Consider the following 57,671-nt stretch of genomic DNA (forward strand, 5'->3'; position numbering starts at 1 on the left):
GCCAAAACCGATTTTGGAACAACCATTAACAATATCCCAAATATCAAACGGTTAAATCAATTTCTTGAGGAAGATTAAAAGAATAAATATCATGTTTTAGTGTACTTTTAGATGTGCGAAACTTTAGAATATTAGATTTAACAATGATTTCCACAGGTATGGTTTATGCCCCCAATTGTCCCAAAAACTGATTGAATTGCACAAGCCACGTTTTTAAATAATATCTTCGGCAGTTTGATCAAAACAGATCAGAAAAGTTTGGCCGTTTTTGAAATAGCATGTTAAAATACCATTTCACCCCTTCTAATTTAATTCCCAAGACAACTGCGCTTTGGGCTTTTAGCGAAAGCGGACTTGGCGGTATTTTCCATGCCTTGAAAGTTCCTTTCAGTGGCATTGCCTTGGGTGGTATTTCTGTAATACTCGTTACATTTTTGGCCTACAAGAGCAATCAAAAGTGGAAAACAATTGTACAAGCAATGCTTCTTGTACTGATGCTCAAAGCAATGATAAGCCCACACTCGCCTGTAATGGCGTATGTAGCCGTAAGCTTTCAGGGACTTTTGGGAGCGGCGATTTATCAGGTTTTTGGTGTGAATAAGGTTTCGGCCATGGCTTTTGGAAGCATTGCCCTGTTTGAATCTGCTTTTCAAAAAGTGTTTACTCTCACCATCATTTTTGGGATGCAGCTTTGGGATGCATTTTATACTTTTTTCGATGCTCTGACTGTAAAGTTCGGTAGTGATTTTTTAAGCGATCTTCCGGTTATTATTCTCACTGCCTATGGCTTGCTCTACGCAATAGCAGGTATTTTTGCCGGTATCTTTGCAGTTAAGCTTCCGCAAAATATTGATAGAACTGCTAAAGAGCTTGGTGAACTTAAACGTGATGATTTTCAAATCAGTAAGCGATCATTAAAAAAACGAAACCGCTACAAAAGGCTATTGATTTTTATTAGCATCCTTATTTTTATTCTTAGCGTTTTACTCTATGCCGGACAAGACGATAAGGTGTGGTACACACTTCTGCGTACAATTGTCGTGATCCTTCTCTTTTTGTTTGTTTTCAATCCCGTAGCTAAATTTTTGATTAACCTTTGGGTAAAGAAAAGAAAGTCAGAAAATCAACAACGGTTAGACCAACTCATGGATTTTCTTCCGCAAATAAAGAAAAACGCATCGCTTGCTTATCAGTTCTCACTTTCCCACAAGAATATATTTTCCCGTATTCGTAATTTTCTTTGGGTCTGGCTCACTTTATCACTTTACTTTGAGGAAGAATGAGCTTAGAGATTTTTATATATGCTGATAAAGTTGGCAGAGGAAAAACTACAGCGCTAAAGAATTGGTTGCTGAACCAAAAAGGGATTGGTGGCGTGCTTTCGCCGAAAATAGATGGGAAACGGTTTTTTGAGTTTATTGATTCTAATGATTTCCTTGAAATGGAATCAGGAGAAGCCTCACTTCAAATTGGCAAGTATAATTTTAATGTCGATCATTTTTTGAGAGCCGAAGAACACCTTTGGTCTGATTGGCAAAATCCAAATATTCATACTCTAATCATTGATGAAATAGGTCCCTTGGAAATAAAGAAAAATCAAGGTTTTCATCAGCTCTTAATTCGCATTTTAAAGTCAGAAATTGCCCAAGCTAAAAAGCTTATTTTGGTGGTTCGAGATTATTGCTTACAAGATTTCTTCAGCAAGTATTCTTTGGATAACGCCAAGATAATCACAGAAATAGATTTGCTGAAAAGTAGTTTCCAGCGACCCGTTGGCATAGTACTTTGCGGCGGGAATAGCAGCAGAATGCAAACCGATAAAGCGCTACTGAATTATCATTCGATGCCTCAATGGCAATACGTTTATAATATGCTTTTGCCTTTTTGCGAAAACGTGTATTTATCGCTGAATGCTAATCAGGTTGCTGAATATTCATTGCCGAAGACTGTGGGTTTTATTGAGGACTTGCCGCGTTATTTTGATCACGGCCCTATTACAGGCGTAATGTCTGTGTTGGATAGTGTTGACGATAGGCCCTTGTTTATCTTAGCCTGTGATTATCCGCTTCTGCGAATGGAGCACCTTCTAACATTATTCAAGAATCGAAAATCGGATAACGACTTGGTTTGTTATAGAAACGATTCATTTCCAGAACCGCTGATCTCCATTTTTGAAAAAGTTGCACTTAAAGAATTAACCAGCTATTTTTCAGAAGGAAAAGATTCTCTGGCAAAATTTATTCAGCAAATCAAAACGACGTATATTGATGTTTCGAATCCCGATTTTTTGCAAAATGTGAATAGCCCCGAAGAGTTTGAAATGCTGAAAAATGAATTGAGCAATGATTAAGGAAATTACCATTATCCGGAATAAGAATTCGGGATTGAGCCATGTGCAGGATGTAGTTGCAATTGAAGAGCCACTAGAAATTCAGTTGGAAACGGGACACTCCGATGACCGAGAAGTTCACCCGCTATCTGTAACCATGCGCACACCCGGAAATGACGAAGAGCTGGCAGTAGGATTTTTATTTACCGAAGGGTTGATTTTTTCCATAGCAAATCTCGCATCGCCGATTAGTTTTAGCCTGGGAGAAAACGCTATTCTTATTCGATTAAATGAAAATTTTGATGCAAATCTCGATAAAGTAAAACGAAATTTTTATACCACAAGCAGCTGTGGCGTATGCGGAAAAGAGAGTATCGAAGCCATTCATCAGGTATGCAATATAAAGGAAGATGGCATTCAGTTTCAACTCGATTTGAAAACAATTTCTCAATTGCCCAGCCGGCTTTACGAAGTGCAGAAAACTTTTGTGAGTACAGGAGGAATTCACGCAGCAGCTCTATTTCATGTAAATGGAGAATTGATTTCATTTCGCGAAGACGTGGGGCGCCACAACGCCCTCGATAAATTGATTGGTGCTGAATTGATTAAAAGCAGTGAATCAACATTTCAGCTCGGTGCACATATCTTATTGCTAAGCGGAAGGGCGAGCTTTGAACTGATTCAGAAAGCGGCTATGGCTGGAATAAAGGTGGTTTGTGCTATAGGGGCTCCCAGCAGTCTGGCGGTAGAAACGGCGCAGTCGTTTGGACTAACTTTAATTGGATTTTTAAAAAATGAATCTTGCAATGTGTATTGCGGACAGGATCGAATTAAAATGAATACGGATGAAAATTAGAATTAAAAATAACAGCATTCGGCTGCGGTTGGCAAAAACCGATATTGCGAACTTAAAGACAAAAAGATTTGTAGCGTGCAAAACGGTAATTTCGGGACGGGAAGTTTTTGAATACGCTTTACGATCTGACGAAAGCGCACAGAAAATAGCGGCGCGTTTTGAAGCCGGGAAGATCACGGTTGTTGTACCATTCGCGGAAGCGCAAACCCTAACCGATACCGACGAAATAACCATTAAAGGATGGCAGGAAAACGGAGCCGAAGAACCGTTATTTTTGCTCATTGAAAAAGACTTGCAATGCCTCGACCCTACGCACGAAGACCAATCTGATATGTACGAAAATCCGAGTACATCGTGCTGAAAAAACCTTTGTTGACCAAAAATCATTAATTTAGAATTTCCAAAAGACCCATGCTTTGGCTGATAAACAAACAAAACGAGCGAACCCCGAGAACCCAGAAAAATTAGCTGATATCAAGTTAAAGCCGGTTCAAAAAACTGCTGCCGGTTTTGCTGCTGTAGCTTCTACCGCAAGGCATATTCTGGAAGAAATGAATGTTTCTCGCGGTTTTGTGGCCTTGCAAAAACTCAATAAGGTTGATGGTTTTGATTGTCCGGGTTGTGCCTGGCCCGATCCTGATGACCACCGAAGTGCGCTGGGTGAGTATTGCGAAAATGGTGCAAAAGCTGTCGCCGAAGAAGCGACTACCAAAGCTTTGTACGCCGATTTTTTTGCAAAACATTCTGTTGTGGAAATGGCGGAATGGGACGATTATGTAATGGGAAAAAAGGGTAGAATTGCCGAGCCAATGTACCTGCCAAAAAATGGAACGCATTATGAAACCATAAGTTGGGATGATGCTTTTAAACTTATTGCCACTAATCTCAATAGTCTGGAGTCTCCTGATGAAGCCGTGTTTTATACCAGCGGGCGCACGAGCAATGAAGCAGCATTTTTGTATCAACTTTTTGTACGAGCTTATGGCACCAATAATTTGCCCGATTGCAGCAATATGTGCCACGAAAGTAGCGGTGTGGCACTTGGCGAATCGCTGGGGATAGGGAAAGGATCGGTGAAGCTGGAAGACTTTTTTGAAGCCGAGGTGATCTTGATTATGGGTCAAAATCCGGGCACCAATCACCCGCGGATGCTTAGCGCCCTGAAAAAAGCACACGAAAAAGGCGCGTACATTGTTTCTATAAACCCTTTGCCGGAAACAGGACTTACAGGATTTGCCGATCCGCAAACCATTTCGGGAATGCTCGGAATTAGTGCTACAATTTCCAGCTTACACCTTCCGGTAAAAATCAATGGCGATATGCCGCTCTTTCAAGCCATCAACAAACTGCTGATTTTGGAAGAAGAAAAAGCGCCGGGTAGTATTCTAGATAATGGTTTTATTTCCGATCAAACACATGGTTTTGAAGACTATAAACAATATGTGCTGGGTCAAGATTTAAATGAACTTTCTGATCAATGCGGTATTCCATTGGCAGATATAATCACACTTGTTGATAAGCTAAAACACTCATCTAAAATTATTACTTGCTGGGCAATGGGGCTTACGCAGCACAAAAATTCGGTAGATACAATTAAAGAGATTGTAAACCTTTTGCTTTTAAAAGGAAGTATTGGAAAACCGGGGGCTGGCACATGTCCTGTGCGCGGGCATAGTAACGTGCAAGGCGATAGAACCATGGGGATTTACGAAAAACCGTGGCCCTGGTTGCTTGATAATCTGGCTAAGAATTTTCATTTTGAACCGCCAAGAGTAGACGGTTACGACGTGGTAGATAGCATCGAAGCAATGCACAAGGGGGATGCAAAAGTTTTCTTTGCTTTGGGAGGTAATTTCTTGAGTGCCACACCCGATACGCTATACACCGCAGAGGCCTTGCTAAAATGCAACTTGACAGTGCAGGTAAGCACTAAGCTAAATCGAAGCCATTTAATAACCGGTAAAGAAGCATTGATTTTGCCGGTGTTTGGAAGAAGCGATGAAGATATTCAGAATGGCGAAAAGCAATTTGTAACCTGTGAGAACTCTATGGGCGTTATTCAACGAAGCCAGGGAGTTTTAAAACCTGTAAGTGATACTATGCTTAGCGAACCCGCTCTTGTATGCCGTATGGCAATGGCCGTCCTTGGCGATAAAATTGATATTCCCTGGAATGCGTATATGAACGATTACGATAAAATTCGCGAAGCTATAGAAGCTACTATTCCGGGTTTTGACGATTACAACACACGGGTGCGCCAATACGGAGGTTTTTATTTACCAAACTCATCCAGAGAAGGGACTTTCCCCACAGATACTGCCAAAGCTAATTTCACGATTTGTCCGCTGGAACCCATTCGCTTAAAACCGAATGAACTCTTAATGATGACGATTAGAAGCCATGACCAGTACAATACCACCATTTACGGAATGAATGATCGCTACCGCGGAATAGAAAACGAGCGAAGGATAATTTTGATGAATCAGGCAGATATGGAAAAGCGAAATCTAAAACAGCTTGATGTAGTGGATCTTTACAATTTTGCCGATGGAAAGCAGCGTGTAGCGCGGAAGTTTTTGGTGATTTCTTATGCAATTCCCGAGCAATGTGTGGCGACCTATTTTCCGGAAACGAATGTGCTGGTGCCGATAAAATCTGTGGCCAAGAAGAGCAATACGCCTACGAGTAAATCTGTGGTTATTGAGGTGAGATTGAATAGTCGCGAGTCGCTAGTCTCGAGTCGCGAGGTTTAGCGGTCATGGTTCGCTGATATTGAGCTGACGCTGTCTCCAAAGTTTTGGCCTGGGGACGTTTTGGTCGGTATTTTGCCGGGGTTCCTGAGATAAGAATCAGTCGATATAGCGTACCGCGACGCTGCATCTGCGATGCTGCGTTGTCAGCGATAAATAAAGTCGAGTATAGTAAGATCCTTTTCTACAAACATAAGATCTTTACGAAATTTGAGTCAATAGATAAGTTACCGGTAATTCTCATTTGCCCCAAGCAATAACTAATTTACCAGATTTGTCATTGCTATATATTCATTCGATATATTTGGCACACACTTCTTATTGTAATTATGACACCAACTATGAAAGTACCGCAGAATAGCGCAGACCGAACGCGCAAATCGAAATTTTATATTCTTGCTATAACCTTTGTGGCTGCTCTCGGCGGACTCTTATTTGGGTATGATACCGGTGTGATCGGTGGTTCGCAATTGTATTTTACAGAATACTTCAGTTTTAGTGCAACTCAACAAGGGTGGGCTGTTGGAAGTGCCCTTTTCGGCTGTTTGTTTGGAGCGGCCGTAAGCGGGTTTTTAATCAATAAGTTTAGTCAGAAAAATGCTCTTTTACTTTCAGCCATTCTGTTTACTATTTCGGCATGGGGTTCGGGTGTGCCAGAGTCGCTTAATATGTTGGTGATTTTCAGAATTATTGGTGGTATAGGTCTCGGTATAGCAAGTATGACTGCACCGATGTACATTGCAGAAATTGCACCACCAAATCTGCGCGGCCGACTCGTAAGCTATTATCAGCTTGCTATCGTGATTGGTTTTTTCGTAGTCTTTGTCGCCACTTATTTTATCGGTGGGGGCAATACATACGACCTCTCGCCAGAAGAGATCACCGCCATTCACGATTACAATGTGAACAGGGGATGGCGATTGATGTTTTGGTCTGAATTGATACCATCCTCTCTGTTTTTTGTTTTGTTGCTATTTGTACCAAACTCACCACGCTGGCTCATGCTCAAAGGCCGCAATGAAGAGGCTAAGGTCATTTTGCATAAAATGAATGATTCGGATGAGGTGGCAGAGCAGGAATATCGCGAGATCGAACGATCGCTCAAAGAAGGTGTCAGCGTAAAAAAGGCCTCTCCGTTTCAACCCAAATATAGAAAGGTGCTTTTTATAGGTGTCGCACTTTCTATTCTTCAGCAAGTTACGGGTATTAACGCCATTCTTTATTACGGTGCCGAAATTTTCAGTAATGCCTTAGGATATGGACCCGAGGACGCGCTTAAACAGCAAATATTACTGGGTTTAGTCAATCTGGTTTTCACATTCGTAGCAATCTACTCTGTGGATAAATGGGGACGCAAACCGCTGCTGATGACGGGTGTAACAGGGATGTTACTCGGACTTTTAACCGTAGGGTTTTCTTTATATACCGGTCAGCTGGGTATTGTTTCTCTGGTGGGTATTCTGGTTTTTATTGCCTCATTCGCATTGTCCATGGGTCCGGTTACCTGGGTGTTGTTATCTGAGATTTTCCCGAATAAAATCAGAGGTATGGCCATGTCGATTGCAGTAGCGGCGCAATGGCTTTTCAATGGAATTGTTGCCAGCGTATTCCCGATTTTGGTGAAGAGCAATGTAAATGAAACCGCTTTTAACGGTGCCTTGCCTTATTTCATCTTTGGGTTTTTCTGCGTTATTACCATTGTTTTCGTTTACCGAATGATTCCGGAGACCAAGAACAAATCGCTCGAAGAGCTTGAGCGTATTTGGGATTAGATTAAATAAATGGGAATCTATCCATACGGATTTACCTTGGTTTCTTAATTTTTTCACAAATAGAATTCACATCGTAACATAAGGCCCACGCTCACCCCCGCCCCTTAAGGGGAGAGCTACCGCACGAGCCTGACTTCGCTAGTCAAAATCCGTAAAAAACTCTCGACGTTCAATCAGATTTCATATTTATTAATGGTGCTATCTTGTGTAAATAGTGATTTAGCTTTGATTATCAACTATTGATTTAATATGCTTATTTTAGTCTTGCTGTCAATTTCACTCTCAAATGAAAAAAGTTATCAAAACCGAACCCATTGGACATCTCTGGGATGCATTATGGTGCAAAAAGCCAGATATTCGATAATGCAAGAAAACTCCGAGAAAATATGACTGAACCAGAAAAGGTGGTATGGGAGCTTTTACGGAAACGTCCGCTCGGACTTAAGTTTCGTAGGCAGCATCCAGTACACATCTATATCCTAGACTTTTATTGCCACGAAAAGAGGTTATCCATAGAAGTTGATGGCGGCTACCACATAGACAATGAACAGGTAGCAAAAGACTTAGAAAGGACGAGTTTTATCAACCAAATTGGCATTAAGGAAATTAGATTTTCAAATGATCAAGTATTAAATCATTTTGAAAAAGTTGAACTGGAAATTAAGAAAATCTTGCAATAATCCAGTTTCCATTCTAAACACGTAATAGCCTGAAAAGTAAATGCTCAAAAGAAGAGCCACACAAATCAATCCTAAAAAATATTACGTAAAAGTGGAGTCTTTTATAAAGAGTAACTTTCTGAAACAAATATGTGCGCTGGTAGCTCCCCTTTAGGGGCTGGGGGTGTGCGAGAGCATTGATTACCAAAGTCGCATACTTATTTGGCATCTATTTAATAGTTTGTGAAATGAATTCTGTTCGTGTATCCATTCCTCCACTATTTCAATTCAAAACCACCACTAAGCGAAGCATTAGAATCACCCCCAATAAACACTTCAAACTCACCAGGCTCTGCCTTAAAATCCATATTTTGATTATAGAATGCCAAATCATTTGCCGAAAGGCGGAAGGTAACTGTCTTTGACTCTCCAGGCGCCAGCATAATCTTATCAAAACCTTTAAGCTCGCGAACAGGTCGTGTAACGCTGCCCACCATATCCTTCACATAGAGTTGCACGACTTCTTCGCCTGCCATTTTACCGGTATTGGTTACTGTTACACTTACAGAAATCGTATCGGCCATCGCCATGGCTGGTTGCGAAACCGTCAAGTCGCTGTAAGCGAATGTAGTATAGCTAAGTCCGTAGCCAAATGGGTAGAGTGGTGTGTTTGGCGCATCAATATACTTGGAGGTGTATTTTTGATCTAAATCTATTGGTCTGCCTACGTTTTTAGTATTGTAAAAAAGGGGTATCTGTCCTACATTTCTTGGAAAGGTCATTGTAATTTTCGCGGATGGATTGTAATCACCGAAGAGTACATCAGCAACAGCAACGCCGTGCATGGTGCCCAATTGCCAGGTATTTACGATAGCCGGAACTTGTTCGTCCAGCGCGCTTAAATCAAGAGGGCGACCGGCAGCGATCAGGGCTATAACCGGCTTGCCTGTTGCCATTATCGCTGATACAAGTGCTTCTTGTTGACCAGGTAGACGAATGTCGGTACGGCTCGCAGCCTCACCACTTTGAACGTAATTTTCTCCCAGAGCCATAATAACGATATCTGCTTTTGAGGCTGCGGTGCGAGCTGCTGCAAACCCGCTTGTATCGTCGCCTTCAAAACCACAACCTTGAGTGTAGGTCACCAGTGCATTGGGAACAGCTTTTCTGATTCCGGCAAGCACGGTTACTACATCGGCTTCTATTCCGGAGGCATGCCAGGAGCCCATCACATCGAGTTGATTATCACCCACCGGGCCTATCACCGCTATTGTTTTTACAGACTTTGAAATCGGTAGCAGCGGAATATCGTTCACAGCTTCGTTTTTCAATAGTACGATAGATCGCTTGCCGGCATTGAGCGCATGATCCTTCATTACTTGTGAGCGAACGTGCATTTTCTCCCGTTTCTCATCAAGGTAGAGATAGGGATTGGCGAAGAGTCCGGCTTTCCATTTAGCTTCCAAAATCCGGCGTACAGCCTGATCGATTTCAGCTTCCGTTACTTTTCCTTCTTCCAAAGACTGTTTTGTGAAGCGATTAAATACGCTTCCTTCCATGTCCATATCCACACCTGACTTCAGCGCCAATTCACCTGCTGCTTTGAGATCAGGAACTACCCCGAAAGCCAAAATCTCATTGATGGCTGTATAGTCAGTCACAACAAAACCTTTAAATCCCCACTCATTTCTTAGAATGTCGGTGAGCAACCATGAGCTTCCAGTTGCCGGAACGCCATCTACTTCGTTAAAAGAAGTCATAACAGTGGCAGCACCAGCATCTATAGCTGCTTTGTAAGGTGGCAAATAATATTCGCGCAAAGTGCGCTCACTCATATCTACGGTACCGTAATCACGTCCTGCAAGAGGAGCTCCGTAAGCTGCGAAATGCTTGACACATGCCAGAAGTGTGAGCGGATCAGCGAGATTATCTCCCTGATAGCCTATAACTTTCGCAACTCCTATTTTACTTCCCAGATAAGTATCTTCGCCCGAGCCTTCCATCACCCGCCCCCAGCGCGGATCGCGGGCTATATCAACCATCGGGTTGAAAGTCCAGTTGAGTCCTGATGCTGCAGCTTCTATTGCCGAAAGGCGCGCCGACTCTTGTATCAAATCCAAATCCCAGGAGGATGCCTCGCCTAGTGGAGTGGGAAAAATCGTTTGGTGTCCGTGAATCACATCATATCCAAAGAGCAATGGAATTCCAAGTCGTGTTTCCTTCACCGCAATGTCTTGCAAACCGCGCACGTAAGCCACACCATGTGCATTGAAAAGTCCTCCTACACGTCCTTCGCGAAGTTCTTCTGTGGAAGTGGGATTGAGTGAAGGCCCTGTTACATCCCAACCGCTGGTGTAGAGGGTTAGCTGACCAATTTTTTCTTCGATGGTCATTCTAGCCATGAGGCCATCTATGAATTCCGTTTCACTTTGAGTGATCGGTTTAGGAGTTTTAGCTTTTTGAGCGAAAGCTATACCCGAAAATACCAGTAATGAACTGGCCATACAAAGCGATTTGATCATTGTTTTGTAGTCGATTTATTGTGAGCAAAAAGCCATTTTAGCAATTCGGGCTCAGCGAAAGCTGAATCCCAACTATTGTGATTGGCTTTTGGGTAAATTGTTAGAATCGGATTGCCGCCCGCATCGGTGAGAGCCGCGTTCATGACATTTGCGTATTCCACTGGTACTATGTCATCGAGGGCGCCATGGAAGATCCAAAAGGGTGTCTTTCGGGAGTACCGGCTTGCCACTTCGGTATTGCCGCCGCCACATATCGCGAATGCTGCTGCGAATAAGTCTGGATTGGCCGCCACCAGAGCGTAAGCGCCCATGCCCCCCATAGAGAGGCCGCCGACATAAATGCGGTTCGTGTCAACTATACCGGATTGAATAAGCGAATCTATCATTAAATCAACCAACTGAAGAGGCGAATCGGGTAAAAGATCAGCCTCAAACTGAAAATTTATTCCGGTTTCGGTCTGTATGATATTAACATTTGGCCAATACGATTCCTTATCGCATTGCGGAAAAATGACCAATGCAGGGTATTCTGAAAGACTGTCAGAAAACAATTTGCTGCCATGGATCAATTGCATTTCATTGTCGCTTCCTCGCTCACCTGCTCCGTGTAGAAAAATGACCAGCGGAAGTTTTTGATTTTCATCAATCACCGGCTTCAAATATCGGTAGGGCAGTGGGTCTCCGTGATAGGAGAAACTACCGGAATTGTAAGTTTGCGCCTGAGCGAAAAGAGAGGTAAGTGTGAAGCCGAGTACTCCAAGTAACAATTTATTCATAACTCCAAGGAATATTTTATTCATATGAGAAGCCTAATTTAGCTAATCCCTTCTGAACTTCGGGTGCTTGCATAAATAATTTCCAGATGAAGCCCGTGCGGTAGTTTTCGATCATGACCGGCATAGGTCCCTGATCAATAGCTAAATACCGCTGTACATACCACTTGTTTTCTTGGCTAAAAGCGTCATATGGGCCATAGACTCCTATCAAGCTATCGCGCTCCGGCGCGTACATGAAGCGTAGAAAGGCCATACTCTCCTCGGGAGTATAAGGCATTGACGATATTGCAGCTGTAGGAGTGATGACTCCTAAATCGCGGCCGGGATGGTGGCCAGCGTAGCCGCGCATGCTGTAGCTAGAAGTAAGCCCCCAGCAATCGGAGCCATAGCCGGCATACTTTTCAGGATTGTCCACGCAGTACCGATATTGGCTGAGCGCGTGGCTTACATTGAGTTGCCAATAGTCGCCATAAGCATCTTTTAATCCTTTGGGATTTAAGCCGAGATAGGAGTAGTGTGCCCAAAACAAAGGGCCAACAGGGTCATCGTTTGATTCATAATGATTGAGAACCAGGGGCAGCCCATAATATTCCTGATCAGATTTTATGTCGCCGTTTCGCGCCCAGCCCTGATCATAGACCTCTTTAGAAATGGCATATGTTGGTGAAGAAGCTCCTAAAACGTACATAATAAGACACTCGTTGTAACCGCCCACCGGGAAGTTCATTTCCCAACCAAAATTCGGACTCCAATGCCAATACAGTACATTTTCACCATTCGTATACCATTGAAAATCAATATCTCGCCACATTTTATCCATTCTGTCGGCCAATGCCACTTCGGCATCGTTTCCATTCTTAAAATATTCGCGCACGGCAATCATGCCTTGCGCGAGAAATGCGGTTTCGACCAGATCGCCACCATCGTCTTTTTTACTGAAGGGCTTGGTTTTTCCCGTTTGCCCTTCGAGCCAATGTGGCCAGGCGCCGTGGTATCGATCGGCGTTCTCTAGAAAATCTGCCATTTTCTCAAAGCGTTCCAGAGCCTCCTTTCGGGAAATGAAGTTGCGCTCAATACCCACCAGCAAAGCCATCATTCCGAAGCCGCTGCCTCCGGTGGTAACAATGTGTTGGTCATTTTGAGGATAAACGCCATCTATATGAATGCGCTCGCGAGCCAAAGCTGAATTAGGCTCTGCACCTGTATAGAAATATTCAAATGTTTGTTTTTGTACAAGGGTCAATAGGGAGTCATCAGAAAGGACTGCCACATTTTTCTCAATCGGTGTTGCATCTGTAATCGCGGTTTCCGGAGGCGTACAAGAACTGAGTGCGACCATCATTGCAACTATCAGAAAAAGGTATTTATTCATAATTCGATTTTATTTGTAATGTGGTCTATTTAATATTGTCAAAACTCGTCAATATTATCGAGTGTTTGGATCATAAGGCTTAAACACGTGCAACGTCGATCGAAGATCAAGATTTTAGACCACGCGGTACGCATGGTCGAAGGCATTATGGCGGACTACTGACGCTTACGTTACATTTCGACTCATCTCGGCTCATCTCGGCTCATCTCGGCTTCGCTCGATGGCCGCCGCTCGATAGCCGCCACTTAATGCGGCGCATACACACTCCATCTCGTCGTCAGCATCTCCGATTCGCATAGTTGAGGTAACTGGCTGGATTCTAAAGTTCAAGATCGAGGCTTGTGAAGATTTATAAATCAAGGAGTTTACATTTGTAAATGACTGATTTAAAATCAAACATAACGAAGATATTGGACTTTAGAATCCAGACACTAATTTGAGAATCCAAGCTCATCCATTCCCACTTCAACTTCAGGTGCCTGCATAAAATAATTCCAAAGCAAACCGGTGCGGTGATTTTCTATCATTACAATGATGGGCCCCTGATCGATAGCCAGATAGCTTCCCGCCACCCAGCCGGCTGTGAAATTGTAAGCATCGTAAAAACCGTATTCGCCCCAAAGCTTATCGCCGATGGTGAAGTAAAAATACCGAATTGCATCCATTGATTCCTCGGGTGTATATGGCATACTCGATAGTGCAGCGGTTGGAGTAATCACTCCGCGGTCGTTCGTAGGTGAGTGCGCAGAGTACCCCGCTTCGTTGTCGCTGGCCGTTAAACCCCAACTGCCCGGACTATAACCCACGTAATTGTTGGGATTATTGATACAGAACTGGCGGTTTATCATGGTGTGGTTCACATTCTGTGTCCAATAGTTGGCATATTGATCGCTTAGGTTTGAGGGATTAAAACCGAGGAAGCTGTAATGAGCAAAGAATAGTGGGCCTCCGTAAGAAGGACCTAGAGGAAGAATGGTGCCGAGATAAGTGTTACCGTTTTGCATTGCACCATTTTGTGCCCAGCCCTGGTGATATACTTCTGCCGAGATGGGGTGTGTGGGTGAAGATGCAGCGAGAAGATATACGATCAACCCTTCGTTATAGCCACGAATTTTCATGTTCATAATGAAACCCAAATTAGGGCTCCAGTGCCAATAGAGCACATTTTGACCTTGAGTAAACCAATCCCACTCTACTTCTTCCCAAAGGATATTGATCTTTGCGATCAGGTCAGCTTCATTCGGGTTTCCCGCATCGAGGTATTCACGAACGGTTAAGAGGCCCTGAATCATAAAAGCTGTTTCTACCAGATCGGCGCCATTGTCGTTGGCGCTAAAAGGAATGGTAGAGCCAGTGTTGCCATTCATCCAATGCGGCCAGGCGCCGTGAAAGCGATCGGCGGTGGTAAGAAAATCGACAATAGTGTTAAGGCGGTCTACTCCATCTGTTCGGGAAATAAAATTGCGTTCAATTCCGACAAGAATAGACATTACGCCAAACCCCGAACCACCAATTGTGACGGTGTTTCCAGACGAATTACGCTCGCGGGCGAGACCACTTACCGGATGACCAAAATCCCAGAAGTAGCGAAATGTTTGCTCCTGAACAAGAGTCATCAAAGCTTCATCGTCTATTAGTGGAAACTTTGGAGTGGAATCTACTTCGGTGTAAAACTCACGCTCATATCCCGGGAAGGATTCGCCTTCAGCACCTTTAATGTTGTTGCTAAGGATGAGCTTGTATTTTTGAATATGCGCCAGTATAGTGGGAGCGAAGATGGTTACAGTGCGATTACTGTCGCTCAATTCCCAACTCAAATTTCCGGATATACCGGGTGCTGCTACGCGAATGGTTTGGTTGGTTAGGTTTGTGGGGTCTATAGGTCGGTTAAAAGTGAGCACTCCCGGTAAAGAGCGGTCAATATCTTTGATTCTGCCTGAAGAGAAAAAGTTTACGCCATCTATAAGAGCGGCCTCGAGTTGAATGCTGTAGGTGGTGGTATCAGCGGATGGCACCACAGGTGGTGTAGGATCATCGTCTTTATCGCACTTTATACAACAAAGGCCAACAAGAATGATAAGTGAAATGCGAAAAATAGATTTCATAAGACATAAAAAAGGGGGATTTCGATGCCGAAATCCCCCGAAAATTAATTGAAGTTGTTTGTTGTTGACTGCTTACGGCTTCTCAGCGGTGTAAAGGCCAGAAGCTTGTTCTGGAGTCAAAGCTACATTCCAAATACGGAAGTCGTCCATCGAACCTTTATAAGTATTTTGTTCATTAGTGTAAATCGACCAACCTGTAGCAGTATTAGCTCTACTTGATGTAAAGCCTAATGCTAGGGTTTTATCTAATCCTACTACTGGTTCAATTCCACTTAAATCATTAAATGCCATGTCTTTCATGTTGTATTCAAAAGTTGGATCAGAATTCCAGCTCAAGTTATACTGAGCAATTAAAGTTCCATCTACATAAATGGATTTCATTGTGGTTTCAGCGTTATACGACATAATGATTTGATGCCAGTCATTGCTTGTCATAATATCATTTGAAATAGAACCGGTATAATTAACCAAAGTTAAATCATCCGTATTACCACCTCCATTAATATTGTCTGACCAAGATGTGGCAAAACTGATATTGGCAGGATCAGGACTTACTTCGTGGCTCGTAGCCACTTTCATCCAAGCAACACCATTGTCACCGAGTTCAAGAAAATAACCTCGTTCTACCCCAATACCAAATACTCTTTTACTTTGACCTTCTGGATAGTCTGCATGATCAATTTTTACCCAAAGGCTGTAAGTCATGCTTGGAAACAAGAAATTATCTCCACTTAATTCAACAATGTCACCAGTACCTGGTGCACCAAACGATCCACCAAAATAGGCAGCCGAATTTTCATTACCAAAACGATCTGTAGTATAGCTTACTTGAGTAAAACCAGCTGCCGCATTTCCGGTTACATCCACCACATTGCCATTCAATTGAAGGTACATGCGTTGATTTCCAGCCTGAGGAGCAGTTCCAAGACCAATACCGGCAGTAGTGAAAGAAGTACTTACATTTCCTGAAGTCGCACCATCTGTAGATTGCACACCATTAATTTGAACTGTGTAAACTGTACCACCAAAAAGTGGCTCGGTTGGATCTATAGTAACAGTACTACCCGAAGCAGTTACGCTTGAAGCAACGGTATTATCGCCATTTTTAAGCTTTACATTTCCAAGGGTGCTCCCATTAATAGTACCAGAGAAACCGATAAGAATATTTTGATCGGTACCAACTGTTGTTGCACTCGTAGCTCCGTATAGATCAGTTCCATCAGTTGTCGTAATTGATGATACAGCCAAGGTTGGGTCTTCAGTGTCGTCGTCTTTACAAGCTGAAAAGACAAGAACTCCGGCCATAAGCCAGATAAGAGATTTTAATTTTAAGACATTCATATTCATTAATGATTTGTTTAAATGATAATGTAAAGTTAACACTCTGCTCTTATGAATGTCATGTTTAACAAAAAATATTACCAACCAGAGTTTTGGGTAAGGTTGGAATTCAAAAGAAGTTCAGAAGAGGGCATTGGAAAGTTTTCGTGCTTGCCCGAAACGAAGCCTAGTGGACCCAATATAGCTGGGGCATTTGCTGTGCGCACCAAGTCGTAAAATCGCTCTTGTTCCAGTGCCATTTCATGTCGGCGTTCCGTGAGGATAAGTGCGCGAAGGATGCTTTGATCGGTTTCAGTAATATCTTCCAGTCCTGCTCTAAGGCGTATTTTATTCAGCTCAATCAAAGCCAATCCTGGACTACCCGCTTCGTTAAGGGCTTCGGCTGCAATGAGGAGTACTTCTCCGTAACGCATTTCTTTCACATTGTATCCGAAAGGCTCTTGAGTGTCGGTGCCCGGAACCCATACCTTCTGGTTGTATGTTTCAATTTGGATTACATTTCCATCGCCATCAAGCGTTTCATCAGGTGTCGGGCCATCGCCTTCTATCAGTACTCCGTCTATAATTTCCTGAAGAAATATTACGGTGGCTTCCATACGAACATCATCTTCCTCAAAAGAATTGATCAGATCAAGCGATGGGCGGTTAAATCCCCAACCTCTGTTAGGTGTGCCACGCACAGATTGGGTATTGGCAAACTGATTGCCACCTTCAGCCCCGGTGCCAAATGGCAAAGCTCCTACTTCAAAGACTGATTCTATGCCAAACTCACCTTCTGGTCTAAAAGCACTCGAATAATCGATCTCCAGATCGTACAGAGTGGAATTGACCACTTCCATTGCTTCATCTGCGGCGAGTTGAAATTGACTGGTATAAAGGTAGGCTTTCGCCAAAAGTGCCTGGGCGGCATGCTTGCTGGCTCGGCCGGCATCTGCACCCGACCATTCGATTTTTGTCGGCAAATTATCACGAGCAAAAATAAGGTCTGGAATGATGATTTCATTGTAAATCTCGGCTTTGGGTGATCTTGGGAGGTCGCCGGCCGGATTTAAGGCGGTCACCTTAGGCACATCTCCAAAACTTCGCGCAAGCTGAAAATAATGCAAGGCACGTAAAAATCTGGCTTGGGCGATGTATCGGGTTTTTAGAGTTTCATCCATTTCTATAGCCGGCACTTTATCTATCACCACGTGAGTAGATTTAATAGCCTCATACGTACTGGCATACCAAGCTCCCAAATCACCAATGTTTGCACCGAAAGTGTACTTTTCGAATAGGGTCATATTCACTCCATCGCCTGGATTACTTCCTTTATGGGCATCGTCGCTCATGATATCTACTATTGGATAGCCACCGTAGTACACCTGCCAAACTCGCAGATCTGAATACATGGCGTTTACAGCCCTGAGTGCATCTTCTGCACTTTCAGGAAACTGCCCATCAGTCAGAAATCCTTGAGGAGGATTATCTAAAAAGTCGTCTGAACAGGAAGGCGTAAGACACACGAACAAGAACAGGACGGTAAAAGGGAAAATCGATTTAAATAGTTTGCCGAGTGGATTCATATTTAATGGATATTAAAAAGTAAAGTTAAAACCTATTGCATAGGTTGAAGTGACGGGGAAAACACCGAGATCGATTCCTGAACTAAGCACATCGCCGCTGTTTATCTCGGGAGAGTAGCCGGTGTATTCTGAAAGTGTAAACACATTTGTGCCCCGCAAATATACTGAAGCACGATACACCTTAATGGCTTCCATCCATTGTTTTGGAAATTCGTAAGCAAGTGTAAGCGTGCGCAATCTGAAGTAAGAACCATCCTGGATGAAATATTCCGAAGGCTGATAGTTAAGACCTCCTGCTGTGGGTCGTGGCTCTGTGTTGCTAGTTCCAGGTCCCCGCCAGTAATCGGCCACCTGGGCTTCGTAATTGTTCTGGTTGGGACGCACCGCATTTTTACCATTGTATATTTCATTGCCAGATTGTCCGTAAAAGTCAAATCCAAGTGAAATGCCTTTATAGCCTACATTCAAATTAAAACCATAAATAAAATCTGGGATGTATGAGCCGATGATGGTTTTGTCGGCATCGGTAATAACTCCATCTCCGTTTACATCCACAAATTTTAAGTCGCCCACCTGCTGTCCGTCCTGCGAGGGTGAGGAAGCGAGTTCGTCTTCGGTTTGAAATACACCATCGACCTTAAAGCCGTAAAACGCTCCGATCGGACCGCCTACTGTAGTATAGGTTACCAACTCGCCGTTGCCCAGTGCACCGGAGGCAATGAAAGAATTATTACCCGTAAGGCGCCCCATCTTGAGCACTTCATTCTTTATTGTGGCAAAATTACCACCTATTTGGTAGCTGATTCCGTTTTGGAGATCATCACGCCAAAGAGCCTGAAATTCCAAACCGGAATTGCGTACTTCGGCTGCATTTCGAGTAGTGGTGGTGAATGCACCATTTCCGAGATGTCCGGGAGACAATAATCCCACTAAAATATCTTTTGTGGTTTTCACATAGTAGTCTACTTCTCCAGTCAGCCGGTCATCGAGGAAACCGAAATCAAAGCCAATATTCAATTGTTCGGTAGTTTCCCAGCGCAGGTCAGGATTGCCTAACACTCCGTAACTCGAACCTGTGGCAATGGCTTCATCATTACCCAATACGCCATTCTCTCCGTTATTAACAAGGGTGTACTGCCTATCCCACGGAATTTTTTCATTGCCTACGGTACCGTAACTTCCGCGAAGTTTTAAGTTGGTCAGCCAGTTGCTAGTGCCTCGCATAAATCCTTCGTTTGTAATATTCCAACCCAAGGCGACTGAACCAAAATTGGCGTAAAGGTTATTGATTCCGAATTTTGAAGAACCATCTCTGCGGTAATTTACTGTAAAGAGATATCGATTATCAAAACTGTAATTTAACCGGAAAAGGTACGATGAAATACTTGTGGTTTCTGCACCGTTGGAGGCTGTCAAAAAGGTATTGTCGCCGGCTCCGATATACCAAAGATCCGGGTTTTCGTCGATCAGGTTTTGAGTAGACGCTCCGAGAGATTCACTGTGATTGCGCTGAGAGGTAATTCCCGCAAGAGCATCAAATCGGTGTCTTTTAATTTGCTTTCGATAGGTGAGGGTATTTTCCCAAAGCCAATTCAAACGTTGAAAACGATTTTTATTGAGATCGCTCGTTATATTTGACTGAAGTGGAGCAACGAAGAATACAGGTGTGAAAGAAGTAGATTCCGTATATTCCACTTCGTATCCGACGCTTGAGCGGAAAGTAAAGTCTTTAAGAAAATCAAACTCTGCAAAAAGATTACCGAGACTTACTAGGGAGTTGGTTTCTGAGTTGGTGTATTCAATTGTTGCCAGAGGATTTCCACCGCCCCGCACTTCTGCAAAACTCCCATCGGGATTGTAAGGCACGTCGCTTGGCCATGCCCAATAAGCATTCGCAAATACATTTGGTGCACCATTACTTCGAGAAGGAGAGGCAACGAGATTCACTCCGGTGCGGATATTGTCTGTAATGTAAAATGTATTGTTCAGTTTGATTGATACCCGCTCGTATTTTGATTTTTCGATGATCCCTTCTTGATTAAAGTAGCTGACGCCAAAGTAATAATCGTTGCGCTCTGAGGCACCGGATAAGGAGAAATTATAAGATTGCACGGGTGCTGATTTGCGGAAAATAAGATCTTGCCAGTCGGTATTGGGTACCCGCGCAATGTTGTTGAAAGAGCCAGGGTAGATAACATTGTACACTTCTGCAAATTCCTGACCTGATAACAGATCAATCTTTTTGGGGAGTACCTGGATACCGTATTCTGCATCAAATTGCAAACGCGGTTTGCCGTCGGCAGTGCTTGAACCACGTTTTGTGGTTACCACGATCACTCCATTTGCGCCGCGTGAGCCATATAGTGCCGTTGCCGAGGCATCTTTCAGTACTGTCAGTGATTCAATGTCACTTGAAGACAGAAAATTAATATCATTTGTAAAAACTCCGTCTACTACATACAGCACGGACGCATTATTAAATGTACCTACACCGCGGAGGCGCACGACAGGACTTGATCCCGGCGCACCAGATGAAGCCCCGACTTGCAATCCGGCAACTTTTCCCTGAAGGGATTGCATTGCGTTTGAGGAGGGAACTTTGGTAATTTCTTCAGCCTTTACCATTGTTATCGCTCCGGTAAGATCGCTTTTGCGTTGGGTACCATAAGCGGTCACCACTATTTCGTCCAGATTCTTGGTGTCTACAGCCAAGCTGATATCAATGGTCGTACGTCCGCCAATTGCCACTTTTTGAGGGATATAACCAATATATGAGAAGGTGAGCGAATCATCAGCAGCCTTGGTTGCAAGGCTATATTGGCCATTGATATCGGCGCTTACTCCATTTTTGGAATTATTGGCATATATAGTAACACCGGGCAGGGTCTCATTCGTTGCGATGTCTCTTACCGATCCTGTGATGGTAATTTGGCTGTAGCCAAATGTGAGCATCATGCAAAATGTCAACGTAGTAAAGATTCTGGTCATATGTTAGATTTAAGGGAGCATCGAAATGAATTTTTAAAAGTCTAAGGTAGGTCCTTTAGTTATTTTAACATCAATATTACGTATTATTAAATTTGTAATTCAGAAAAAATCGAATAAATCATATTGATGCGTGCAAAAGATTTAAACAGCTTTTTTTTCGCAGAAAATGAAACCACTTTTTTAAACCTTGATGAAGTAATCAGTCATGCATTATCTTTGGTTTACATGTTGATAGCTCTACCAATTCTGAATGAATCAAAACAAGTTTTTAAGCCTTCAGATGGTATGATTTAAATTTCTCCTGTAATGTCAAGCATTTTGAAATTCATCATACTACTTTTTGCTTAGAACGAAGGTGCGTAGCAAACGTCAAACGAACAAATCAGTGCAACGATTCTTTTATTTTGTAAGCTCAGTTGTCGCTTTCTTCGTCACCAAAAAATAGCCGATAAAAATGGCCATAAGCAAAAGCATTCCGTTAAATTGGTGCAGCACTGCCCATGTTACCGGAATGTTGGTCGTGCTCAATAAAACAGTGAGAATACCAAGAATAATTTGAACCAAAACCAAAATGAATGGCACAATGGCAAACCGGGCAAGAGGCAGTGACTTTGCAGTATTTCTTGCTTTCCACCACCAAACTACAAGAAGGATAGCGAGCACATACGCCAAACCGCGGTGAATCCATTGCACATTTATGCGTGAGCTCGAAATAGCATACCACCAGGGATCATCACCGATAAAAATAGTGGGGAAGAATTGACCGTTTACACCCGGCCAGGTATTTGCCGCTAGTGCTGCATGAAGCCCTGCCATAAATGCTCCGTAGAAAAGTTGAATACCCAGAACTACGAGCACAATTAGTGTATATCGACGAAATTTTGGTGCGTACGTTTTCTGGTTTTCGTTAAAAAGGAGCGTCATTGCAAACCACAAGGTGTAGCAGAGCAAAACCATAGCCGAAATAAAATGGGCTGCCAGATTATAGTGAACTACACTTACTCGATCGCCTTTCAATCCGCTGGCCACCATAATCCAACCTACAAGACCTTGCAGGGCGCCGAGCAGAAACAAGATAATCATCGGCCTTGTCATCTCCCTGGTAAACCATTTTTTAACCAGAAAAAAGGCGAAAGGAATTAGAAAAACAATGCCTAAAAAGCGCGCCCAAACCCGATGAAACCACTCCCAGAAAAAGATATTTTTAAATTCAGAGAGAGTGAAATCCGAATTGAGTATCTGGTATTGCGGAGTAAGTTGATACTTGTGAAAAGCAACCAACCAGTCATCTTGATTGAGCGGAGGAATCGTTCCCATTATGGGAGCCCATTCAGTAATAGAAAGCCCGGAACCTGTAAGGCGGGTAATTCCTCCCAGTAAAACCTGAATCATAATCATAAAAACACCAACCAAAAGCCAGATGGCAATGATGCGTTTTTGTCTATCTTCTATACTGCGAATCATCGGCCGCAAATTTAGGACAAAAGGGGGTATGGGTGAAATCAATTTAATGGATTTACTCTATTTTGTGTTTTTTTTTCAACTGGTAAAAATCCCATTGAGAAAATCTTTATCGTTTGTGAAATACAACAATTGCTCGCGGTTTTAGTTCTGGTATGAGGTACCTAAAATAGGTGCGCGCTCAGTTGGTCAAAAGGGCGTGCCACGTAAGTATCTTAGCTGGTGTGGGATACAAAACCTTGTCGGTATCTCTTGGAAATTTCTTAGCACCGCCGTTAACATTCCCGCACTTAGATATCTACGCACCCGCGGCCATATTACGGAATTTAAAACGTTATCTTCTCTATATCAGCCGCGGCTCTGTCGACTAAACTCGTCGCTGCACGATTCAGGTAAAATGATCAGATTGTTATAGCCTCAATACGTAAATTTATGAATGCCAAAACCACGAAATATCCAAATATATTGGAATTTAGCGCATTGCTCGCAAGAAGCGCAGCAAGTAAACCTTTCTGGTCGGCTATAAATTATATTGAGTGAAATTTACTTCGACGTTTTTTGAATGATCAATCCGTTCAAAAAGAGCCTATTAAAACACCGAACTCATCAACTTCCCACTAAGCCTCTGCAATTCCAGCTCTCTACTTTTGGCTGCAAACTGCGCCTCTAAAAAACGCGATTGGGCATTTACGGCATTTAATTGAATAACCCGAAAATCAACATTGGTGAGTGTGCCAATTTCGTATTGTTTAGAAGCAATTTTTAAAGCTAAATCGGCAGCTTCTACACTTTCTTTTTCGAGCTGAACCTGCTCCAGACGAGAGATCCACCGTAGGTAGGCTACACGTACAGATGCCTCAACCTCATTTTGCAAATCGGAGCTACGGTAATTTTCTGATTCGGCTTCTATACTCAGGTTTTCGGCGCGAATGCGTTCCTGACCTCCCGAATAGAGATTAAACCGAATACGCAAACCGAAATTTGGTCCAAACTGTCGGCTGGAAGATAGAAAACCAACTTCGTTTTCCTGTTTGTTGTAAGCGTAATTGCCAAAAAGTTCTACTTCTGGAAATAGCAAACCCCGGGCAATCTTTGCATCACTCAGCGCTATGAGTTCCAAAAGCTGTTGCTGGTTTAATTCGGCATTATTTGCACGCGACTCTTCCATTAAGTTTACCAGATTAAAATCGCCTGTCAACTCGATGGTATCAGTAGGGGTAATGGCCGAAGTGAGTTCTCTATTAATGATACGGTTTAACTCAATTTCCAATTCTCTAATTTGTGCTTTTTGGTTTAGAACCAATGAGCTGTCAGTGTTTCTGTCAACGAGAGCTTGCTGTACATCCAGACCGTTAGAAGAACCCACATCAAAGGCACGGTCTTCAAACTCGTATCTGGTTTGCGATACGCGGAGTGATGTACGGAACGACTCGAGTAATTTTTTCTCTTGCGCTAGGCGGTAATACGTTTGAGCCACATCAAATGCGGTTTGCTCAATGTAAAAACGCACGTCTTCTTTGCTCAAAAGCTCCAGCTTTTCTAACTGCTCTTTGCGTGCAAACATGGCCAGGCCGTCAAAGACCACCCAGTTTACGCCAATATTTCCCGAAAGGGAAGTGCTCGTTGCATTGGTCGCACTTTGTCCTTCTCCATTAAAAAACTGTTGGTTTGAATTGCCCTGGCTTACCCGGTACTCGCCAGTTAAATCTACATCGGGAAGCATACCTGCATTTCCGGCGGTATTGCTGTTTACGGCCTGACGCTGATTATTCTTGAAAATCTGTATATTGTAATTTTGTTCAAGCGCCGTATTAACCAAATCCTGAAGGCTCATTTCCGACTGCGAAAAGGCCATATTTGCGGAAGCGAAGGAAAAGAAAAGAACCAGATATTTCATATAATTTGGTTTAAAATTCTTCATTGCTTTCGGGTTTTTCTTCAACCAATTCTTTCTTGTTGGCGTTGGTAATGAACGTGTAAAGTACCGGGATTACGTAAAGTGTAAGGATGAGCGAGAATGCCAAACCACCAATAATTGCAACACCCATTGGGATACGACTCGTTGATGCGCCGCCTATCGCAAGAGCTATAGGAAGAGCGCCGAGGATGGTAGCCAAACTCGTCATAAGAATAGGGCGAAAGCGCTGTGCAGCTGCATCAACAGCTGCTTCTCTGATGCCAAGGCCTTGCTTACGGCGTTGATTGGCAAACTCTACAATCAGAATTCCATTTTTTGTAACGATACCTACCAGTACAATCATCCCTATCTGACTGAAAATATTGAGTGTGTGTCCAAATAGCCACAATGCCAGAATGGCTCCCCCGAGGGCGAGTGGCACGGTAAGCATGATAGTAAGCGGATCTCTAAAGCTTTCAAACTGAGCTGCGAGTGTGAGGTAAACAAGTACGAGCGCGAGAGCAAATGCGAAAATCAAATTTCCCGAGCTTTCGCTAAATTCTTTTGAAACACCGCCCAAACTTGTGCTAAACGATTCGTCGAGCACTTCGTCGGCGACCTTTTGCATGGCGTTTATTCCTTCTCCAATTGTTACACCTTCAGTGGGCGCTCCCGAAAAGGTTGCTGAAACAAAGCGGTTGTAGCGGTAGAGCTGAGGTGAGCTACTCTCAAAGCTTACTTTTACCAAATTATCAAGTTGAACAGGTTCACCTGCTTGATTTCTAACGGTTACTTTCGTTAAATCGGACGGTTCATCGCGCGCTGTTCTGGTAGCCTGACCTATTACGTAATACTGTTTTCCGTTTTTGATGAAATAATCAAATCGCTGACCGCTAAACATCAATTGGAGGGTTTGCGCAATATCCTGCACATTTACGCCCATTTCGCGTGCTTTATTGCGGTCTATTTCTACCTGAAGTTCGGGTTTGTTAAACTTTAAGTCGAGGTCTACTACATCAAAGGCACCACTTGCACGGGCCTTTTCCATAAATTCAGGAATAATCTCCTTGATTTTTTCAATGTCAGTAGCTTGAACGACAAACTGCACGGGAAGCTGCCCAAAACCTCCGCCAACTGAGATGGTTTGCTCTTGCGTAACAAACGTGCGGGCAAAATTGTAATCTTTTACTTTTGCGGCTACGGAGTTGGCTAGTTCCATTTGCGATTTTTCGCGTTTATCCGAGTCCACAAGTCTAACACTTACAAATCCCGAATTTATAGAATTTGAAGAGCCAAAACCAGGAGATGTTACCGAAATTATAGATTTCCGTTGCGCCATGGTATCTACTATTGCCAGCATTTGAAGCACGTAGTCATCCATCATTTCGTAAGAAGTACCTTCTGGTGCTGATGCAAATACACGAAAACGCCCTTTATCCTCAAGTGGAGCCAGCTCTGACGGCAAAAGGCTTCCCAAGCCAAAAATTAATCCAACGCTTAGCGCCAGAATGACGAAAGCGATCCAGCGGCGATTCATAAACTTATCAAGCGAGCTACGGTAATTTTCACCCAGCCTTTTTAGCCAGTTTCCAATCTTTGCTCCCAGATTACTTTTGGGTTCAGATTTTTTTAGCAATCGCGAACTCATCATGGGCGTGAGGCTAAGACTAATAAACGATGAGATGACAACACTTCCGGCTACTACCACACCAAATTCGCGAAAGAGTCGACCCGTTACACCTTGCAGAAATATAACAGGTAAAAACACGGCAACAAGCGTAATGGTGGTAGCAACGATAGCAAAGAAAATCTCTCGCGACCCTGCGAAAGCGGCCTGCACACGATTCTGACCACGCTCTACTCGTGCGTAAATGTTTTCCATTACTACAATGGCATCGTCAACTACGAGGCCTGTAGCCAATACTATTCCCAGCAGGGTAAGAATATTGATAGAGAAACCCGCAACGTACATTACGAAAAACGAACCGATAAGTGAAATGGGAATGGTAACAACGGGGATGAGCGTGGTGCGCCAGTTTCTTAAAAAGAAGAAAATAACGATTACAACGAGTCCGAAAGCGATAAATACCGTGTTTTCGACTTCACTAATTGCCCGGCGAATGGATTGGGTATTGTCCATGGCAACTCCCAGTTGAATATCTTCCGGAAGGTCTTTTTTAATTTGCTCAACACGTTTGTAAACTTCATCTACAATTTCGATATAGTTTGCGCCCGGCTGGGGCTGAATGGCAATTCCAATCATAGGGATACTGCCGTTTCCGCGTAGTAGGGTGCGCTCATTTTGCGGTGCCAGCATAGCAGTACCAACATCCTTGAGGCGAATAAGTACCCCATCGCGGTTGGCAATAATGAGGTTGTCAAATTCTTCTTGCGTACTTAGGCGGCCAAAAGTGCGAATGGTAAGTTCTGTGCGGTAACCTTCTATGCGTCCTGAAGGCAATTCAACGTTTTGCGAAAGCAGGGCATCACGCACATCAAGCGGAGTAAGCTTATAAGCCGAAAGTTTATTGGGGTCCAATTCTAGCCGCATGGAATAGCGCTTGTCGCCCCAAATATTGATCTCACTTACACCTTTTACCGTTTGTAGCTGCTCCTTAAAAATATTGAGTCCGATGTCGGATAATTCTAGCAGATCGCGCTTTTCACTTTGAACGGTGAGGGCAAAAATGGTTTGCGAGTCGGCATCAGATTTTTGAACAATAGGCGGGTCGGCATCGGGAGGCAGGTTCCGGATGGCTTGCGACACTTTATCGCGGATATCATTTGCCGCGTTGTCCATATCCGTCCCAAGATCAAACTCAATTTTAATGGTACTTCGCCCATCGGCACTGATGGAGCTCATGGTTTTGATACCATTTACACTATTGATTTCTTCTTCGAGTGGCTCTGTAATTTGCGTTTCCATTATGTCGGCACTCGACCCAGTGTAGTTTGTAGTAACCGTTACAATAGGCGGATCGACACTGGGATATTCGCGTACACCCAGTTCGTTAAAACCAATGGCACCGAAAATGAGGATTACAATGGCGAAAACAGTTGCTAGCACCGGCCGCTGAACACTTAGTGACGAAAGATTCATAGGTTATTGTTCCAAAGATTCAAGTGTGAGTTCATTTCCGGCTTTAATAGCCATGCCGTTGCGCACTTGCAATAATCCCGAGATCATGACAGTATCATTCGCCGAAAGGCCTTCAATAATTTGAATGGTAGAAGTTTTGCGAATGCCCGGCACCACCTGTACTTCTTTTGCCTTTCCATTTTCAAATTTATATACCATCTGGTTATTTAGTTTTGGTACAATGGCATCAGTCGGAATCATCAACCCGTTGGGAATACTGTCAAGCGAAATAGAGATGTCGGTAAAGGCACCGGGTATTAGCAAGCCTTTTTCATTGGGCACTCTAGCTCTTACCCTTAGCGCTCTGGTTGATTCATTTATAGCAGGTTCTGCAGCATATACGGTCCCTGTAAATGTATTTCGATTTCCGGAAATTGTGAAGCTTACGTTTTGTCCTACAGCAATATCAGCAGCGTATTTTTCGGGCACACTAAATTCGAGTTTCAAGGGGTGGAGCTTAACGAGTTGAGCCACCGGTGCGCCTGCCGAAAGGTAGGCACCTACACTCACGCTGCGCAGGCCAATAGTGCCAGAAAACGGTGCGCGAATAGTGGAGTAATCCAGTTTTACATCTATTTCTTCCTTGCTCGCTTTTATGGTCGCTACTCTCAACTTGGCATCATCTATAGCGGCTGCACTTACACCTTGTATATCGACCAGGCTCTGCTTGCGTTCCAGGTCTTTTTCGGCTGTAGCCAATTCAGCTTTAAGCTGATTTTGTTGCGAAAGCCACTCGCGCGAATCGAGCCGAACCAATACCTGGCCTTTGTCTACTTTCTGCCCTTCATCAAAGAAAATTTCAATGACTTTGCCCGATGCCTGTGCGCTAAGCATGGCCGATTCGGCGGGCATCAAACTTCCCGAAAGGCTTATTTCGCTTGATACGCCGGTGGGTTTTACCACCACGTAGTCGGCTTCCATCACATCCCCGCCACGGCGGTCGTTCTGAGTTGCATCGGCATTGTCGCAAGCCGAAAAAACAATGGCGAAAAGGCTTATAGCCAATATATTTATTATTCTAATCTTCACTTTTTACGAAATGTAGTTTGTAATTTCTTCTAGGTTCATTTTGAAGGCTTTGGCGCACAATGTCCATTTCGGCTTCAAAATCTGTAATGCTTCTATCAGGCAGGTTTTTCAAGCAAGCTTTGTTCGAATTTTGAATAGCTTGTTTTATATCGGGAATCATCTTTCTCGCCTTATCCGTAAGGTGCAAAATATGAGCTCTTCGGTCATTAGGATTTGGACAACGCTTTATGCAATCTTTTTGTTCCAGATAGTCCAACATGCGTACAACAGATGCCTTATCAAGGTACAACTCATCGCCGAGTGTTGTTTGGCTCAAGTCTCCTTTATGATTGTCAATGACCACCAGCGCGTAGAAATACCTGTTAATGGGCAAATGCTCCAGGCTGCGTGTAAAAACACCTACATACTCCTTTGCCAGCTCGCCAAAAACGCGTCCAAAAGGTATCTCTGATTTTGGTATATCCACGAGTATTGTTGTTTTTGAAATAGTTTGCACTGTAAACTAATTTGCAAAGAAAGGGAATTGAAGGTTGTAGCAGGGTTCTACTTAATCATCATTCTCTATATGGTTATTTGGTCTACCCTTTCGGGGATGGTGAATTAGCGTGTATTGTATTCTTAATTAGATTGTTGTAATGTGTTTTTGAATTTTTAATTAAATGGTTAATAATTGATAATCGTGATTTGATCGGTTTTACAATTGGAATTGATATGATTTTGTATTTTGAGTTTATGATCGATTCTTGTTTTTCGAAATCGATGTGGGGATTTCATTGAATGGAATTTTATTCATTTATTTTTTGAATTACTATTCATAAATAGCACAGGGCTACACGTCGCTTCGCTTGTTCCACCCTATGCTGCGAGATGTCACCCCTTCGGGGCTTTTGGAATTTTTGTGTTTCATGTTTTTTCTGTCCTCCGTTTAATCACATTGAATATGTACGCCAATGCTTTTGGAATTTTAGTGTATTCCGATGTTAGCTGCGAGATGTCACCCCTTCGGGGCTTTTGGAATGTTGGCGTGAATTACGTTAGAATTATAATGTGGTATTTTAAACAATGAATTTATTGTTAGCTTTATAAATCATTGATAATTCAATATTTACAAACTAATAATTATTCAGAATGGGCCAATCTCTTGTAATACAATATACGCATATTGTTTTCAGTACTAAGAATCGTGAGAAACTAATCTTGCCATCAATAGAGGCTGAGCTATTTGATTACCTCGGTGGGGTATGTAATGAAATGGATTGTCAATCTTTAATAGTCGGTGGGCATCTTGATCATGTGCACATCCTCTGCAAGCTTTCTAAAAACGTTGCACTCGCTAAATTGCTTGAGCAAATTAAATCGAATTCGTCAAAATGGATAAAAACCATAGATTCTCAATTCAGTAATTTTTTCTGGCAAGATGGATATGGTGCTTTTTCTGTAAGCAGAGGTCATGTGGATATAGTAACTAAATATATTGGAAATCAACATGCGCATCATTGTGATGTAACCTTTAAAAATGAATTTCTGGGTATCCTAAAAAAAAATGATGTCGAGTACGATGAACGTCATATATGGGATTGAATCATAAACTAATGTTTTCTAATAGCCCCGACGGGTTGACATCGCCCAACGATGGGTGGAGCCCATCGGCTATGTGCAAACCACAGATATGGCTATTACTGAAAGAATACGACTAAACCTAAAACCCATCTCACCCATCAAGATAAACAAAACCACCTCCCCAAAAATTAATTGATATTTTCCGTAATTTTGCCCTATGCGAAAAGACGAATTAAAGGGTAGGGGAGCGCAGATAAATCCGCATAATAAATTCCAGCGTCAGGAGTACGTGCGGGAGCATGAAGAGGGTATTGATTTGCCCGACGATACCGGCGAAGGGCAGACTACATTTACCAGTGTTTTTCCTAAAACAATCATCAATAAGGTGACCAGTCCCGATGTGGGGATGGATTTTTCGATCAATCCATATCAGGGTTGCGAGCATGGCTGCACGTACTGCTACGCGCGTAACTCGCATCAGTTTTGGGGGTTTTCTGCTGGAGTCGATTTTGAGCAACGCATTTTGTTGAAAGAGAATGCCGTAAGTCTGCTTCGCGAGAAATTTGACAGTAAATCGTGGAAACCCGCTGCGATTACCCTTTCGGGAAATACCGATTGCTACCAACCCATAGAGCGCAAGCTTTGCCTTACACGTTCGTTGATACAAGTGTTTAGCGAATACCGAAATCCGCTGGGTATTATTACAAAGAATGCTCTTATACAACGCGATATAGATTTACTCTCTGAAATGGCATCTCAAAATTTGGTTAAGGTGGCAATCTCAATTACTACGCTTAACGAAGAACTGCGTAGAAAAATGGAGCCGCGCACTGCTACTATAAAGCAGCGCTTTGAAACAGTAGAGAAGCTTGCCGCTGCCGGCATTCGCGTAAGTGTAATGATGGCACCAATTATTCCCGGACTCAATAGCCACGAGATACTCCCATTGGTTAAAGAAGCAGCAAACCGCGGCGCGGCAGGAGTGGGCTATACGATGGTGCGGCTAAATGGACCTATTGCCGATGTATTCGAAGGCTGGATTCGTACCACATATCCCGACAGGGCAGACAAAGTGCTAAACCAAATTGCTGATGCGCACGGCGGGCAACTGAACGATAGCCGTTTTAAAACCCGAATGCGCGGTGAAGGGAATTATGCGGAGATGGTGAAGAATACCATGAAAATCGCAAAAGAGAAATACTTTCCCAACCCGGCAAAATTTGAATATGATTTTTCGCTATTCAAAAGGCCATCTAAGTCTGGGCAGCTCGATTTATTCCAATAAAAAACCCCGACCAAGGCCGGGGTTTAACTAATGTGTTATAGTAATACTAGTTACAGCCCATCTGGCCAAAACCGGGCACATCTACAAAGTCAAGATTTAAGAGATCACCATCTCCATCAGTATCAAGAAGATTGTCGAAAACGATTCCGTAATAGTTACCGCTGAAGTTCATACTTCCACCAGAAACATTTAGAGTTCCGTCTTTTGAAAAGTAAAAAGCGAATGAGGTTGAGGTGAATCCGTAAACCACAGAAAATCCTTTTCCATTTTCATCTTCAGCACCTTCCAAATCTTCAATAAAGTTAAGGATATCATAATTGCCCTGTGCTTCATTGTCGTATACCAGATAATAGGCAAGGCCTTGAAAGTAGTCAAAGATATCTGCTCCTTCTTCATCAAAGTCCTCATTCATAAGTGCATCAAAATCACCAGCGATTCCAAGAACTCCTGAAAGTCCGTCAAAATCAACATCACCAAAACCAAGGTCAAGACCCAAAGCATCCTCATCTACAGAAAAGCAGAAAGTATAATTAACATTGAGGGCAGTATTACCTGCCACCACCGTTCCCGACCCACCGGCATTAGAGCCGAAAGCACCAGGGCTAACGAACAATACTCCGCCACCATTTGGGTTTTCTACAAATTCTACTCCATCGTCTTCGCTAAAATTCCACCCGTCGTTTGGATCAGAAAAGTCAAATGATTTTGAATCGTTCTTCGGGTCAAAAACAATAACCTTATCCATGGTTCTATTATACCAGGCAATAGGAGGCATGCGATCTGCAGCAGATTGAATATCTTCTTGTAATGCCTTGTCTTTTACCGCTTTACCTTCATATTTTTGAGAAGCTGAAGCCGAATTTTCGTTGTCTTTCGTACACGAAGTTGTGAAAATTAATGCGGCTGCAACAAAAAGAGTTGCGGCTACATTTATTTGTTTTTTGAATATTTTCATAGTTGTGTTTCTTTGTTTAGAAAGTACTAAGATACTAATTCCTAGAACAAGAAACCAAGTCTAATTGCACCTACTACGTTAGGGCCAACATTGAATGAGCTACCACCTGGTACTTCTCCTGAATTGATATCGCCGTTTGATGTATTCAATGACTCAACTTTTTCCTCCATTTGGATTTCATATTGAATTCCAAAACCAAGTTCAGCACCTAAATAGATATTGTCAGCGAAGTAGAAATCAACACCAGCGATACCGTTTACTCCTAAAGTAAGCATCCCTTGACTGCTGAGTTTTACTGTTTCAATCTCATTTTCAGCACCATAAACTTGGTCGTCTTTTGTTGACTCAGTTCCAAAACCAATAAGTGCTTCAGCACCATAATAAGGAGAAAGGCGATCTGTACCTAAGAAGTGCTTTTCGATACCAGGACGTATAGAAAGGTCAAAACTGGTGTTTACTGTTTTCAATTCATCTTCAAAATCTGTACCACCACCAAGTGTTTTATCAGTAGTAGAATTAAATCCTAAAAATACTGTAGCTCTGATGGCTGTTGTTGCAGAAGTGAATTTACGGTATTTAATTCCGTTTATGCCAATTGGAGAACCACCAAGTGGAGCAAATAAAACTTCAAGGTTTTGCTCTCCACCGGTTTGCTTCATTACATCTTGTGCATTAGCGGCAGAACCAATGAAAAGCGCTGCTGCGGCAATAATTAATACTTTTTTCATGTTACTAGTTTTTTGTTAGAATGTTTAAAATGAAAGATTTAAATTTTCCTGAAAGAACTTCATTTTTAGTGGGTTGTTCACATCTTCAATTTGAAAGTAATCAACATAAAAATGTTAGTTTCTATTCGAATCAGGCCACGTTTACGCAGGTTATACCCAAGGGTTTCGGTGACTTTTATGGGTTAAAATAAGCGTGCAGGTGGTTGGTTATCATAAGGCTTTGACTTAGAACTTCGCTCAACGACCAAGCAATCAACAAATTAAAGTGGGGAATGTGTACGCGAAAAACCGAGCGATACTGCCTGTTCATTCAATAAGAACGGATAGGAAATCAGGAAATTTCTGTTAAATCATGAATTGGTGATCCTATAAGTGATCTTCAAAACTCTAAAAGAAAACTTTGTTATAGCAAGAATTCGCTATGTTATTAAGGAGGTAAATTCCCGACTAAAGCATGTTTTTAGCAGTTTTCCTACTCTATTTCTTCTATAGACTTATCGCAAAACTGAAAATAAAGCTTAGGTTGTCACCAAATTTTGGCATTTCATAAGCTCCGTGACGGTAAAAAACACCTACTCCGTAGCCGCTGTAATAAAAGGTGTTTGACATGCGGAGTATATTATCGATCATTAAACCGCCCTCCAGATAGGGTTTGGTCATTTTCGCGTAAGCAAAGGGAATATCTGTAGCATTGCTATCGCTTAAATTGCCAATAGCAGCCATATATGCCATTTTAAGTTCTGGTTTTGACCAGGACTTTTTAATGCCAAATATGCTCCCGAAATTGTGAATAAAACCTGTCTGGAAGTATTCGTCATTCAGAAACTCATACAAATCCATTGTTTGAAAATAACCGGTAGAAAGAATGCCCACATCGGTCTGGCCCTCACCACCACGGCCGAAGTAGAGATAAGGATATGGCACATTCTCGCCGTAGACTTTACCGGCATTTCCAAATAGGCGCGTGGTGCCTACACCGCGAATTTTAAATTCGTGTTCTACTTCTACCTGCAATTGGGTAAATGAAGTGCTTCCATCAAATACATTGTCTAATGCCTGATTTATAAGAAAACGCATACGCGGATAAGATTGCTTAATGGCAGTAAATGCTCTACCCGTTTGCATAAGCGATTCGCCGGGAGCATATCGCAGCTCAAGGCCTATTGATGTTGAGGTTATGTTTGTTTCACTTAGTACATTATCAATAAAGTAATCGGCATCGGCAAGTGTGCGATCTTCGCGTATAAAGAAGGTTTTCAATTTTAGTCCGCGCGCAGGTCTGTAGGTTAGTGCGGCCTCATATTGCTCAACGGGGTTCATTCGGCGAATAAAAAGATTGCGAATGGTTTCACCGCCCTGAAGATAGCCAATATCTTTGCTAAACCTCATGCGCCCCGGTTCTGCTACGTCGCTGCGGTAAAAAAGTCCGAGCTCAAGCTCGCGCTTCGGTTGAATAAAAAACCGAAGTCCGCCTCCGTATTTCCACGCCTCATCTTTAAACCCATAAGCGGCGTAGCCCTCTGCGCTCATCCACTTCACAAGTTTCTGGCTGGTTGCGAGGCCTGCGCCGAGCCTAAAACCCTCGTATTGGTTAAAACCGGCCAGGTGGTTGAGCAAAAAATCGACTTTACCGAAATTCAATCGACCCTGAGCCAGCGCTTCAGATTGATTCATAAACCAATTCATGGAATTGAGAATTTGGGTAGGCAAAGTGTCGTAAACGGCGTAGGTGTTAGATTCTTCAATGGAAAGTGGTTTGTCGCGAATAGTTGTCCACATGCTGTCTGGTACCGGTTTGCGTAATGCAGAGGTCTGGATGTCGGCAATCCCAAAATCGCCTTTTTTGGGAATATATTGCAAATTGGCATCCTTAATAAAAGTAGAACTCGAAGCAATAATGGTTGATCCCATATCTTCGTTGGGAAAACTATAAGTGGTATTGCTTTCATGCGGAAACCACAGGGAGTCCGTTTTGGTGTAAGCCTGCCTGATTTCAAAATACATCAACGTATATTCGCCGGTATTTTTGCCCAGGAAATTAACCAGCGCATAGCTATTTGCAGAAATGCTCAAAGTTCCTTCCATCAGTTCTTCGGCGGCATTTTTACGCGGGGCAAAGCTGATAATATAGACTTTTTCGCCTTCTACCTGGGCACTATCGCGCAAGGTGAATTTGTACCGTGCAGCACTGTTAGGGCTTATGGGATTCAGGTAGTCGAAACCCGCAACGCTGAGGTAATTGCCGTAACAGGTAAAAGGCTGAAATGAATTGGATACCAGCGAGATCGACGGAATTTTAATGCCCGACATTTTACCGGCAAGTACTTTTTCATTCCACTTGCCCGGCTTTTTGTACACCACCTCGGTGGCACTTTCGAGCATCATAAAGTGTGCATTTTCAAATCCGGTTTTAGCTAGATCGGCTTGAATTGAATCGGTGCGTTCTATATCAATATTGGCTTTATTGTAAGCCGAAAACTTAAAATGATTTAGCGATTCCGGATTGTTTTGATCCCGCCTAGCTAGCACCTTTCGCATAATGGCGTACGCAGGATCTTCCACCGCGGTAATCACCACCTCGCCTAGATCGGCGGAAGCCCTTTCCATATTTATATCGGGATTGAGGGCTAGAATCGAAACAGAGGAAGAATAAGGGGTATAGCCAATGCACGAAAATCGGACAGAATCGGTCGCATTAATTCCTGCCGGAATGTGCAAGGTGAAATAGCCCTCAATATTTGAAACGGTAGGTGCGATACGCTTATTTGCCGGAAGGACATGCACAAAGGGAATATACTCTTTAGAATCAAGGTTTGCGATACGTCCTGAAATCTGCGTTTGAGCAATTGTATTTTGTACGCTGAAAAAGGCTAAGCAAAAAATGAAAATTGTAAGGTGAGCTGTAAACTTCATGGTCATAAAAATACTATTTCGGTTAAATCCTGAAATAATTACCGCCTTTTCGGCAAATATTTCGTCAAAACATTTCAGCGTCTTATCTTGCTCAAAAAATATACCAGCTTTTTATGGATCTGCACCGCGAATTTGAGAATATTATCAGTAAGAAAAAACCATCGTTTCCTATCAGTAAACAGTTCGTGGTTTATCTCGCGCGTTATCAGCGCTATTTTCATTTCGATATTACGTACAACGATTTATTGCGTTGGGATGCTTCTTTTCCGGTACTCGATTTGAGTGGTAAAGATACCCTGTGGCGCACGGTAATGTACTCGCGCTCTGAGCAGGTAGAGATTAACGACAGCCTGCTGCGCATATACGTTTACCTCACTGCCGAGCTGGAGCATACTGTAATGGAGCACCTTACGGTAGAAAATGTAGATTACTGCCTTTTTGGAAATTCAAATCCTTTTCGGATTAAAATCAGAAACCTCCTTAACGACAACTACGATTATTACTATATAAAACGAGCCGATGCCAGCCGGGTATATGGTTTGGAGCTCGAAGAGATGCTTTCGCCAAACAAGGTGTTTTATCTGGTAAATGAAGATACGCTGGTAGAGCAACATATTTCGGGAATTCCCGGCGATCAGTTTCTGAAACACAATGTAGATGAGGAGGGGCAACACATAGTGCGGCTGGCAAAAGAGTTTGTAAAATTCAACCAGCGATGCTTTGTGCGGCTGCTGGGCGATATGCGTTCGTACAATTTTGTGATAGATATGACCCCAGATTTTGACCAGATGCAGTACCGTATCCGTGCCATAGATTTTGATCAGCAAAGTTATGAGGGGCGACTGAAAGTATATTTGCCGCAGTTCTTTAAAGAGAATTTCGAATTTGTTGATATGGCGCTCAAGCTTCTGGGCGAAAACAGTGTAACCCAATATCAAAACGAAGAGCGTTCGCTAATGCGGAGACGCGTAGGAGCGAGCCGGTACCAACTTCAGCGGCTAATTAAAACCATGCGCAAAGACCACATTACTGATGCCGGTAGGTTGGGAATATTAAAGCGTGAACTCGCTGAATATCATAACAATAAAGGTTTTCTGCGGCTTACGTCGATGGGTGCGGTTTTGTATAAGCATATTAATATTTGTTTGGAGCTTAATTTGAATCCACCGAAGTGATTTTAATTAGCAATAGGCAATTTTGCGATGGGCAATAGGCAAATGAGAAGTCGGTGAAGATAAATTGGCAATGGGCAATTTGCAATGGTAATTTGCAATGGGCAAATTAGAATTTCATGGAAAAATCGTAGTTGCTGACCGCTCTAATTAAATTGGATCTTTTTTGACCGCAAGGACGGCAGTTAAGAAGCGAAATCAATAGGCAATGGACAATAGGCAATTAGCAATAGGCAATTAGCAATAGGCAATTAACAATAAGCAATTACTTGCTGCGCTGCGTGAGGTCGCTTCGCTTAGTTGGCAATGGGCAATTGGCAATTTAACTTAGCACCGATTTCATGACCCATGATCAAAGGGATACCGGATGGAAGGGAAATAATCAACTCCTTCCCGCTCCCCGGCCCTAAAGGGAGTCCGATACACTCATTTCGACTTAGCTCACTTTAACACAGAATCTCACGACCGAAGTAAGTAGTGAACAGCATCATGATAAGAGAGTTATTTTGATCAATAAAATGCCAAACAAATTCATCTTTGACTTTACTGAATAAATGTGCTTCGAAGCACTATGATGTGCGGTGGGCTCGCCCCTTTAGGGATTCTAATCTCTATGCACATCTTTTTTCTGCCTTTGAATCCTTTGACTTATAAATCAATTTAATTGTCTGTGAATCAATGCCTGCACACACCCCCAGCCCCTAAAGGGGAGCTGCCTCCGCACGGTCTATGGTTCCATTTGAAACCTTGAATTTCATGACACGAGGACTTCGTAGATAGGTTGATTTAAATGATAAAAATAGTCTCTTGGGTGAAATGAGTGTTGGCGCCCTTCCTGCATCCGACGAGGCTTTTCGCCGAGAGGAGTGCACGGGTGCGGGAAGGCTTTGATGAACAGCGATTTATAAGGTCTGAACACCAAAAGACAATTTTCGAGTACGATGTGTATAGAGATTAGTTAGGGGTTAGGGGTTGGGGGCGGGAGAGGCGTTAACAAACAAGTGGTTATAATGATAAAAAATAATTAATGTAGAGCAGGTTATACTAAAATATTAATCTCAAAAAGTATCGGTAGACATTAGCCAACCGAAGAGAATAATTGGTAAATCTTTCGATTTGCAATAAATCCGCACATCCGTACATCCGTACATCCGCACATCCGTACATCCGCACATCCGTACATCCGCACATCCGCACATCATTTTTCATTACAATATATCCTAATCATCTCCGCCACAGTAGTATCGCCCAGGGCTTCGGCCTTTTGTAAATCCTGGCAGGCATCGCGGGTTTGTGAGGGGGCTGGCCTGATCATGCCGCCGGAGGTTAAGGCGTTGATTTTCGAAAATCCCAGATTGGCGTACGCAGCGGCATAATCGGGATGCAAGGCAATTACCTTTTTGAAATCGGCTATGGCACCGGCATTATCTTCTTTTAAGCCTTTGCAGTAGGCGCGGTCGAATAAGGCCTGCCAGTTTTCGGAATCTATTTCTACCCGCTTGTTGAGATCGACCAAGGCGGCATCGTAATTCTCTAATTCCATGTTTATCAAGGCACGGTTTGTCAATGCGCCTTCGTGGTTAGGGTTTATTTTCAAAAGCTTTTCGTAATCATAAAGCGCTTTTTGTTTTTGATCGGTATTGAGGTAAATAAATGCGCGGAGGTATAATCCTTCCTGGTTTTCGGGTTCGATTGCCAGAAGCTTATTTACCTCACCCAGCGCCTGCGTCATGTTTCCGCTATTGTACATGCTTAGGCTATTTTCGTAGTAGCCGTGGGTGGTTTGGGTAAAGCCTTTCGGCGAAAGCAAAAACAAAAGAGATAGAAGAAACAGAAGTTTGTACATGATGCAAATGTACGGTTTTGAGAAAAGGGATTGCCACAGATGCGCTGATCACTTTAACATAAGTTGATATGGTATAACATACATTCTCAAAGTTGCGCAGTCATTCAAAAAATATTTTACCTTCACAAAAAGAAATCTATTATGACTCAAACGATATTAGGTGGCGGCGGAACGATTGGTATTTTGCTTGCCAAAGAATTGACTGCTTATACAGATAAAATAAGAATAGTGAGCCGCAATCCCAAAAAGGTAAATCCCACAGATGAGCTGGTGGCTTGCGATTTACTGAGTCAAAAAGAGGTTGAAAAGGCTGTTGAAGGATCAGCTGTGGTGTATCTCACGGTAGGGCTAGAGTATAAAGCTAAAGTGTGGCAGCGCGACTGGCCCACAATTATGCGCAACACCATAGAGGCGTGTAAAGCAGCGAATGCAAGGCTGGTTTTTTTCGACAATATTTATATGTACAGTCCGCATCATTTGAATATGATGGATGAGCAAACGCCGATTGATCCTGTGAGTCAAAAAGGCAAGGTGCGGGCAGAGATAGCGCGCACGCTGATGGAAAAAGTAAAAGCCGGAGAACTAGAAGCGACGATTGCCCGATCGGCAGATTTTTACGGCCCTGGAGTGGGAAAGAACGGTATGTTGAGACAAATGGTCGTAGAAAATCTCGCCAAAGGTAAAAAGGCCAATTGGATGGGGAAATTGGATTGCAAGCACTCTTTTACTTATACCGTCGATGCAGCTAAAGCGACCGCGCTGCTCGGAAATTCGGATAAAGCTTATGGAGAAGTGTGGCACTTGCCGACGGCTAAAAACCCGCCTACCGGGCAAGAGTGGATAGATATGTATGCCCGTGCAATGGGGCGCGAAGGAAAGGTGCAGGTAGCCGGAAAGTTCATGGTAAAAACAATGGGTATTTTTATGTCGATTATGCGCGAAATGGTCGAAATGTATTACCAATACGATCGCGATTATGTTTTTAATAGCGACAAGATTGAAAAGGCTTTTGGAATAAGACCTACATCATATGGCGATGGGGTGCTTGAAGTGGTGCGGGAGATTAGTGTTTAGTTTTTGGTTTTTGGTTTTTGGTGATTTGTTTTTGGTTTTTGGTGATTGGTGACTGGTTTGTTTGTTTGACGTGACTTTGATTACCACGACTGATCGACGTTGAGAGCTGCGATGTTCAGCCCCGCGATGTTCAGCCCCGCGATGTTCAGTCCCCGCGATGAATCGACGGGGATACTATCGACGGGGATACTATCGACGGGGATACTATTCAGAATCTCTGAAGCTTTGTCTAAATTAGAAAATTCATTATGATTTGTGCAAGAATATTCTTTAAATTAAAAATAAAATAAAAATATGAAACGATTAATATCAGTATGTGCATTGGCTATAGCCTTAATCTCCTGTCAGCCGGAAGGTCGCGTTTATGCAGAACACCAGGAATTATCGCCCGATGTAGAATGGTTGCAGAAAGATGTACGCCAATTTAAAGTGCCCATTAACGACAATAGCACTCCATACAATATGAGTTTATCATTCAGATATGCCAATGGGTATCAGTATCAAGTTGCTAAAGTGAGAGTAACCGAAACAAGTCCAGGCGGGAAAGAAACTGTAAAAGAATACGATTTAAAAGTCCGGGATGACAATGGTGACTACATTGGAGAAGCAGGTTATGATATTTGGGATAGCGAACACTTGGTAGAGCCCAATAAGAAGTATGAAGAAACGGGACTTTACACCTATGCCATAGAACACAATATGCCCAACGATCCATTAAATTTTGCGATGGAGGTAGGGGTGATATTAGACAAGGTGGAATAAGACCGTAAAGCTTCCACTAATGGTAAAAGCCTTCTGTTCATCAGTGGCTAATAAAAAAATGTTGCCAGTAAATACACTGATATCTTTAGGCACAATAATAAAAACCAGATTGGATTATGGTGCAGGTTTTGTACTTTTAATGGTTCATACCGATACCCAACTCCTTATACACAAAAACGGTATCGGTAATTAACAACCGAAAATATGGCGACAACTAAAACATGGAATGATTGGTTAAAAGCCAATGGTGAAGGTGCCAATCCAACTTATATAAATCAACCTTCATGGGTTGGAACTACCAAAGGGAACAATCCGTATGATTTCAGCGGTATTAATCTCAAGAGTGTGAGCATAAATAGGCCATTTGCCGAAGGGCTAAACATGCCAAACGCTGTTTTAAAGAATGTTGATTTCGAGGAAGGAGATTTTAGCAGAGCTAATTTCACCAATACCAAATTCATTAATTGCAAGTTCAACAAAACCATATTAACCGATGCTTCTTTTAGCGGTGCGAGTTTTCACAATTGCAATCTGAATCGGGTTAATCTCACAAACGTAGATTTTTGTGTTAAAGAAATTACAGAGACTGTGGTTTACGGAATATCGGCATGGGATTTAAAAACTTCGGAAACATCGGTACAATCAAAATTAGTTATTGAAAAAACCTACGGCCTCTATTCCGATATTATAGCAGAAGGTCGAATTCCTTTAATGGTAGATAATATCGAACTCGCCCAATTTATTTATTATCTCTCTAACCATAAAAAACTGCGTGATACGATCAATATATTAAACAAACGAGGCGTGCTTTTACTTGGCAAATTCAAAGACGGCGGATTGGAACGGCTTTATAAATTGCGAGATTGGTTTTCAAGTCAAAATTATCTACCAATGATATTTGATTTTGACAGACCTTATAGCCTTGATTATACCGAAACAGTTGTTACCATGAGCGGCTTATCAAAAATAGTCGTTGCCGATTTATCGGGTAGCTCTGTACCGCAGGAGCTCCATGCTATATTGACTAATTTTATCAAACCGGTTATCGTTTATCATGATGAAGCCGCCTACAGCATGCTCAAAGATTTAAGTAGAAAGAACAAGTATTTCCACGATATTAAATTTGATGGTACTGATAATGATTTGATGAGTCAATTGCCTTCAAAGTTAAAAGATGCTGAAAAAGATTTTGGAAACATTATTATGGATCTGGCAAAAGAATATAATTAATGCTATTTATAAAAAAAGCGAGGTTTACATCTATAAGTTTTCAATCTAAGATAGCACTTTCGTGAATGGTGAAGCTATTTGAATTCGCAAGGCTTCTTGCTGGCGAAAGAGGCGTCTTTGGCGAAAAAAAGGGATGCCACAAATGTGGTTATTCAGCGGCGGTTGTCGAGCGAAGCCGAGATAAGTCGAACTTAACGAAGTGACCTCACTACCTTCTCCCAGACCAATCTCTATACACATCGTCAATGAAAATAATACTGATGATTTTTATACTAACTAAAAGGCTGTATGTCAACGCCTTCCCGCACCCCGTCCCAACTAAGCGCAGCGTCTCACGAATTCCATATAAAATAAACACTTATGAGTAAAAGGGCGCCAACGCACACATCATGCAAAGCGAACACCTTCATCCAATTAGATGCTTTTCTAGAATAGAGCTTTTTACGGAACAATGAAGTGTGCGGCGGAAGCTCCCCTCTCTGCATCCGACGAGGCCTTTTGCCGAGAGGAATGCGTAGGGGTGAGATAGGGTATTGGCATACAGAAAGATGAATGGTTTTGAGAAGCCTTAATATTGAGTTTTTAATTAAAATATTTTCACTTAAATACCTATAAAAAGTGGTCAGTAAATTAAAGGGCAAGAAAGATGTGAATAGAGATTAGTCGATCAGAGGAAGTGTGCACGGAAGGGAATAAATGGGCAGATAAGGTCATTCAGAAAAGAGATTATTATCAATTTTTATTGAAAACGAAGGCTGTAATTATATTCGAAAATCTCCTCAAATAGTAAGAGCCAGACGTTGTAAATTTAAAATAGTATATTTAAACTTTAATCTAACCAAAACTAAAAACAACCCAGATGAAAAACATCAATTCCATTTTACTTATAGCCCTTGCGTTAATAAGCACTTCCGCTTATAGTCAGACGCTGATCAGTAGCGAATTTCTCAGCACAACCCCAGCCGCAGCAAATAATTATATGAGCGCTGTGCCGCAACATTACGACGTAGCCAATTACAAACTCGTCTATAGCAGCACTGGTGCACAAGGCGATTCAACAATTGCTTCGGGCTTGCTTTCAATTCCTGTCGGGATTGAATGCGCCGAAATGCCCATGCTGGTGTATTGCCATGGTACCGTATTAAAGAAATTCGAAGTGCCCTCGTCGCTAAATTATGCAGGTGGTTACGTGGGTCAATTTGCATCTTCCGGATTTATTGCCCTTGGTCCAGATTATATTGGCTTGGGCGAAAGTCCCGGATTACACCCTTATGCGCACAATACAACCGAAGCCACAGCTGCCATCGATATGATTTATGCAGCGCGCGAATTTCTGGAAGGGGAGGAGATAAGTGATTCTCACGAAGTGTTCATCACCGGTTTTTCCCAGGGAGGCCATGCAGCTATGGCAACGCTGATGTATGCGCAAGAAAATGATTTGCTTGAAACGATTGGGATTGTGGCCGGCGCACCTTGTAGCGGACCTTATGACTTGTCAGGAACCACAGCCCCACCGATTGTATTTGAACAGATTAATTACTACTTTTTCGGCTACGTGGCTTTCCTTATGGAAACATACCAATTGGTCTACGGCAATATTTATGACGATATTGATGGTTTTTACAAATCACCTTACAACCTGACCGTACCCCAATATTTTGATGGCGAACAGAATGTATACAGCATGGCTTATGTGAACGCCCAGTTTCCAAATTCAATCAGTGCTTTTCTCGTTGATTCCGTCGTAAGCAATTTGCAGAGCAATCCAAATCACCCAATTTGGCAGGCACTTGCCGACAACAACAACTACGACTGGGCGCCGGAGATGCCCTTGCGTATGTACTATTGTACAGGCGACGAACAAGTGTACTATGTGAACAGCACCTTGGCCGAATCGACCATGCTGGCGAACGGCGCCGAAGATGTAGAGGCGATCAATCTCCTTTCCGGAGGCAGCCATGGTCAGTGCTTCAATCCTTCGCTGAATGCTGCCTGGGCTTTCTTTAGCGGTATGACTACCTTGTGCTCGCCCACCTCGGTGAAAGATGTTGTAGTGGCCCCGCTTGAAATGTTTCCAAATCCAGCAAATGGGATATTGAATGTAAACATTCCCGAATCCGCAGGTATTCTGGAAATGTTTGATGTACACGGAAAAATGGTTTTGACCTTGAATGTGCAAAGCAGCCAAACCAGTGTGGACTTATCTGCCCTTGCTGCCGGTTATTACGTGGTAAAACTAAGTAGTCCACAAGGAGTGTATGCAGGCAATGTGGTAGTGGAGAGATAATTTGAAACGAAATTAGGCATTAAAATATCTCCGTTCAATTTAATGGATGTACTTTATGTTGTCACCGCGAGTGAACAAATGGTAGCGCAGCAAGGTGAGTTCAAAGTTTACGCATCTCCACCAGGCATATTCAAAGGAGTCAGAGCGACATTGATTTACAATTCTGACTGGAAATGACGCCTTCTTTATTCTAAATTTCTGAATTCGCATATGATAGTCGAACTTAGTTAATATAACTTCATCATAAAAAAACAGTGAAAACGCTGTAAAGATTACAACTGATGCCCTCATCAATCAATCATCAACCAACTCAAAAACAAACCCCTTGCCATGCACATTTCGAATAATAGCATTGCCTGATGCCAGATACCTTCTCAACCGAGATATATAAACATCCATCGAGTTTCGTGAAAACTCATCCTTGCTTTCCCATAGTTTTAAAAGTATATAATTCCTTTCAACCAGACTTTGCGGGTGAGCCAGAAAACACTCCATTAGCAAGCATTCTCTTTCGGTAAGCTGAAAAAAGGCTTCGCCGCAATGCAACACCCTGCCGGTACAATTTAATCTGATCGTATGAAAAGTTAGTTCTTTAAGCCGTGATTCAATAGGCGCTTTACGCGTTAAAATGACCTCAATCTTTGCCAATAAAATTTCCTCATCAATCGGCTTGGTTACATATTCTTCGGCACCCAGCTTATAACCCTTCAATTGATCAATCTTCATATCACGAGCCGTAAGGAAAATGAACGGAGTATTAAGCCGTTGATCAATGATTGCTTTCGCAATAGCGTAACCTGAATCCTGCTTTAAGTTAATATCCAGAATCACCAGATCAAAAAAAGTTGAATTAAGCGATTCCATAGCCTCTTTAGCCGACTCTTTCCAAATGACCGAATATGCTTTAAGCATCAAATATTCACTAAGCACATAGCCAAAGCTCTTATCATCTTCAACAAGTAAAATCTTATTCATATTTCGGAAAATTAAGAATTACCTGAAGGCCATCTTTCCCAGAGATTAAATCCATTAGCCCGCCGTGAGCTTTCATTATACGCTCAATATAAGCCAATCCGAGGCCTTTGTAGCCTAAATTCGTTTTGGCCGCTTGTATTCCAATACCGTCATCGCGACTCATAATTTGAACCATACCGATGGATGCGGCGCAGGAAATCACAATGCTAACAGGTTTCTCGTTGTGCTTTATCGCATTATCCCAAATATTGTAAAGCGTCAATTGCAAATGCCCTTCATCTGCATGTATCAGTAGGTCTTCGCTCGGTGGAATAAATCGAACAGTGGCTTTATTCTCCAAAAAAATGGGTTTCATCTGTTTCAGAGCTTGCTCAATAACATGGGTCACACCAATCGGTTTCTTTTGAATTTGTAACCGGTCGGCATCAGATTTTACCCAGTGCAGCACCGTCTTTATATGGTTTTCCAATCTATTACTTTCGGTTTGAATGATTTTTACCAGTTCATCCTTGTTGAGCACATCTTTGTTAGTCAGTAAGTTGGCGCTTAGCTTAATGGACGATAAGGGAGTTTGGAACTGATGTGAAAGATGATTTACAAATTCGTCTTTTTGATTGATCAATCTGGTTTGCTTCGCATTTGTTCGCAGCAGCCAAGCGAATAAGCCGATAAGCCCAACGAGAAATAAGATCGGCAAAAAATAAGCTTTGTAGTCAACTTCTGATTTCTCAAAATCAACATGCAAATATTTCAATTCCTTTTTATCCATTCCTCTGATATTCATCATTTGGCCTGGTGTCTGATTGAGAACAAAACCTTCATCGACGGTGCTTTCACCTGTGTCATCTACCACATCGATGGTTGTGAGGCAGGAAATACAAATCTTAAAAGGAGAATGAGCCAAGGTATTTGTAGTAATTTCTGCATTCAACGAATCTATCGGATCGCCTTCCCCATTAAAAAATCCCCAGACCACAGTTCCGTAAAATCCGCTGTAGTTTTCTTTTAAGATCGAGTCAACAAGTTCCCGTTTCAAAGTGGTGTTTTCGCGAATTTCCGGCTTTAACGATTCAAGCTTTCGCAAGCTTATGGCGCTTTCCAGCAGTATCCCAGACTTTTGTTTCTCCTCCACTTCCTGCTTTAAGCTTTGGGTTTTGGTCAAAAATAGAATTTGCCAGACAGCAAGCCCTCCAAGCAAAACAATTCCCAGGAAAACGATGATAATACTTTGATTTTTCATTGTTCTAAGCGATAAAAATACAAAGCATAACAAAGCAATCAGCAAAATTCAGTTTTCATTCAGTTTTTTAAGCTTTAATTCACCAACCTTCATTTTTCATTCATCAAGAGCAACAAATCTTCAACTTAAATTTGTACAGAACTAAAAAATCAATCCCATGAAAAATTTTCTTTTAGTAGGTTTTCTCTGCGCAAACTTAGCCGGCTACGCCCAGATAGATTACCACCTGCACGATTCTTTATTGCTAGAGGCATACCGCACGTATGAAAAAGAAGATCACAAAAAAGCAATCGCACTCTACCAAAGCGCCTTTCGCCTCAATGGTGCGGGAAGGCCGGTAGATTACCTTATTGCAGCCAATAGTGCCGCATTTCTCGAAAGAGAAGATATATCCAAAAAACTCCTCGTAGAAGCTATAACCAAGAAGAAAACAGAACCCGGAACGATTCAATCATTTTCAGATAATGCCCTGTATCAAAAATGTGCAGAAAACGTTCTTGCCGACTATGATAAACTGCTGAACACCTATTATACATCTATTCAAAATATGGCCTTGTATCAACGTATTCAGGCATTGGTGCAAAGAGATCAGTTTGCGCGAAAAATCGGAAATTATTATCTCGGCATTTCGGATAAAGATCAGGAACAAGCCTTTGATGCTTATCTCGAAGCCCAGCAGCGAAAGGACACCCTTGCAATGGCAAAGAATAAGGCTATACTCTGGCCTCAAAAAAGCGAAGCGCTCAATGACATGGAGCTGGGCGTAATTAGGAATACCGACAGTTTAAACATTGTAGCCCTCATAGATATTGTCACCCAATTTGGCTGGCAAGACGAAGCCCATATTTTGCTCTGGCACCAGCGAGGTACCTACGGTCAGAAAGATTGGGTTTGGGATTTCTTCATCCCCTTTATAAACAACGAAATAAAAGATGGACGGGTTGAGCCCAGCTTTTGGGCCATGTTTGAAGATTTTAAATCCATACAGGAAAATGGAACCACTATCTATGGTTATCATCCCGGCAAAGTAAACGCCAAAGAAGTCAATGCCAAGCGCAGCAGTATGGGGTTACCACAACTCACGGAAGCCGAAATTGAAGAAAGAAATCAAAATCCGTATGGAGGCAGGATGTTTTAGAGTTGTGATATGCGCTGATGTGATGCATTACTTCCTACCGTACTGTCTACTTACGGCCGTCTGTCTTGGAGAGCGCTTGCTGCTAAGTTGAGCATTTACTTGCTTCGCGGTGTGAGACCACTACTGACGCTTTGGGTCAGCATCTTCGATTCGTTAAGTTAGACAGGCTCAATAACCGTCTGGCGCGCTTAGTGAAGCGATCTCAACGACGACCCTAGGGAGTCCGCATGGACGACCCCCTTGGGATAGCGTGTACGGTAAATGCTTGTCGAAGTGTTGCCTAGTGCTCATTTTTTTCTTGCAGCTTGCAGCGTGTGGCTTGCAGCTCATTCCCCGTAAAAGTTATTCATCCAAAGTTGCACTCATCCATCCCCCAATAATCTTACTTTTGCACCCACCGAAAGCAAGAAATAACTCAACCCCCTGCGCAAAATTCTGCACATAGATATGGATGCCTTCTTTGCATCTGTAGAGCAACGCGATAATCCCGATTTGCGGGGTAAGCCCGTTGCTGTTGGCGGATCGCGTGAGCGCGGTGTGGTCGCTGCCGCCAGCTATGAGGCCCGGGTGTTTGGGGTCAAGTCGGCTATGCCCTCTTCGATTGCCGCCCGCAGATGTCCCAACCTCATCTTCGTCCCGCCCCGCTTTGAAGTCTACAGGGAAGTGTCGCAGAAAATCCGCGCTATTTTCTATGCATATACCGACCTGATAGAACCGCTCTCGCTCGACGAAGCCTTTCTGGACGTGACCCAAAACAAGCGCCAAATGACCAGCGCCACCGATATAGCCCGCGAGATTCGCCAGCGCATCTTTGATGAAACTGGACTGACCGCCAGCGCGGGAATCTCAGTCAACAAATTCATCGCAAAAGTCGCATCAGACATCAACAAACCCAACGGGCAAAAATTGATTCACCCCACCCAGATCGATGCCTTCACGGCTAACCTGGAGATAAAGCGCTTCTTTGGCATCGGCAAGGTCACCGCCGGGAGATTGAACGACATGGGTATTCACACCGGTGCAGACTTACGCAAGTACACCCGCCCCGAATTGGTGCAAATGTTTGGCAAGAGTGGCAGCTACTACTATCACATTTGCCGGGGGTTAGATGATCGACCCGTGCGCCCCGACCGCATTCGTAAGTCGGTGGGAGCAGAGCGCACCTATAGCGAAGACCTCTCCGAACTAGACGACCAGCAGACGGCAATGCGGCGCATAGCCGAGGAGGTGAGCAAACGCATGAAGCAAGGCGAGCACCGAGGAAAGACCATAACCGTTAAGTTGCGTTACAGCGATTTTACCACCCATACGCGCAGCCGGTCTCTTGATCATTTTACAGACCTTGAGGCCGAAATTTACGCCATCGCCGCAGACCTACTCGAAGGCCATCCACGCGAACAAGCCTTGCGTCTTTTGGGGATTTCTGTTAGCAAATTAGATACTGAGAGTCGGAGTGAGGGAGGGCAGTTGACATTGGACTTTTAGGTGGGGTAGCCATACGCGCTTATTTATCCCCCGAATCATTAAACAAATGCATGTGTAAACTACTTTGCGCAGACTACATTTCAGGGTATATGCGAAATGTCCCACTTTACTCAGAAACTGGGAAGTTTAATATTGGTGATCAAACCTAAACACAGACAGCGTACTTATCAGCCGTTATTGTTAACTCATCATTTTCTTAATTATCCAAATTATCAATACGATAACCACAACCACCACAATAACACCGACCCATAAACCGGCTTCGAAAATATCTCCAATAACACTACAGCCATTTAGGGTAGCTAGAAGTACCAGTAAAATACCGGCCTGATAAAAAGAAAAATTTTTCATAGATTTTAAATTTAAGGATATAACAGCGATTTTGCATATTTTGTTGATTTGCATCATATATTGAGAAAAAGATTCAGTAAAAATGTGCCAAAACCGTTTTATACAAATTGCGTAGTTTTCGACATCCGGCAGAAGCCAACCAATCGCCTTTAGCTGTTAGCCTTTAGCTGTTAGCTTTTAGCCATTACCTATTGCTTGTTGTGCCCCCGGGTATTTCGACTATAGATCTAATTGGCCAATTTCAATAATCTTTTATTCTCATAATGTATTCCATTTTTCAATTCCCGGGGTCGGCCTACCGCCTGTATCCCACCTTCCATCTGGGGCAGGGCGTAAGTCTGCGACACGAGCTTCCTCCGGCGTTGCACTTAGCGGAGTCGAAGTGTCGCTATCTCCCAGCCACGCCCTGCAACCCAGACTGAAATGCGGGGATGCCGGCTTCCGTCCTCACATGGGCCGGGGTGGTAAATCTTTTTGTATAAATCTTTTTTTATTTTCTGATCTAAAGTATACTTTTCGGCGACGTTTGGTCAGAGTGGCGACCTGTAATCCTTAATAGGACGTTACGAAGGGTGTGACCCCTAAACGGTCGAAACGTTTAGGGATTAAATCTTTTGCTATAAACATTCGACGCCAACGACCAACGAGAGTCCGGACAGCGTCGTTCCCGTAAAACTAGTATTGATAACAGAAACACAAAAAAAGACTTTCCAAATAGCCACCCACTAAGGATTACGCTTCGAAGGTCTTGAATTTTTCAGCCAAAGCTATATTGTCAGCACATTCACGCCTAAAGCAATAAAATGTTTTCTAGGCAGTTAGTTCTATACCAAGCCAAAGCCATGTTCAGAATCCTCAACCACTCCGAAATTGATTTTAATGCCTGGGACAATTGTGTTTCAAAAGCTGATAATGCCAGTCTGTACGGTAAGAGTTGGTATCTGAATATCCTTGCGGGAAACTGGAAAGGCATCGTAAAGGGAGATTATGAAGCCGTATTTCCTTTAATTTTTAGGAAGAAATATGGGATGAATTACATTTGCCAGCCTATGGGCGTGCCCACTGTGGCATGGTACCGCGCCGGTAAGGCCTATGAGAATGACTATGCCCCAATTCTGCAATTGGTTTCCGAAAATTTTGACATGGCAGACATCAATCTGCTTTGTGGCGAACGGGAAATATTAAACCAATGCTTCGCCGGTGAATGCATGAGCACCGCAAAGAAACAATGTCTCGACATGCGCGACCAATGTTTTGACCGGTTGATACAGGGCTTCAGTCGCGGGCATAAATATTCCATCCGGAAGGCGCTTCGACATGCTATCGATATCAAACAGGGTTTTGATGCGGATGTATTTTGGTCTGTGGCGTTTGCTTCCGATTCATACAGACAGCATTGCGGCTACGCCGATAATCTGGAACCCATGAAAGCCCTTATTTCGTGGGGCCTAAAAAACCAATCCGGTCAAATATGGCTGGCTTATAATAAGATGGAGCCCATTTCTGCCGGATTTCTAATGGAGGCAGATGGTGTTTTATATTTCTTGTATTTATTTACATCTGCTTCAGGACTTCAGCTTTGCGCCAACCATCTCATGACCCGGGAGATCATCCGGGTTAATCATCAGAAGATTCGCACATTCGATTTTGGTGGCTCAAACATCCCTTCCATCCGGTTCTTTAACCTGGGTTTTGGTGCAAAAGACGAACCTGTCGTTGAGATCAGATCTGGACGCCTTCGCCCTATCGTACATAAATTAAAACAACTGGGTTTTTAAGGGTTTGGGCTATTTATCATACGCTCTGTAGATTCGAAGGGTGCATCCCGTCATGCATTTACAAGCCAGATAGAATCCACCAGTCGAAATTGAATTTGGTAACTTTATCCATTATTCAAAATCCTGAATATGTCAGATAAAAACCCCAAAACCTTGACATGGCACAGCATGTCCTTAACAAAAAGCACTAACTCAACCCTAGCCCTATGTTCAATAACAGTCTTTCGGTATGACTTTTCCTAAGATTGTTCACAATATCGTGAACATTTCTTATCTTTGTACTGCTAAAAATGGAGATAACCTTCGGCGATACCGATTTAGCAGGTCTTTATGAAGGCAAAAAACCGAAGCGGAAGGAATGGAAATCCAATGCGCAAATGGTAAAGCAGTTTATTAAAACGGTAAACTAAATGCGTGCTGTGACCACGGTAGAGCAGTTAATGCAATTTGGCGGGCTGCATTATAAAAAGCTTACCGACGATCCAGATGGTATGAGCGCAGTACGCATCAATAAGCAATACCGCATTCATTTTATGGAAATAGAAAATGATGAAGATCCACCGCGGGTCGTTCTTTTTCGAATAGAAGAAATAACCAACCACTATGAATAAGTCTCAACATAATCCATCAATCCCCCTTAGTGACCTTACGCCGGCTTTTCTTATTCATCCGGGTGAAATACTGATTGATGAATTAAAAGCACGTGATATTTCCCAAATTGAATTTGCCCAAACGCTCGATATACCGCGTTCGCAGCTCAACGAATACATAAAGGGAAAGCGGGATTTCACCACTGAGTTATGTTTGCTTGTTGCCAGGGCGCTGAGTATGGATGAGTCTATATGGCTCCAACTGAAGCAGAATTATGAAGTTGATAGAATAAAGATTGATGAGAAATCTGCTCAAAGACTTAAGGACACGCAGGAGTTGGCCTTCTTAGACCACCATTTGCCAAAAAAGTTCTTAAAATCTGTAGGTATTGTTTCCGAAGATAAAACGGAGACTTTGATCAAAGTCAGAAAATTGTACGATGTTGACCATCTATCCGCTGTGGAAGGTAAGGTAGAAGAGCAGCGACTGGCATATCACCGAAAATCGCAAAAAGCAAATGTCAATCTCGTTGCTTTGTTTACTTGGGAATTATTGGTTCAGCAAAAAGTCGAAAAGCTCAAAGTAGAACCTTTCAATGCCGATAGTCGGGAGGAAGTTATAGCCCAATTAAAAACCATTTTTAAGGAGAATAAAAACGCGTTTAAAAAGTCGGTGGCACTGCTTGCGCGAAATGGCATTAAGCTCATTCACCAGCCCAAACCAGAAAAGTGCGCTATTGACGGCGTTAGCTTTTGGAGCAAAGGCAATCCCGCTATTGGTCTATCCCTGCGCTACAACCGCATCGATAATCTGGCTTTTACGCTAATGCACGAGCTGGGTCACGTATATTTACATTTAGCAAATGACCAGGAACAGACTTTTATAGATGTTGCCGATGAAAATGAAAGCTATGGCGACAGCCCCAAAGAATTGGAAGCCAATATCTTTGCGCAAGATGCCTTGATTCCGCGCAAAGCATGGGAAGACTTTGAAATAAAGTATTTCAAACCCATTGAAAATGATTTTATAGCTTTTGCAGATGATTATGATGTTCACCCGGCTATTCCATTTGGACGGTATTGCTATAAAATGAAACAGTTTAATAAACGAACGAAAATAGATAGAACATTGCGGTGAAAGTAGATTAGGTGGAATGTGAGATCGGGGAAGTATGTGGCGTAAATATCGGTCAATCACCGTCTTCTTCAACCTATAATATGGATGTGGGTATGATTGCCATTTATTCAAAGAAACGCAGAGTTTGAAGTTTTTTTTGTGTGCCCCCGGGTATTTCTTCGGAGATATAATTTGCCAATTTCAATAATCTTTTATTCTCGTAGCACATTATGTTTTACAATTCCCGGGGTCGGCCTACCGCCTGTATCCCACCATCCATCTGGGGCAGGCCTTTGGATTTAAGAAATGAGCTATCGCTATTTCTAAATCAAGCCCTGCAACCCAGAGTGAAAGGCGGGGATGCCGGCGTGCGTCCTCACATGAGCGAATGTGCTAGAACCCATACATCTAGTCATTATAACGTTATTAGCAAACCTTTATCATCTTACCCTAAGGGAATAACGCCTTGAGCTGAACACCTTACAATGTTAAGAGCAGACACTGAACATCTTCACCCAGCTGGTTATTGTCTAGACCCGAACATCTTATACCGTTAAGTGCAAACACCTAACCGCTTCACCCAACGGGTTATGGTCTTGACCCGAACACCTATTTGGTTTTTCGCATTCCCATTTTGCTTTTTCTAATTCCCTTTTTGCTTTTTCCAACTCCCTATTTGCTTTTTCTAACTCCCATTTTGCTTTTTCGTATTCCCATTTTGCTTTTTCGGATTCCCTATTTGCTTTTTCGCATTCCCATTTTGCTTTTTCGTATTCCCATGACAGTAAAAGGCGGGTATTGTTATGACGCAACCGGTCAAGCCGTTTTGGGATTCTCTAAATCGTTTATTGAAAAAATGGAGACCTTGAAAGACAAAAACTTTGAAGTGAATAGTGTGAAGGTTAATTTTATTATTTACTGGATGAAGACGGGTAAGGAGGATGAAGTGAAGGTTGTTTTGCCGCATGTTGTTTTTGGGAGGGTCTGAAAAGTTTTGTTCAATCTCCCCGTTGTTTTTTATATCTTTACTCGCATGATTGAGTTGATAAAATCAAATAGCAATGCGTTGAATGCAATATGTGCAAAGCACTTTGTTGCGGAATTATACCTTTTCGGGTCGGCTCTTACCGGCGTTTTCAGTGCAGATAGCGACCTTGATTTCGCCGTACTTTTCAGTGAATCTTTACAGCCATTAGAACATGGAGACGCATTCTTCGGACTTAAAGATGATTTGGAAACCTTGTTCAATAGACCGATAGATTTGATTTCTTACAGGGCATTGAAAAATCCGATATTCAAAAGTGAACTGGATAAAACAAAAGTGTCATTGTATGCTGCGTAAGGCCGTTTTAAAATATATTCTCGATTTGGAGGTTGTAATTGCTGAACTCGAACAGATTATCGAAATCTGCGATGGTGATTATACGAAATTTAGTTCAAATTTTATGGCGGTTAGAGCAGTTGAAAGGAATTTAATGATAATCGGCGAAGCCATTTCAAAGATTCTAAAAACAGAACCGGAAATTAAAATTGCAAATTCAAAACTTATGATCGGACTTAGGAATATGATTGTTCATGCTTATGATACGATCGACCCTACCACACTTTGGCGAATTCTAATTAAAGATTTGCCCGTGCTGAAGCTCGAAATCGCAGAAATTAAGGGATGAATTTTATAAATCTGAGCAACTTTTCTATCTTTTCTTTAAATTATTATATTTGTTGATTAGAGGTTTGTGAGAAACACAGAGTTGAACATTCCTATATCCATTCAAAGGTTAAAAAAAATCACGTCTGTTCCGATAAGCCAAGTCGCGTTGCAGACTTCTATTTTATTAGATGGCATTTGAAGAAACACTTATTGTTATGAAAACCGCAAAGCTATCCCATTTTTTAATCATTATATGCCTATTGATTACGTCATCATTATCCGGTCAGGTTCCTGTATTAGAGTGGGTAAATCAGATAGGAGGGGTAAATGATGACAATGGCGCTGCACTAGCTCTGGATGCATCCGGGAATGTCTATACTGCAGGAGAGTTTAGAGAAACTGTTGACTTTGACCCGGGAGCGGGAACAGCTAATCTCACTTCGATGGGGAATGCTGATATCTTCATTCAAAAAACGGATGCCGATGGGAATTTCGTTTGGGCAAAACAAATTGGAGGGACTTCAGTGGTAAAAATAGAATCTATCGCTCTGGATGATTCAGGCAATCTATATGCTACAGGTCATTATGGAGGTACAGCAGATTTCAATCCGGGAGATGCAGTATTTAATCTTTCTTCGGCCGGAGGCACCGATATTTTTATTCTCAAACTTGATCCCAATGGTGATTTCCTTTGGGCAAAACGCATAGGGGGAAATGGTAATGATAGTGGTAATGCACTAACTGTTGATGGGAGCGGAATGATATATATTATAGGTAGATTTGAAGAAACTCCTGATTTTGATCCGGGCGCTTTAATCGTTAATCTAACCTCAGCCGGAAGTGCGGATATCTTTATTTTAAAATTGGATACCGATGGGAATTTCGATTGGGTTAAACAAATGGGGGGAAGCGGTTATGATAGCGGGAATTCAATAGCTATGGATCCTGTATATGGTATTTATACTACAGGGAATTTTCAAGGGACTGTAGATTTTAATACCGGAGCCGGAACAACCAATCTGACCTCCGCGGGTCTATCTGATATTTTTATTCAAAGATTAAACCTTGCCGGAGATTATGGATTTGCGCGCCGTATCGGAGGTTCTGGTTTAGATTTAGGAGCAGCAGTCGCTGTAGATTATTACGGAAATGCATATGTTACCGGGCTTTTTGAAGGAACCATGTCATTCTACGTTGCTCTCGGAACACAATATCTCGTGTCGGCAGGTGGAAGCGATGGGTTTATTATGAAATTTGATGTCAATGGGAATGTAGTAATTAATTATGATTGGCTTGGTAATGTAACCTGGGCAAAACGTTTTGGAGGATCAGGAAATGACGGAGGTTTATCCATAACCCTGGATGGAGATCGAGATGTTTATGTCACAGGACTTTTTGCAGAAACTGTAGATTTTAATCCGGGGTCGGGAACGACGAATCTTACTTCAGCTGGCAGTGCAGATATTTTTATTCAAAAATTAGATGTCGACGGAGATTTCATCTGGGCCAAACGCATGGGGGGCGACACGTATGATCAAGGCCAATCCATTGTTGTTGATGAAACTGATAATGTATACACGACCGGATATTTTGGGAATACAGCGGATTTCGACACCGAAACGGATAGCCTGACTTCGGTGGGAGAACGGGATGTTTTTGTACAAAAAATATCTCAATGTTTTCCCACACCACCTATATCAGACAATCCTTCTCTGCCTGAACTGACCGACCAATGTTCCGTTGACGCACCTGCTGCCCCTACTGCCAATAACGGGTGTGGTACGATCTTTACAGCAACCACCAATACAACCTTTCCCATCGCTGCCTTGGGGACAACATTAATTACTTGGACTTACAATGATGGTATGGGGAACATCGTTACGCAAACCCAGGATGTTGTCATTACAGGAGATGTAACTGATCCTGTGGTTGATGTAGAAGATTTACCGGAGATAACTAACCTATGTGGAGAGCCGGTTACCGTTACTGCACCTACTGCCACGGATAACTGCGCAGGTACGCTGACGGGTACTACCGACACGACGTTCCCGATCACCACTCCGGGATCAATCACAACAATTACCTGGACTTTTGATGACGGAAGTGAGAACATCATCACACAAACACAAGATGTAATGATTACACTGGATTTTATTGCTCCTGTGGCTGATTTAGATGTATTGCCTGATGTAACAGATGAATGCTCGGTAGCTTCACTCACTTCGCCTGCTGCAACTGATGGTTGTTCGGGAGCGATCATTGGAACTACCACCACGGTTTTACCAATCACCACACAGGGTACCACGGTGGTTACCTGGACATATACTGATGAAAATGGTAATGTGCTTACACAAGATCAAAATGTTATTCTCACTGATACAACTGATCCTGTACCGGATATTGCGTCGCTTCCCGATGAGACTCAATGTAGCGAAGCTACACTTACCGCCCCGACAGCCACAGATGATTGCGCCGGTAACCTCACCGGTACTACGTCAACATCTTTCCCCATCACAGCTCCGGGAACCACAGTTGTTACCTGGACTTTTGACGATGGGAATGGGAATTTTGTCACGCAGGATCAAAATGTAAGTATCCAGGATGTGACAGATCCCGAGCCAGATGAAATTTCACTTCCAGATTTGATTGAATGTGCTGAAGCTACTCTAACAGCTCCCACTGCAACTGATAACTGTGCTGGTACGCTTATCGGTACTACTTCTACATCTTTCCCCATCACAGACCCGGGAACCACCGTCATTACCTGGACTTTTGACGATGGGAATGGGAATATAGTAACTCAGGATCAAAATGTAATAATTGGTGATGAGACCAATCCATTGCCAGATATAGGAAACCTGTCTGTTATTTCGGCAATATGTGAGATTTCTATTTCAGATGCGCCTGCTCCGACAGCCACAGATAACTGTGCCGGTGTGATTACTGCATCTCCAAATATCGAATTCCCCATTA

43 protein-coding genes (1 of these 43 running past the window's edge) are annotated in these 57,671 nt (G+C 42.7%); 23 read left to right on the forward strand and 20 right to left on the reverse strand.

Annotation, left to right across the window (positions count from 1 at the left end):
• Nucleotides 1-278 precede the first annotated feature (278 nt).
• From G3O08_RS13850 to G3O08_RS13880, 7 genes are all read left to right on the forward strand, one after another.
• Complete coding sequence (locus tag G3O08_RS13850; protein WP_163285982.1) at nt 279-1,283, forward strand: hypothetical protein; 1,005 nt, start codon at nt 279-281, stop codon at nt 1,281-1,283.
• Complete coding sequence (locus G3O08_RS13855; protein WP_163285983.1) at nt 1,280-2,350, forward strand: NTP transferase domain-containing protein; 1,071 nt, start codon at nt 1,280-1,282, stop codon at nt 2,348-2,350. The genes G3O08_RS13850 and G3O08_RS13855 overlap by 4 nt, the downstream gene beginning before the upstream one ends.
• Complete coding sequence (fdhD, locus tag G3O08_RS13860; protein WP_163285984.1) at nt 2,343-3,185, forward strand: formate dehydrogenase accessory sulfurtransferase FdhD; 843 nt, start codon at nt 2,343-2,345, stop codon at nt 3,183-3,185. Before G3O08_RS13855 ends, fdhD begins: the two co-directional genes overlap by 8 nt.
• Nucleotides 3,175-3,546: a DUF7009 family protein gene (locus G3O08_RS13865; protein WP_163285985.1), complete on the forward strand. Its 372-nt coding sequence runs from the start codon at nt 3,175-3,177 to the stop codon at nt 3,544-3,546. The genes fdhD and G3O08_RS13865 overlap by 11 nt, the downstream gene beginning before the upstream one ends.
• Nucleotides 3,547-3,601: 55 nt before the next feature.
• Nucleotides 3,602-5,938, forward strand: coding sequence for an FdhF/YdeP family oxidoreductase (locus tag G3O08_RS13870; protein ID WP_163285986.1), 2,337 nt, complete (start codon nt 3,602-3,604; stop codon nt 5,936-5,938).
• A 338-nt stretch (nt 5,939-6,276) separates the two neighbouring features.
• Nucleotides 6,277-7,707, forward strand: a complete 1,431-nt coding sequence (locus G3O08_RS13875; protein WP_163285987.1) for a sugar porter family MFS transporter — start codon at nt 6,277-6,279, stop codon at nt 7,705-7,707.
• Between the two features lie 314 nt (nt 7,708-8,021).
• Nucleotides 8,022-8,387 carry an endonuclease domain-containing protein gene (locus G3O08_RS13880; RefSeq protein ID WP_204336883.1) on the forward strand — a complete coding sequence of 122 codons (366 nt, stop codon included), beginning with the start codon at nt 8,022-8,024 and terminating at the stop codon, nt 8,385-8,387.
• Nucleotides 8,388-8,644: 257 nt separating this feature from the next.
• Here the strand turns inward: G3O08_RS13880 and G3O08_RS13885 are convergent, their stop codons facing one another.
• From G3O08_RS13885 to G3O08_RS13915, 7 genes are all read right to left on the reverse strand, one after another.
• A complete protein-coding gene (locus G3O08_RS13885; protein ID WP_262888965.1) occupies nt 8,645-10,888 on the reverse strand; it encodes a glycoside hydrolase family 3 N-terminal domain-containing protein in 2,244 nt (747 codons plus the stop codon).
• Nucleotides 10,885-11,688, reverse strand: a complete 804-nt coding sequence (locus G3O08_RS13890; protein WP_204336884.1) for a carboxylesterase family protein — start codon at nt 11,686-11,688, stop codon at nt 10,885-10,887. Before G3O08_RS13890 ends, G3O08_RS13885 begins: the two co-directional genes overlap by 4 nt.
• The gene (locus tag G3O08_RS13895; RefSeq protein WP_163285990.1) at nt 11,681-13,036 is read right to left on the reverse strand and encodes a glucoamylase family protein; all 1,356 of its coding nucleotides are present in this window, start codon (nt 13,034-13,036) and stop codon (nt 11,681-11,683) included. Before G3O08_RS13895 ends, G3O08_RS13890 begins: the two co-directional genes overlap by 8 nt.
• A 431-nt stretch (nt 13,037-13,467) precedes the next feature.
• The gene (locus G3O08_RS13900; RefSeq protein ID WP_163285991.1) at nt 13,468-15,141 is read right to left on the reverse strand and encodes a glucoamylase family protein; all 1,674 of its coding nucleotides are present in this window, start codon (nt 15,139-15,141) and stop codon (nt 13,468-13,470) included.
• Nucleotides 15,142-15,213: 72 nt separating this feature from the next.
• Entirely contained in the window at nt 15,214-16,482 is a 1,269-nt protein-coding gene (locus G3O08_RS13905; RefSeq protein WP_163285992.1) for an Ig-like domain-containing protein, read from the reverse strand.
• Between the two features lie 77 nt (nt 16,483-16,559).
• Entirely contained in the window at nt 16,560-18,047 is a 1,488-nt protein-coding gene (locus G3O08_RS13910) for a RagB/SusD family nutrient uptake outer membrane protein (protein WP_163285993.1), read from the reverse strand.
• Nucleotides 18,048-18,059: 12 nt separating this feature from the next.
• Entirely contained in the window at nt 18,060-21,035 is a 2,976-nt protein-coding gene (locus tag G3O08_RS13915) for a SusC/RagA family TonB-linked outer membrane protein (protein ID WP_163285994.1), read from the reverse strand.
• 126 nt (nt 21,036-21,161) lie between these two features.
• On the opposite strand from G3O08_RS13915, the gene G3O08_RS13920 reads away from it, so the two are divergent.
• Nucleotides 21,162-21,329 carry a hypothetical protein gene (locus G3O08_RS13920; protein WP_163285995.1) on the forward strand — a complete coding sequence of 56 codons (168 nt, stop codon included), beginning with the start codon at nt 21,162-21,164 and terminating at the stop codon, nt 21,327-21,329.
• Between the two features lie 105 nt (nt 21,330-21,434).
• On the opposite strand, the gene G3O08_RS13925 is transcribed toward G3O08_RS13920, so the two are convergent.
• From G3O08_RS13925 to G3O08_RS13945, 5 genes are all read right to left on the reverse strand, one after another.
• Nucleotides 21,435-22,499 carry a COX15/CtaA family protein gene (locus G3O08_RS13925; RefSeq protein ID WP_163285996.1) on the reverse strand — a complete coding sequence of 355 codons (1,065 nt, stop codon included), beginning with the start codon at nt 22,497-22,499 and terminating at the stop codon, nt 21,435-21,437.
• Between the two features lie 586 nt (nt 22,500-23,085).
• Entirely contained in the window at nt 23,086-24,417 is a 1,332-nt protein-coding gene (locus G3O08_RS13930; RefSeq protein WP_163285997.1) for a TolC family protein, read from the reverse strand.
• A complete protein-coding gene (locus G3O08_RS13935) occupies nt 24,404-27,493 on the reverse strand; it encodes an efflux RND transporter permease subunit (protein ID WP_163285998.1) in 3,090 nt (1,029 codons plus the stop codon). Before G3O08_RS13935 ends, G3O08_RS13930 begins: the two co-directional genes overlap by 14 nt.
• 3 nt (nt 27,494-27,496) lie before the next feature.
• Complete coding sequence (locus G3O08_RS13940) at nt 27,497-28,561, reverse strand: efflux RND transporter periplasmic adaptor subunit (protein WP_163285999.1); 1,065 nt, start codon at nt 28,559-28,561, stop codon at nt 27,497-27,499.
• On the reverse strand, nt 28,551-29,027 hold the full coding sequence (locus tag G3O08_RS13945; RefSeq protein ID WP_163286000.1) for a MarR family winged helix-turn-helix transcriptional regulator: 477 nt from the start codon (nt 29,025-29,027) through the stop codon (nt 28,551-28,553). Before G3O08_RS13945 ends, G3O08_RS13940 begins: the two co-directional genes overlap by 11 nt.
• 662 nt (nt 29,028-29,689) lie before the next feature.
• Here G3O08_RS13945 and tnpA point away from each other — a divergent pair.
• Both tnpA and G3O08_RS13955 read left to right on the forward strand, forming a co-directional pair.
• Nucleotides 29,690-30,142, forward strand: a complete 453-nt coding sequence (tnpA, locus tag G3O08_RS13950) for an IS200/IS605 family transposase (protein WP_163286001.1) — start codon at nt 29,690-29,692, stop codon at nt 30,140-30,142.
• 196 nt (nt 30,143-30,338) lie between these two features.
• Entirely contained in the window at nt 30,339-31,406 is a 1,068-nt protein-coding gene (locus G3O08_RS13955) for a PA0069 family radical SAM protein (protein WP_163286002.1), read from the forward strand.
• Between the two features lie 46 nt (nt 31,407-31,452).
• On the opposite strand, the gene G3O08_RS13960 is transcribed toward G3O08_RS13955, so the two are convergent.
• The 3 genes from G3O08_RS13960 to G3O08_RS13970 all read right to left on the reverse strand — a co-directional run bounded on the left by G3O08_RS13960 (nt 31,453) and on the right by G3O08_RS13970 (nt 36,002).
• The gene (locus tag G3O08_RS13960; protein WP_163286003.1) at nt 31,453-32,361 is read right to left on the reverse strand and encodes a hypothetical protein; all 909 of its coding nucleotides are present in this window, start codon (nt 32,359-32,361) and stop codon (nt 31,453-31,455) included.
• A 41-nt stretch (nt 32,362-32,402) separates the two neighbouring features.
• Nucleotides 32,403-33,089: a BT1926 family outer membrane beta-barrel protein gene (locus G3O08_RS13965; protein ID WP_163286004.1), complete on the reverse strand. Its 687-nt coding sequence runs from the start codon at nt 33,087-33,089 to the stop codon at nt 32,403-32,405.
• 486 nt (nt 33,090-33,575) lie between these two features.
• Entirely contained in the window at nt 33,576-36,002 is a 2,427-nt protein-coding gene (locus G3O08_RS13970) for a DUF5686 family protein (RefSeq protein ID WP_163286005.1), read from the reverse strand.
• Between the two features lie 113 nt (nt 36,003-36,115).
• Here G3O08_RS13970 and G3O08_RS13975 point away from each other — a divergent pair, with 113 nt between their 5' ends.
• The gene (locus G3O08_RS13975) at nt 36,116-37,177 is read left to right on the forward strand and encodes a hypothetical protein (RefSeq protein ID WP_163286006.1); all 1,062 of its coding nucleotides are present in this window, start codon (nt 36,116-36,118) and stop codon (nt 37,175-37,177) included.
• A 1,195-nt stretch (nt 37,178-38,372) separates the two neighbouring features.
• On the opposite strand, the gene G3O08_RS13980 is transcribed toward G3O08_RS13975, so the two are convergent.
• Nucleotides 38,373-39,020 (reverse strand): tetratricopeptide repeat protein, encoded by a 648-nt coding sequence (locus G3O08_RS13980; RefSeq protein WP_163286007.1) that lies wholly within the window; start codon nt 39,018-39,020, stop codon nt 38,373-38,375.
• A gap of 141 nt (nt 39,021-39,161) precedes the next feature.
• Here G3O08_RS13980 and G3O08_RS13985 point away from each other — a divergent pair, with 141 nt between their 5' ends.
• From G3O08_RS13985 to G3O08_RS14000, 4 genes are all read left to right on the forward strand, one after another.
• Entirely contained in the window at nt 39,162-40,094 is a 933-nt protein-coding gene (locus G3O08_RS13985; protein WP_163286008.1) for an NAD-dependent epimerase/dehydratase family protein, read from the forward strand.
• Between the two features lie 294 nt (nt 40,095-40,388).
• On the forward strand, nt 40,389-40,856 hold the full coding sequence (locus G3O08_RS13990) for a gliding motility lipoprotein GldH (protein ID WP_163286009.1): 468 nt from the start codon (nt 40,389-40,391) through the stop codon (nt 40,854-40,856).
• Nucleotides 40,857-41,060: 204 nt separating this feature from the next.
• Nucleotides 41,061-42,086, forward strand: a complete 1,026-nt coding sequence (locus G3O08_RS13995) for a pentapeptide repeat-containing protein (RefSeq protein WP_163286010.1) — start codon at nt 41,061-41,063, stop codon at nt 42,084-42,086.
• 859 nt (nt 42,087-42,945) lie between these two features.
• Complete coding sequence (locus G3O08_RS14000; protein WP_163286011.1) at nt 42,946-44,373, forward strand: T9SS type A sorting domain-containing protein; 1,428 nt, start codon at nt 42,946-42,948, stop codon at nt 44,371-44,373.
• Between the two features lie 294 nt (nt 44,374-44,667).
• On the opposite strand, the gene G3O08_RS14005 is transcribed toward G3O08_RS14000, so the two are convergent.
• Together G3O08_RS14005 and G3O08_RS14010 are read right to left on the reverse strand one after the other, a co-directional pair.
• A complete protein-coding gene (locus G3O08_RS14005) occupies nt 44,668-45,348 on the reverse strand; it encodes a response regulator transcription factor (protein WP_163286012.1) in 681 nt (226 codons plus the stop codon).
• Complete coding sequence (locus G3O08_RS14010) at nt 45,341-46,588, reverse strand: sensor histidine kinase (RefSeq protein ID WP_163286013.1); 1,248 nt, start codon at nt 46,586-46,588, stop codon at nt 45,341-45,343. The genes G3O08_RS14005 and G3O08_RS14010 overlap by 8 nt, the downstream gene beginning before the upstream one ends.
• A gap of 157 nt (nt 46,589-46,745) precedes the next feature.
• Between G3O08_RS14010 and G3O08_RS14015 the strand changes: the two genes are divergently transcribed.
• Entirely contained in the window at nt 46,746-47,726 is a 981-nt protein-coding gene (locus G3O08_RS14015) for a hypothetical protein (protein ID WP_163286014.1), read from the forward strand.
• 435 nt (nt 47,727-48,161) lie between these two features.
• On the forward strand, nt 48,162-49,211 hold the full coding sequence (gene dinB / locus G3O08_RS14020) for a DNA polymerase IV (protein ID WP_317164077.1): 1,050 nt from the start codon (nt 48,162-48,164) through the stop codon (nt 49,209-49,211).
• Nucleotides 49,212-49,391: 180 nt separating this feature from the next.
• Here the strand turns inward: dinB and G3O08_RS20920 are convergent, their stop codons facing one another.
• Nucleotides 49,392-49,562, reverse strand: coding sequence for a hypothetical protein (locus G3O08_RS20920; RefSeq protein WP_204336885.1), 171 nt, complete (start codon nt 49,560-49,562; stop codon nt 49,392-49,394).
• Between the two features lie 842 nt (nt 49,563-50,404).
• On the opposite strand from G3O08_RS20920, the gene G3O08_RS14025 reads away from it, so the two are divergent.
• The 3 genes from G3O08_RS14025 (at nt 50,405) to G3O08_RS14035 (ending at nt 53,068) form a co-directional block, all read left to right on the forward strand.
• Nucleotides 50,405-51,340, forward strand: coding sequence for a hypothetical protein (locus G3O08_RS14025; RefSeq protein ID WP_163286016.1), 936 nt, complete (start codon nt 50,405-50,407; stop codon nt 51,338-51,340).
• A gap of 410 nt (nt 51,341-51,750) precedes the next feature.
• Nucleotides 51,751-51,951: a hypothetical protein gene (locus G3O08_RS14030; RefSeq protein WP_163286017.1), complete on the forward strand. Its 201-nt coding sequence runs from the start codon at nt 51,751-51,753 to the stop codon at nt 51,949-51,951.
• Entirely contained in the window at nt 51,944-53,068 is a 1,125-nt protein-coding gene (locus tag G3O08_RS14035; protein ID WP_163286018.1) for an ImmA/IrrE family metallo-endopeptidase, read from the forward strand. The genes G3O08_RS14030 and G3O08_RS14035 overlap by 8 nt, the downstream gene beginning before the upstream one ends.
• A gap of 524 nt (nt 53,069-53,592) precedes the next feature.
• Here the strand turns inward: G3O08_RS14035 and G3O08_RS14040 are convergent.
• Nucleotides 53,593-53,859 (reverse strand): hypothetical protein, encoded by a 267-nt coding sequence (locus G3O08_RS14040; RefSeq protein ID WP_163286019.1) that lies wholly within the window; start codon nt 53,857-53,859, stop codon nt 53,593-53,595.
• Between the two features lie 221 nt (nt 53,860-54,080).
• On the opposite strand from G3O08_RS14040, the gene G3O08_RS14045 reads away from it, so the two are divergent.
• The 3 genes from G3O08_RS14045 to G3O08_RS14055 all read left to right on the forward strand — a co-directional run.
• Nucleotides 54,081-54,389, forward strand: a complete 309-nt coding sequence (locus tag G3O08_RS14045; RefSeq protein ID WP_163286020.1) for a nucleotidyltransferase family protein — start codon at nt 54,081-54,083, stop codon at nt 54,387-54,389.
• Entirely contained in the window at nt 54,379-54,717 is a 339-nt protein-coding gene (locus tag G3O08_RS14050) for a HepT-like ribonuclease domain-containing protein (protein ID WP_163286021.1), read from the forward strand. The genes G3O08_RS14045 and G3O08_RS14050 overlap by 11 nt, the downstream gene beginning before the upstream one ends.
• Nucleotides 54,718-54,913: 196 nt before the next feature.
• A protein-coding gene (locus tag G3O08_RS14055; protein ID WP_163286022.1) for an SBBP repeat-containing protein crosses the window boundary here: on the forward strand, nt 54,914-57,671 show its 5' portion. Its footprint extends 557 nt past the window's final position; only the first 2,758 of its 3,315 coding nucleotides appear in the window; the start codon lies at nt 54,914-54,916; its stop codon lies off the right edge, out of view.

The organism is Cryomorpha ignava, from assembly GCF_010686655.1.
GTDB classification, from domain to species: Bacteria; Bacteroidota; Bacteroidia; order Flavobacteriales_D; family Cryomorphaceae; genus Cryomorpha; species Cryomorpha ignava.

Coding starts and splice junctions, on each gene's coding strand:
- G3O08_RS13850 (WP_163285982.1), top strand. CDS start 279: ATGTTAAAATACCATTTCACCCCTTCTAATTTAATTCCCAAGACAACT.
- G3O08_RS13855 (WP_163285983.1), top strand. CDS start 1,280: ATGAGCTTAGAGATTTTTATATATGCTGATAAAGTTGGCAGAGGAAAA.
- fdhD (WP_163285984.1), top strand. CDS start 2,343: ATGATTAAGGAAATTACCATTATCCGGAATAAGAATTCGGGATTGAGC.
- G3O08_RS13865 (WP_163285985.1), top strand. CDS start 3,175: ATGAAAATTAGAATTAAAAATAACAGCATTCGGCTGCGGTTGGCAAAA.
- G3O08_RS13875 (WP_163285987.1), top strand. CDS start 6,277: ATGAAAGTACCGCAGAATAGCGCAGACCGAACGCGCAAATCGAAATTT.
- G3O08_RS13885 (WP_262888965.1), bottom strand. CDS start 10,888: ATGATCAAATCGCTTTGTATGGCCAGTTCATTACTGGTATTTTCGGGT.
- G3O08_RS13890 (WP_204336884.1), bottom strand. CDS start 11,688: ATGAATAAAATATTCCTTGGAGTTATGAATAAATTGTTACTTGGAGTA.
- G3O08_RS13895 (WP_163285990.1), bottom strand. CDS start 13,036: ATGAATAAATACCTTTTTCTGATAGTTGCAATGATGGTCGCACTCAGT.
- G3O08_RS13900 (WP_163285991.1), bottom strand. CDS start 15,141: ATGAAATCTATTTTTCGCATTTCACTTATCATTCTTGTTGGCCTTTGT.
- G3O08_RS13905 (WP_163285992.1), bottom strand. CDS start 16,482: ATGAATGTCTTAAAATTAAAATCTCTTATCTGGCTTATGGCCGGAGTT.
- G3O08_RS13910 (WP_163285993.1), bottom strand. CDS start 18,047: ATGAATCCACTCGGCAAACTATTTAAATCGATTTTCCCTTTTACCGTC.
- G3O08_RS13915 (WP_163285994.1), bottom strand. CDS start 21,035: ATGACCAGAATCTTTACTACGTTGACATTTTGCATGATGCTCACATTT.
- G3O08_RS13920 (WP_163285995.1), top strand. CDS start 21,162: ATGCGTGCAAAAGATTTAAACAGCTTTTTTTTCGCAGAAAATGAAACC.
- G3O08_RS13925 (WP_163285996.1), bottom strand. CDS start 22,499: ATGATTCGCAGTATAGAAGATAGACAAAAACGCATCATTGCCATCTGG.
- G3O08_RS13930 (WP_163285997.1), bottom strand. CDS start 24,417: ATGAAGAATTTTAAACCAAATTATATGAAATATCTGGTTCTTTTCTTT.
- G3O08_RS13935 (WP_163285998.1), bottom strand. CDS start 27,493: ATGAATCTTTCGTCACTAAGTGTTCAGCGGCCGGTGCTAGCAACTGTT.
- tnpA (WP_163286001.1), top strand. CDS start 29,690: ATGGGCCAATCTCTTGTAATACAATATACGCATATTGTTTTCAGTACT.
- G3O08_RS13955 (WP_163286002.1), top strand. CDS start 30,339: ATGCGAAAAGACGAATTAAAGGGTAGGGGAGCGCAGATAAATCCGCAT.
- G3O08_RS13960 (WP_163286003.1), bottom strand. CDS start 32,361: ATGAAAATATTCAAAAAACAAATAAATGTAGCCGCAACTCTTTTTGTT.
- G3O08_RS13965 (WP_163286004.1), bottom strand. CDS start 33,089: ATGAAAAAAGTATTAATTATTGCCGCAGCAGCGCTTTTCATTGGTTCT.
- G3O08_RS13970 (WP_163286005.1), bottom strand. CDS start 36,002: ATGAAGTTTACAGCTCACCTTACAATTTTCATTTTTTGCTTAGCCTTT.
- G3O08_RS13975 (WP_163286006.1), top strand. CDS start 36,116: ATGGATCTGCACCGCGAATTTGAGAATATTATCAGTAAGAAAAAACCA.
- G3O08_RS13980 (WP_163286007.1), bottom strand. CDS start 39,020: ATGTACAAACTTCTGTTTCTTCTATCTCTTTTGTTTTTGCTTTCGCCG.
- G3O08_RS13985 (WP_163286008.1), top strand. CDS start 39,162: ATGACTCAAACGATATTAGGTGGCGGCGGAACGATTGGTATTTTGCTT.
- G3O08_RS13990 (WP_163286009.1), top strand. CDS start 40,389: ATGAAACGATTAATATCAGTATGTGCATTGGCTATAGCCTTAATCTCC.
- G3O08_RS13995 (WP_163286010.1), top strand. CDS start 41,061: ATGGCGACAACTAAAACATGGAATGATTGGTTAAAAGCCAATGGTGAA.
- G3O08_RS14000 (WP_163286011.1), top strand. CDS start 42,946: ATGAAAAACATCAATTCCATTTTACTTATAGCCCTTGCGTTAATAAGC.
- G3O08_RS14005 (WP_163286012.1), bottom strand. CDS start 45,348: ATGAATAAGATTTTACTTGTTGAAGATGATAAGAGCTTTGGCTATGTG.
- G3O08_RS14010 (WP_163286013.1), bottom strand. CDS start 46,588: ATGAAAAATCAAAGTATTATCATCGTTTTCCTGGGAATTGTTTTGCTT.
- G3O08_RS14015 (WP_163286014.1), top strand. CDS start 46,746: ATGAAAAATTTTCTTTTAGTAGGTTTTCTCTGCGCAAACTTAGCCGGC.
- G3O08_RS20920 (WP_204336885.1), bottom strand. CDS start 49,562: ATGAAAAATTTTTCTTTTTATCAGGCCGGTATTTTACTGGTACTTCTA.
- G3O08_RS14025 (WP_163286016.1), top strand. CDS start 50,405: ATGTTCAGAATCCTCAACCACTCCGAAATTGATTTTAATGCCTGGGAC.
- G3O08_RS14030 (WP_163286017.1), top strand. CDS start 51,751: ATGCGTGCTGTGACCACGGTAGAGCAGTTAATGCAATTTGGCGGGCTG.
- G3O08_RS14035 (WP_163286018.1), top strand. CDS start 51,944: ATGAATAAGTCTCAACATAATCCATCAATCCCCCTTAGTGACCTTACG.
- G3O08_RS14045 (WP_163286020.1), top strand. CDS start 54,081: ATGATTGAGTTGATAAAATCAAATAGCAATGCGTTGAATGCAATATGT.
- G3O08_RS14050 (WP_163286021.1), top strand. CDS start 54,379: ATGCTGCGTAAGGCCGTTTTAAAATATATTCTCGATTTGGAGGTTGTA.